The organism is Phenylobacterium sp. (assembly GCF_035569475.1).
Lineage (GTDB): Bacteria > Pseudomonadota > Alphaproteobacteria > Caulobacterales > Caulobacteraceae > Phenylobacterium.
The window spans coordinates 1-55558 of sequence record NZ_DATMNA010000022.1; the positions used below are offsets into that span (position 1 = coordinate 1).

The 55558-nt window shown below is 70.1% G+C and carries 52 protein-coding genes (1 of these 52 cut by a window edge); 23 read left to right on the plus strand and 29 right to left on the minus strand.

The window, feature by feature from the left end; genetic code table 11:
* Positions 1 to 953: Clp protease N-terminal domain-containing protein (locus VNW53_RS03405; protein WP_325553646.1), on the minus strand; the 953-nt coding region annotated here is incomplete at its 3' end.
* Positions 954 to 1149: 196 nt separating this feature from the next.
* Between VNW53_RS03405 and VNW53_RS03410 the strand changes: the two genes are divergently transcribed.
* The gene (locus VNW53_RS03410; RefSeq protein ID WP_325553648.1) at positions 1150 to 2436 is read left to right on the plus strand and encodes an OmpP1/FadL family transporter; all 1287 of its coding nucleotides are present in this window, start codon (positions 1150 to 1152) and stop codon (positions 2434 to 2436) included.
* A gap of 63 nt (positions 2437 to 2499) precedes the next feature.
* On the opposite strand, the gene VNW53_RS03415 is transcribed toward VNW53_RS03410, so the two are convergent.
* The 4 genes from VNW53_RS03415 to VNW53_RS03430 form a co-directional block, all read right to left on the minus strand.
* Positions 2500 to 2931 carry a DUF1178 family protein gene (locus VNW53_RS03415; protein ID WP_325553649.1) on the minus strand — a complete coding sequence of 144 codons (432 nt, stop codon included), beginning with the start codon at positions 2929 to 2931 and terminating at the stop codon, positions 2500 to 2502.
* Positions 2928 to 3755: a carbon-nitrogen hydrolase family protein gene (locus VNW53_RS03420; RefSeq protein WP_325553651.1), complete on the minus strand. Its 828-nt coding sequence runs from the start codon at positions 3753 to 3755 to the stop codon at positions 2928 to 2930. The genes VNW53_RS03415 and VNW53_RS03420 overlap by 4 nt, the downstream gene beginning before the upstream one ends.
* A gap of 171 nt (positions 3756 to 3926) precedes the next feature.
* Positions 3927 to 4187 (minus strand): glutaredoxin 3, encoded by a 261-nt coding sequence (gene grxC, locus VNW53_RS03425; RefSeq protein WP_325553652.1) that lies wholly within the window; start codon positions 4185 to 4187, stop codon positions 3927 to 3929.
* 50 nt (positions 4188 to 4237) lie between these two features.
* Positions 4238 to 5014 carry a ComF family protein gene (locus VNW53_RS03430; protein ID WP_325553653.1) on the minus strand — a complete coding sequence of 259 codons (777 nt, stop codon included), beginning with the start codon at positions 5012 to 5014 and terminating at the stop codon, positions 4238 to 4240.
* Between VNW53_RS03430 and VNW53_RS03435 the strand changes: the two genes are divergently transcribed.
* The 3 genes from VNW53_RS03435 (at position 5013) to VNW53_RS03445 (ending at position 7236) form a co-directional block, all read left to right on the plus strand.
* Positions 5013 to 5918, plus strand: coding sequence for a methyltransferase domain-containing protein (locus tag VNW53_RS03435; protein ID WP_325553654.1), 906 nt, complete (start codon positions 5013 to 5015; stop codon positions 5916 to 5918). The two genes, VNW53_RS03430 and VNW53_RS03435, sit on opposite strands and share 2 nt — an antisense overlap.
* A gap of 128 nt (positions 5919 to 6046) precedes the next feature.
* Positions 6047 to 7003 carry a hypothetical protein gene (locus tag VNW53_RS03440; RefSeq protein WP_325553655.1) on the plus strand — a complete coding sequence of 319 codons (957 nt, stop codon included), beginning with the start codon at positions 6047 to 6049 and terminating at the stop codon, positions 7001 to 7003.
* 62 nt (positions 7004 to 7065) lie between these two features.
* A complete protein-coding gene (locus VNW53_RS03445; protein WP_325553657.1) occupies positions 7066 to 7236 on the plus strand; it encodes a hypothetical protein in 171 nt (56 codons plus the stop codon).
* Positions 7237 to 7295: 59 nt separating this feature from the next.
* Here VNW53_RS03445 and mutT read toward each other — a convergent pair whose 3' ends face one another.
* Entirely contained in the window at positions 7296 to 7703 is a 408-nt protein-coding gene (mutT, locus tag VNW53_RS03450) for an 8-oxo-dGTP diphosphatase MutT (protein ID WP_325553658.1), read from the minus strand.
* Positions 7704 to 7987: 284 nt separating this feature from the next.
* Here mutT and VNW53_RS03455 point away from each other — a divergent pair, with 284 nt between their 5' ends.
* Complete coding sequence (locus VNW53_RS03455; protein ID WP_325553660.1) at positions 7988 to 9403, plus strand: DEAD/DEAH box helicase; 1416 nt, start codon at positions 7988 to 7990, stop codon at positions 9401 to 9403.
* Between the two features lie 113 nt (positions 9404 to 9516).
* Here the strand turns inward: VNW53_RS03455 and VNW53_RS03460 are convergent, their stop codons facing one another.
* From VNW53_RS03460 to VNW53_RS03475, 4 genes are all read right to left on the minus strand, one after another.
* Positions 9517 to 11442 carry an alpha/beta hydrolase family protein gene (locus VNW53_RS03460; RefSeq protein WP_325553661.1) on the minus strand — a complete coding sequence of 642 codons (1926 nt, stop codon included), beginning with the start codon at positions 11440 to 11442 and terminating at the stop codon, positions 9517 to 9519.
* 90 nt (positions 11443 to 11532) lie between these two features.
* Positions 11533 to 13389, minus strand: coding sequence for a PQQ-binding-like beta-propeller repeat protein (locus tag VNW53_RS03465; protein ID WP_325553662.1), 1857 nt, complete (start codon positions 13387 to 13389; stop codon positions 11533 to 11535).
* A 170-nt stretch (positions 13390 to 13559) separates the two neighbouring features.
* Positions 13560 to 14969, minus strand: coding sequence for a bifunctional glutamate N-acetyltransferase/amino-acid acetyltransferase ArgJ (argJ, locus tag VNW53_RS03470; RefSeq protein WP_325553664.1), 1410 nt, complete (start codon positions 14967 to 14969; stop codon positions 13560 to 13562).
* Positions 14966 to 15928, minus strand: coding sequence for a peptidylprolyl isomerase (locus VNW53_RS03475; RefSeq protein WP_325553665.1), 963 nt, complete (start codon positions 15926 to 15928; stop codon positions 14966 to 14968). The genes argJ and VNW53_RS03475 overlap by 4 nt, the downstream gene beginning before the upstream one ends.
* A gap of 155 nt (positions 15929 to 16083) precedes the next feature.
* Here VNW53_RS03475 and VNW53_RS03480 point away from each other — a divergent pair, with 155 nt between their 5' ends.
* Both VNW53_RS03480 and secA read left to right on the plus strand, forming a co-directional pair.
* Positions 16084 to 17253 (plus strand): acetyl-CoA C-acyltransferase, encoded by a 1170-nt coding sequence (locus tag VNW53_RS03480; RefSeq protein ID WP_325553666.1) that lies wholly within the window; start codon positions 16084 to 16086, stop codon positions 17251 to 17253.
* Positions 17254 to 17620: 367 nt separating this feature from the next.
* Positions 17621 to 20323: a preprotein translocase subunit SecA gene (gene secA, locus VNW53_RS03485; RefSeq protein ID WP_414693237.1), complete on the plus strand. Its 2703-nt coding sequence runs from the start codon at positions 17621 to 17623 to the stop codon at positions 20321 to 20323.
* Between the two features lie 12 nt (positions 20324 to 20335).
* On the opposite strand, the gene VNW53_RS03490 is transcribed toward secA, so the two are convergent.
* Entirely contained in the window at positions 20336 to 20686 is a 351-nt protein-coding gene (locus VNW53_RS03490) for a TfoX/Sxy family protein (protein WP_325553668.1), read from the minus strand.
* A 104-nt stretch (positions 20687 to 20790) separates the two neighbouring features.
* On the opposite strand from VNW53_RS03490, the gene VNW53_RS03495 reads away from it, so the two are divergent.
* Positions 20791 to 20979 (plus strand): hypothetical protein, encoded by a 189-nt coding sequence (locus VNW53_RS03495; protein WP_325553670.1) that lies wholly within the window; start codon positions 20791 to 20793, stop codon positions 20977 to 20979.
* Here VNW53_RS03495 and VNW53_RS03500 read toward each other — a convergent pair.
* The 3 genes from VNW53_RS03500 to VNW53_RS03510 all read right to left on the minus strand — a co-directional run bounded on the left by VNW53_RS03500 (position 20976) and on the right by VNW53_RS03510 (position 24010).
* Positions 20976 to 21539, minus strand: coding sequence for a hypothetical protein (locus VNW53_RS03500; protein ID WP_325553672.1), 564 nt, complete (start codon positions 21537 to 21539; stop codon positions 20976 to 20978). The two genes, VNW53_RS03495 and VNW53_RS03500, sit on opposite strands and share 4 nt — an antisense overlap.
* A 7-nt stretch (positions 21540 to 21546) precedes the next feature.
* A complete protein-coding gene (locus tag VNW53_RS03505; protein WP_325553673.1) occupies positions 21547 to 22392 on the minus strand; it encodes a PEPxxWA-CTERM sorting domain-containing protein in 846 nt (281 codons plus the stop codon).
* Between the two features lie 223 nt (positions 22393 to 22615).
* The gene (locus VNW53_RS03510) at positions 22616 to 24010 is read right to left on the minus strand and encodes a carotenoid oxygenase family protein (RefSeq protein ID WP_325553674.1); all 1395 of its coding nucleotides are present in this window, start codon (positions 24008 to 24010) and stop codon (positions 22616 to 22618) included.
* An 88-nt stretch (positions 24011 to 24098) separates the two neighbouring features.
* Here VNW53_RS03510 and VNW53_RS03515 point away from each other — a divergent pair, with 88 nt between their 5' ends.
* The 4 genes from VNW53_RS03515 to VNW53_RS03530 all read left to right on the plus strand — a co-directional run bounded on the left by VNW53_RS03515 (position 24099) and on the right by VNW53_RS03530 (position 30348).
* Complete coding sequence (locus tag VNW53_RS03515) at positions 24099 to 24698, plus strand: TetR/AcrR family transcriptional regulator (RefSeq protein WP_325553675.1); 600 nt, start codon at positions 24099 to 24101, stop codon at positions 24696 to 24698.
* A gap of 64 nt (positions 24699 to 24762) precedes the next feature.
* A complete protein-coding gene (locus VNW53_RS03520) occupies positions 24763 to 25911 on the plus strand; it encodes an epoxide hydrolase (protein ID WP_325553677.1) in 1149 nt (382 codons plus the stop codon).
* Entirely contained in the window at positions 25911 to 26921 is a 1011-nt protein-coding gene (locus VNW53_RS03525) for a beta-eliminating lyase-related protein (protein WP_325553678.1), read from the plus strand. Before VNW53_RS03520 ends, VNW53_RS03525 begins: the two co-directional genes overlap by 1 nt.
* 346 nt (positions 26922 to 27267) lie before the next feature.
* Positions 27268 to 30348, plus strand: a complete 3081-nt coding sequence (locus VNW53_RS03530; protein ID WP_325553679.1) for a TonB-dependent receptor domain-containing protein — start codon at positions 27268 to 27270, stop codon at positions 30346 to 30348.
* A gap of 82 nt (positions 30349 to 30430) precedes the next feature.
* On the opposite strand, the gene VNW53_RS03535 is transcribed toward VNW53_RS03530, so the two are convergent.
* Positions 30431 to 31426, minus strand: a complete 996-nt coding sequence (locus VNW53_RS03535) for a nitronate monooxygenase family protein (protein WP_325553680.1) — start codon at positions 31424 to 31426, stop codon at positions 30431 to 30433.
* A gap of 89 nt (positions 31427 to 31515) precedes the next feature.
* Positions 31516 to 32478 carry an acetyl-CoA carboxylase carboxyltransferase subunit alpha gene (locus VNW53_RS03540; protein ID WP_325553682.1) on the minus strand — a complete coding sequence of 321 codons (963 nt, stop codon included), beginning with the start codon at positions 32476 to 32478 and terminating at the stop codon, positions 31516 to 31518.
* 197 nt (positions 32479 to 32675) lie between these two features.
* Here VNW53_RS03540 and VNW53_RS03545 point away from each other — a divergent pair, with 197 nt between their 5' ends.
* Entirely contained in the window at positions 32676 to 33545 is an 870-nt protein-coding gene (locus VNW53_RS03545) for a glycine zipper domain-containing protein (RefSeq protein ID WP_325553683.1), read from the plus strand.
* 66 nt (positions 33546 to 33611) lie between these two features.
* Here the strand turns inward: VNW53_RS03545 and VNW53_RS03550 are convergent, their stop codons facing one another.
* Both VNW53_RS03550 and VNW53_RS03555 read right to left on the minus strand, forming a co-directional pair.
* Positions 33612 to 34529, minus strand: a complete 918-nt coding sequence (locus VNW53_RS03550) for a tyrosine recombinase (RefSeq protein WP_325553685.1) — start codon at positions 34527 to 34529, stop codon at positions 33612 to 33614.
* Positions 34526 to 35800 (minus strand): hypothetical protein, encoded by a 1275-nt coding sequence (locus VNW53_RS03555; RefSeq protein ID WP_325553687.1) that lies wholly within the window; start codon positions 35798 to 35800, stop codon positions 34526 to 34528. Before VNW53_RS03555 ends, VNW53_RS03550 begins: the two co-directional genes overlap by 4 nt.
* Before the next feature lie 67 nt (positions 35801 to 35867).
* Between VNW53_RS03555 and VNW53_RS03560 the strand changes: the two genes are divergently transcribed.
* From VNW53_RS03560 to VNW53_RS03575, 4 genes are all read left to right on the plus strand, one after another.
* On the plus strand, positions 35868 to 36431 hold the full coding sequence (locus tag VNW53_RS03560; protein WP_325553688.1) for a shikimate kinase: 564 nt from the start codon (positions 35868 to 35870) through the stop codon (positions 36429 to 36431).
* Positions 36428 to 37537 (plus strand): 3-dehydroquinate synthase, encoded by a 1110-nt coding sequence (gene aroB, locus VNW53_RS03565; RefSeq protein ID WP_325553689.1) that lies wholly within the window; start codon positions 36428 to 36430, stop codon positions 37535 to 37537. The genes VNW53_RS03560 and aroB overlap by 4 nt, the downstream gene beginning before the upstream one ends.
* Positions 37537 to 38817 carry an HlyC/CorC family transporter gene (locus tag VNW53_RS03570; RefSeq protein ID WP_414693236.1) on the plus strand — a complete coding sequence of 427 codons (1281 nt, stop codon included), beginning with the start codon at positions 37537 to 37539 and terminating at the stop codon, positions 38815 to 38817. The genes aroB and VNW53_RS03570 overlap by 1 nt, the downstream gene beginning before the upstream one ends.
* Positions 38818 to 38922: 105 nt before the next feature.
* The gene (locus VNW53_RS03575) at positions 38923 to 39300 is read left to right on the plus strand and encodes a response regulator (RefSeq protein ID WP_325553690.1); all 378 of its coding nucleotides are present in this window, start codon (positions 38923 to 38925) and stop codon (positions 39298 to 39300) included.
* A 233-nt stretch (positions 39301 to 39533) separates the two neighbouring features.
* On the opposite strand, the gene VNW53_RS03580 is transcribed toward VNW53_RS03575, so the two are convergent.
* The 4 genes from VNW53_RS03580 to VNW53_RS03595 all read right to left on the minus strand — a co-directional run bounded on the left by VNW53_RS03580 (position 39534) and on the right by VNW53_RS03595 (position 43706).
* Complete coding sequence (locus VNW53_RS03580) at positions 39534 to 41798, minus strand: xanthine dehydrogenase family protein molybdopterin-binding subunit (RefSeq protein ID WP_325553691.1); 2265 nt, start codon at positions 41796 to 41798, stop codon at positions 39534 to 39536.
* Positions 41795 to 42751, minus strand: a complete 957-nt coding sequence (locus VNW53_RS03585) for a xanthine dehydrogenase family protein subunit M (protein WP_325553692.1) — start codon at positions 42749 to 42751, stop codon at positions 41795 to 41797. Before VNW53_RS03585 ends, VNW53_RS03580 begins: the two co-directional genes overlap by 4 nt.
* Positions 42748 to 43254, minus strand: a complete 507-nt coding sequence (locus VNW53_RS03590) for a 2Fe-2S iron-sulfur cluster-binding protein (protein WP_325553693.1) — start codon at positions 43252 to 43254, stop codon at positions 42748 to 42750. The genes VNW53_RS03585 and VNW53_RS03590 overlap by 4 nt, the downstream gene beginning before the upstream one ends.
* 179 nt (positions 43255 to 43433) lie before the next feature.
* Positions 43434 to 43706: a BolA family protein gene (locus VNW53_RS03595; protein ID WP_325553694.1), complete on the minus strand. Its 273-nt coding sequence runs from the start codon at positions 43704 to 43706 to the stop codon at positions 43434 to 43436.
* A 52-nt stretch (positions 43707 to 43758) separates the two neighbouring features.
* Between VNW53_RS03595 and VNW53_RS03600 the strand changes: the two genes are divergently transcribed.
* On the plus strand, positions 43759 to 44409 hold the full coding sequence (locus VNW53_RS03600; RefSeq protein WP_325553696.1) for a J domain-containing protein: 651 nt from the start codon (positions 43759 to 43761) through the stop codon (positions 44407 to 44409).
* A 5-nt stretch (positions 44410 to 44414) separates the two neighbouring features.
* Complete coding sequence (locus tag VNW53_RS03605; protein ID WP_325553697.1) at positions 44415 to 45320, plus strand: hypothetical protein; 906 nt, start codon at positions 44415 to 44417, stop codon at positions 45318 to 45320.
* A 7-nt stretch (positions 45321 to 45327) separates the two neighbouring features.
* Here VNW53_RS03605 and VNW53_RS03610 read toward each other — a convergent pair whose 3' ends face one another.
* The 3 genes from VNW53_RS03610 to VNW53_RS03620 form a co-directional block, all read right to left on the minus strand.
* On the minus strand, positions 45328 to 46038 hold the full coding sequence (locus tag VNW53_RS03610) for a glycine zipper 2TM domain-containing protein (protein WP_325553698.1): 711 nt from the start codon (positions 46036 to 46038) through the stop codon (positions 45328 to 45330).
* Between the two features lie 113 nt (positions 46039 to 46151).
* Positions 46152 to 46787, minus strand: a complete 636-nt coding sequence (locus VNW53_RS03615) for a glutathione S-transferase family protein (RefSeq protein WP_325553699.1) — start codon at positions 46785 to 46787, stop codon at positions 46152 to 46154.
* 8 nt (positions 46788 to 46795) lie between these two features.
* Positions 46796 to 47797, minus strand: a complete 1002-nt coding sequence (locus VNW53_RS03620; protein WP_325553700.1) for an aldo/keto reductase — start codon at positions 47795 to 47797, stop codon at positions 46796 to 46798.
* Between the two features lie 386 nt (positions 47798 to 48183).
* On the opposite strand from VNW53_RS03620, the gene VNW53_RS03625 reads away from it, so the two are divergent.
* Positions 48184 to 50091, plus strand: coding sequence for a pyrroloquinoline quinone-dependent dehydrogenase (locus VNW53_RS03625; protein WP_325553701.1), 1908 nt, complete (start codon positions 48184 to 48186; stop codon positions 50089 to 50091).
* On the opposite strand, the gene VNW53_RS03630 is transcribed toward VNW53_RS03625, so the two are convergent.
* Positions 50088 to 50450, minus strand: coding sequence for a DUF4180 domain-containing protein (locus VNW53_RS03630; RefSeq protein WP_325553702.1), 363 nt, complete (start codon positions 50448 to 50450; stop codon positions 50088 to 50090). The genes VNW53_RS03625 and VNW53_RS03630 overlap by 4 nt on opposite strands.
* Before the next feature lie 3 nt (positions 50451 to 50453).
* Positions 50454 to 50864 carry a helix-turn-helix domain-containing protein gene (locus VNW53_RS03635; RefSeq protein ID WP_325553703.1) on the minus strand — a complete coding sequence of 137 codons (411 nt, stop codon included), beginning with the start codon at positions 50862 to 50864 and terminating at the stop codon, positions 50454 to 50456.
* Positions 50865 to 50957: 93 nt separating this feature from the next.
* On the opposite strand from VNW53_RS03635, the gene VNW53_RS03640 reads away from it, so the two are divergent.
* Positions 50958 to 52241: an amidohydrolase family protein gene (locus VNW53_RS03640; RefSeq protein WP_325553705.1), complete on the plus strand. Its 1284-nt coding sequence runs from the start codon at positions 50958 to 50960 to the stop codon at positions 52239 to 52241.
* Positions 52238 to 52696, plus strand: coding sequence for a hypothetical protein (locus tag VNW53_RS03645; protein ID WP_325553706.1), 459 nt, complete (start codon positions 52238 to 52240; stop codon positions 52694 to 52696). The genes VNW53_RS03640 and VNW53_RS03645 overlap by 4 nt, the downstream gene beginning before the upstream one ends.
* A 153-nt stretch (positions 52697 to 52849) precedes the next feature.
* Here VNW53_RS03645 and VNW53_RS03650 read toward each other — a convergent pair whose 3' ends face one another.
* Positions 52850 to 53722 carry a TauD/TfdA family dioxygenase gene (locus VNW53_RS03650; protein ID WP_325553707.1) on the minus strand — a complete coding sequence of 291 codons (873 nt, stop codon included), beginning with the start codon at positions 53720 to 53722 and terminating at the stop codon, positions 52850 to 52852.
* Positions 53723 to 53814: 92 nt separating this feature from the next.
* Here VNW53_RS03650 and cobS point away from each other — a divergent pair, with 92 nt between their 5' ends.
* A complete protein-coding gene (cobS, locus tag VNW53_RS03655; protein ID WP_325553708.1) occupies positions 53815 to 54816 on the plus strand; it encodes a cobaltochelatase subunit CobS in 1002 nt (333 codons plus the stop codon).
* Here cobS and VNW53_RS03660 read toward each other — a convergent pair.
* Positions 54813 to 55558, minus strand: the 3' end of a protein-coding gene (locus VNW53_RS03660; RefSeq protein ID WP_325553709.1) for a class I adenylate-forming enzyme family protein. Its footprint extends 853 nt past the window's final position; 746 of the gene's 1599 nt are visible here — the last part of the coding sequence; the start codon falls outside the window, past its right edge — the gene reads right to left on this strand; its stop codon occupies positions 54813 to 54815. The two genes, cobS and VNW53_RS03660, sit on opposite strands and share 4 nt — an antisense overlap.

Genomic DNA, 55558 nt, shown 5'->3' on the forward strand with positions numbered 1-55558 from the left:
TCGTCGAGCGTGGTGGCGCCGACGCAGTGCAGCTCGCCGCGGGCGAGCGCGGGCTTCAGCAGGTTGGAGGCGTCCATGGCGCCGTCCGACTTCCCGGCGCCGACCAGGGTGTGCATCTCGTCGATGAACAGGATGATCGAGCCCTCGGCCTGGGTGACCTCGTTGAGCACGGCCTTCAGGCGCTCCTCGAACTCGCCGCGGTACTTCGCACCGGCGATCAGGCTGCCCATGTCGAGCGCCATGAGCTTCTTGTCCTTCAGGCCCTCGGGCACGTCGCCGTTGACGATGCGCAGCGCCAGGCCCTCGACGATGGCAGTCTTGCCGACGCCGGGCTCGCCGATCAGGACGGGGTTGTTCTTGGTGCGGCGCGACAGGACCTGGATGGTGCGGCGGATCTCGTCGTCGCGGCCGATCACCGGGTCGAGCTTGCCGTCGCGGGCCGCCTGGGTCAGGTCGCGGGCGTAGCGTTTGAGCGCGTCATAGCCTTCTTCGGCGGAGGCTGAGTCGGCGGTCTTGCCCTTGCGCAAGGCGACGGCGGCCTGCTCCAGGGCCTTGGCCGAGACGCCGGCGTCCTTCAGCGCCTTGCCGGCGTCGCCGCCTTCCTTGGCGATGGCGATCAGCAGGCGCTCGGTGGTGACAAAGGCGTCGCCCGCGGCCTTGGCCCCGGCCTCGGCGTCGGCGAAGACCCGGGCGGCCTCCGGCTTCATGTAGAGCTGGCCCGAGCCGCCTTCGACCTTGGGCAGCTTGCCCAGCGCCAGGTCGATGGCCGTATCGGCCTCGTCGGGCCGCCCGCCGGCGCTCTGGATCAGCGCGCGCGACAGCCCGTCCTTTTCCTCGAGCAGAACCTTCAGCAGGTGCTCCGGCGCGAACTGCTGGTGGCCGCGGGCCAGGGCCAGGCTCTGCGCCGACTGGATCGCCTGTTTGGCGCGGTCGGAATAGACGTCGATGTTCATCAGGTCCCCTTGGATAGGCGAATTGACCCAGCGGCCGCCTCATCAAGCACGGTCCGGGCCACTGTCGATGTAGTGTGGCGGAAAGGCCACACAACCCCGAACAGCCACAGATTGCCGGCCGCGCCCCTGCAAGCCGCGGCTGCGGCCCCTATTTGCGGCGAGGGGGCGCCTGATTTGTGTCGACAGGAGCCGCAAAATGAAACTCATCCGTATCCTTGCTTCATCCGGCGTGGCGGCCCTGGCGACGGCCTCGGCGGCCCACGCCGCCGGCTTCTATCTGCAGGAACAGTCCGTACGCGGCACGGGCCGCGCCTATTCCGGCGAGGTCGCCGACCAGGGCGTCGAGTCCCTGTGGTGGAACCCCGCGGCCATCGCCCGCTCGCCCCGCGAAGGCTATGTGGGCGCGAACGGCATCTTCGTCTCGGGCAAGGTGGCCGACCGCGGCTCGACCGTCACCTATCCCGGCGGCGCCACCGCCCCGGTGAGCGGCCAGCCCTCCGCCTACAATCCGATCCAGGCGGGCGTGGCGCCCAACTTCGCCATCGCCACGCCGGTGGGCGACCGCTTCGCCATCGGCGTCTCCGTGGCGGCGCCCTTCAACTTCACCACAAAGTACCCGCGGACCGCCTGGACGAGATATGACGCCCTCTTGTCGCGGCTGAACACGGCCGACCTGCAGCTCACCGGCGCCATGCGGGTCACCGACTGGCTGGACATCGGCGTCGGCGCCGACGCCCAGCACACCGAAGCCAAGCTCTCGCAGGCGTCTCCCAACCTGTCGCCCCTCCTGCCGGATGGCGTCTCGCAGCTCTCCGGCCGCGGCTGGAACTACGGCTGGACCGCCGGCGCCCAGGCGCATCTGGACAGGCTCACCTTCGGCGGGAGCTACCGCTCCGCCATGGACCACGACCTCAACGGGCGGATCTTCGTGGGCGGCCTGTTGGGCCCGCTCGCCGCCGGCAATGTGGACGCCTCCGGCTCGGCCAGCTTCACGACGCCGTGGATCGCCACCCTGGGCGCGCGGTGGCAGGTCACCGACCGGCTGACGCTGGACGCCCAGGCCCAGCGCTTCGGCTGGAGCGAGTTCGACGCCATCCGCGTCAGCACCGCGGCCGGCACCCAGGCCATCGCCCAGAACTATCGCGACACGACCTCCGGCGGCGTCGGCGCCGACTTCGCGGTCAATCCGAAGCTCACCCTTCGCGCCGGCGTGCAGTACGACCCGACGCCCACGCCCAGCAGCCTGCGCACCGCCCGGGTGCCGGACGGCAACCGCTGGCTGTTCGGCCTCGGCGCCACCGGCCAAGCGACCCGGAACCTGAAGATCGACGTGGCGGCGGCCTACATCGACTTCCAGGACAGCACCGTGAACCACGACACGACCTTCTACGCCGGCACGCCGGCGGCCACGACGACCCAGCTCCGCGGATCGGTGAAGGGCGAGGGCTATGTGCTCTCGGTGGGCTTGAGGTCGGGGTTCTAGGACAACTCAGGTCGGCGGATCATCAAGCCCTTTCCTGAAGCAAAGACTTCGGGGGAGGAGCGATCAGTTGAGCTCGGTCTTCTTGCGCGGTTCGGGCGGCATGGGGGCGATGGGCACGCCGTCCTCGACCAGGTCGCGGACCTCCTGGGAGGTCGCCTGGCCATAGATGCCGCGGTCCTCCGAGCGACCCTCGTGGATGGCGCGGGCCTCGGTGGCGAAAGCGTCGCCGACGTCGTCGAAATTCTCTTCCACGTGGCGGCGGATGCGGCTCATGGCCTCCATCATCACGGCCTGGTTCTGGGCCGGCGGCAGGTCCTGCGAGCGGGTCTTCGTGCCGGCCACCGCGGGGGCCATGATCGCCTTGCGCACCGCCTTGGAGCCGCAGGCTGGGCATTCCAGCAGGCCGCGCGCCTGCTGGTCGTCGAAGTCGGCCGAGGCGCCGAACCAGCCCTCGAACTCATGCTCATGCTCGCAGATGAGGGCGTAGCGGATCATGCGAGGGCCCGCGGCTCGGCGAAGGGCCGGGCGTTGACCAGGTTGGGGATCGCCGCGCGGGCCTTGGCGGCGGCGGCGAGGTCCAGGTCGGCGATCAGCACGCCGGGCTCGTCGTGGTCGAGTTGCGCAATCACCTCGCCCCAGGGGGCCACCACCAGGGAATGGCCCCAGGTGCCGCGGCCGTCCTCGTGCCGGCCGCCCTGGGCCGGCGCCAGGACGAAGGCGCCGGTCTCGATGGCTCGAGCCCGCATCAGCACCTCCCAGTGCGCCGCGCCGGTAGGCCGGGTGAAGGCGGCGGGGATGGTCATCACCTCCGCGCCCGCCAGCGCCAGAGCGCGGTAGAGGGCCGGGAAGCGCAGGTCGTAGCAGACCGTCATGCCGAGCTTCAGCTCACCCGCCCGGGCGGTGACGGCCCGGTCGCCGGGCTCGTAGGTGGCGGACTCCCGCGCGGTCTCGCCGGTGGGCAGGTCGACGTCGAACATGTGCAGCTTGTCGTAGGTGGCCACGATCGCGCCCTCGGGCGAGATCAGGGCCGAGCGGTTGGCGGCCTTGCCGTCCTCACGTTTCACCAGGGCCGAGCCCAACAGGATCCAGACGCCAAGCTCCTGGGCCGCGGCGCGCAGGCCTGAGACGACGACGTCTTCCTCCAGGCCCACCAGCATGGGCAGCAGGGCCTCGCGGTCCTTCTGCAGGACGTTGGTCCCTTCCGGCGTGGCGATGAACCTCGCGCCGGCCGCGGCGGCCTCACGCACCATCGGCAGCACATGCGCCAGGGCGGCGGCCTGCGTGGCCGGCGTGCGGGTCTGGATCAGGGCGATCTTCATGGGGTGAGGATATAGCAAAATCTTCCTTTCCCACTCGTGGGAAAGGGGGACCACGGCCGGAAGAGGGCGTGGTGGAAAGGGAAAGCCGCAAGCTCGGCGCTCCGTCCCTCACCCTCACCACCATTCCCTCTACGGGAAACGATCCCCTCTCCCGCTGCGCGGGAAAGGAGGTCAGGCCGCCCGCAACAGGGGGTCGAGTTTGCCGTCGCGGTCGAGGGCCATCATCTCGTCGCAGCCGCCGATGTGCCGGTCGCCGACGAAGATCTGCGGGAAGGTCGCCCGGCCGCCGGCGCGCTGCACCATCTCCTGGCGCTTGGCCGGATCGAAGGCGGCCTCGATCTCGGTGAACGCGACGCCCTTCTTTTCAAGCAGCATCACCGCGCGGACGCAGTAGGGGCAGTACGGCTTGGTGTAGATGGTGACCTGAGACATGACGCTCTTGCGGGACATGGGACTCTAACGACGTAACCGTCGCCGAAGCTTCATATAGCGAGTCCGGACATTTCTTTAACCCGGGCCACCACTGCGACATCCACCCGCACGGCGCCGGCGGCCTTCAGCGCCCGCGCGCAGCCCTCGGCGGTCGAGCCGGTGGTCATGACGTCGTCGATCAGCAGGATCCGCCGGCCCCGCACCTGATGGGCGCGGCGGTCGGGGACCTCGAAGGCGCCGGCGACGTTGCGTTTGCGCCCGGTCCCGGACTTGCCGCCCTGCGTCTCCGTCGCTCGGCGGCGGATGAGGGCGTCGGGCAGGTAGGCGAGGCCGGTCATCCGCGCCAGCGGCCGGGCGATCTCGGCGGCCTGGTTGTAGCGGCGGCTGAGCAGGCGCGAGGGGTGCAGCGGGACCGGGGCTATGGCGTCGGCCTCGTCGATCAGCGGCCGGGCGGCGCGCGAGAGCCAGCGGGCGAACAGCGGCGCCAGGTCCGTGCGGTCGGCGTGCTTCAGCTTCAGGATCGGCTCGCGGGAGGTCTCGTCGTAGAGGCAGGCGGCGCGGGCGGCGTCGAAGGCCCGCGGCTTGGCGAGGCACGCGGCGCACCGCGAGCCGATGTCGAACTCGAAGGGCGCGCCGCAACCGTCGCACACCGGGCCGTCGACGAACTGGATCCGGCTCCAGGCCGCCGCCGAGAGGCCACCGGCCAGGGCGGCCCCGCCGTCGATGGCCTGCGGCGGGAAGATCAGGTCGAGCGCCCCACGCAGGGCGCCGCGCACGCGCGGCCCCGGTTTCAATCGCAACAGGAAGAGGCCATCTTCCGCGCTCATGTCCGCCCCCCTGCTCTTCGACCGCACCCTGCACAGGAAGCGCCTGGACCGCGCCGCGAGCGGCTTTGCGGCGGCCGATTTCCTGCAACGCCGGGCCGCCCTCGACCTGGTCGAGCGCCTGGAGGCGATCATGCGGGACTTCCCCGTGGCCGTCGACCTCTCGGCGCGCCGGGGCGCGCTGCGCGAAGCCCTGGCCGACAGCCCGGCGGCGCAGCGCGTCGGGGTGCTGATCGAGGCGGACCTGTCGGCGGCCATGCTGGCCGGCCGCGACGGCCCCCGCCTGGTGGCCGACGAGGAGCGCCTGCCCTTCGCCGCGGGCAGCCTGGACCTGGTGGTCTCGACGCTCGGCCTGCACTGGACCAACGACGTGGTGGGCGCCCTGATCCAGATCCGCCGCGCGTTGAAGCCCGACGGCCTGTTCCTCGGCGCCTTTCTGGGCGGATCGACGCTCACCGAACTGCGCCAGGCCCTGACCGACGCCGAGGGCGAGATCCTGGGCGGGGCCGGCAGCCGCGTCTCGCCTTTCGCCGACAGCCGCGACGCGGCGGGCCTCCTGCAACGGGCGGGATTCGCCCTGCCCGTCGCCGACGTGGACCGGGTGAACGTCAGCTACGAGCACCCCCTGAGGCTGCTCGCCGACCTGCGGGCCATGGGCGAGACCAATGTGCTGGCGGATCGCCATCCGCACGCGCTCACCCGCACCCTGCTGGCCCGCGCCGGCGAGATCTACGCCGAGCGGTTCGCGGGGCCGGACGGGCGGGTCGCGGCGACCTTCGAGATCGTCACCCTGACCGGCTGGGCGCCGCACGAGAGCCAGCCGCAGCCGCTCCAGCCGGGCTCGGCCAAGATGCGCCTGGCCGATGCGCTCGGGACCGTCGAGCACCCCCTGCCGCGGGGCGAATAGGCCGCCGCGAACGCCTTGCGCGGTAACCGCTCGGTAAGCCTCTGTCGCGACAACTGGCCACGGCGGCGCTTGCTGGGTCCTCACCTAGGGTAGCGCTTCGGGGGGCTCCTGGGTGTCGGGGGTCGACAGTGACGAAGTTCTTCAATTACGCCAGCGTGGCCGCGGCCGCCTGCGCCATGATCCTGGCCGGCTGCGCGACTCAGCCGGAGCCGCCGCGGATGGCCGGCCGTTCGCCGGCGCCGCCGCCCGCCACGCGCCACGATGCGCCCGAGCCCGCCGGCCTCGCCGTCCAGGCCAGCGCCTTCGAGGCCTTCGTGCGCCACGCCCGGCGGATCGACCCCGCCTTCTCCGGCCCGGCGGACGTCTCCCAGGCCCTGAAGACCGGGGCGGCGCACGAGCCGCACGAGCTGGAGGCCGGCATGATCGCCTATGCCGCCCTGGCCGCCCTGCAGGAGCCGCGCTTCGTGGCCGCCGTGCGCGCCGACCGCGGCGACCTCGCCCGCCGCATCGCCGCCGATCCCCAGGCCGCGCTCGTCCTGCCGGGGGCCGCCGAGGCCGAGGCCCGCGCCCGCGGGGCGCTCTACGCCGAGGGCGAGGCGCTCAGCGGCGAAGGCGAGAAGGTCAAGCACGCCGCCTACTCCGTCCAGCGCCAGGCCTGGGCCAAGGCCAAGGTCCCCGACGCGGCCGGCCGGCTGAGCCGGGTCAAGCGCCTGTCAACGGAAAGCTACCAGCCGTCGCGCGAGGACGCCGCCGAACTGCAGATGTCGCTGGCCGGCGCCGCACGACGCGGCGGCGGGGCGAGCCCCGTCGTGGCGCGCAGCGTGGCGCTGGCGGCGCTGACGGTGCTGGGCGACACCCGCGAGGCGCGGGGCCTGATGAGCGAGCCGCACACGGCGTCCTGCCTGCACATGGCCAAGCTCAACCTCTACCAGTGCCTGGCCAGCGCCGGTCCCCACTACGAGGACATCTACTGCCTGGGCCAGCACGCGATGATCGACCCGGGCCAGTGCGTGGTCGAGGCGACCGAGGCCCGCGGCGCGGCACCCCGGCAGGTGGCCATGAGCCGGGCGGCCTACAGGCGGTGACCGGCCGGCCGGAACAGCCCCGCCCGCGACCCGTTTGGAAGCCTCGCACAAGGAGACTTCCCATGACCCAGCAGCCGCCCTCTCGCCCCGCGCCGGACAAGCACCCCGGCATGATGGGTGACGGCACGGAGGAGCAGAACCTCAACCAGAAGGGCGACCCCGGCGCGCGGATCACCGAAGCCGAGGTGAAGGAGGCGTTCGGCGAGAAGGCGCCCGCGCCGCCCAAGCCGTAGGCTGGCTCAATTTGAGGTCAATATATTCAATAACTTATTGATATGGACCGCTCATCCCCTCAGATCAGGTCCCGCAGCCAGGCGACCAGCGGGGCGTCCGCGGGCGGCATGGGATAGTCGCCGAGCTTCGAGGGCTTCACCCAGGCGATCTGCGGGTGCTCGCGGGCCACGATCCGGCCTTCCCAGCGGCGCACCAGATAGAGCGGCATCAGCAGGTGGAAGCTCTCATAGGCGTGGCTGGCGAAGACGAAGGGCGCGAGACAGGCGTGGGTGACCTTGATCGCCAGCTCCTCCTCCAGCTCGCGGATCAGGCAGGCCTCCGGCGTCTCGCCCGCCTCGACCTTGCCGCCGGGGAATTCCCACAGGCCGGCGAGTTGCTTGCCCTGCGGCCGCTGGCAGATCAGCACCCGGCCGTCGGCGTCGATCAGGGCCGCGGCGGCCACCAGGAGGAGGGACTTTTCGCTCATCCCTGCTTCCTTCCCCGGCTGAGTCATAAAGGCAACAGCCCGCGGCCAATGCTCCGCCGTGGGTTGACTTCGCACCTGCGAAGGACGATGTGCGGCCTGCGTCACGAACTATGACGCTATCCGCGCTCCAGCCGCGTGGGGTCTCTCTTCGAGGCCCAGCCTGTCGAGCGCAGAGAATTCTCATAGATCGCCCATCACGCGGGGCGCTTCCCCAAAGACCCGCGACCTCCGCGCCCTGGATGCGATCCATCGGGCGCGCTTGGCGCATACGTGAAAGTCAGTTCTTGACCCAGTTTACCGATTTCGGCCTCGCCGCTCCGCTTCTCAAGGCGCTGGCCGGCGAAGGCTACACCACCCCGACCCCGATCCAGGCCCAGGCGATCCCCGGCGTCATGGCCGGCCGCGACCTGCAGGGCATCGCCCAGACGGGCACCGGCAAGACCGCCGCCTTCGCCCTGCCGATCCTCCACCGCCTTGCCGCCGACAAGCGCCAGCCCGAGCGCAAGGGCGCCCGCGTCCTGGTGCTGTCTCCCACCCGCGAACTCGCCAGCCAGATCGGCGAGAGCTTCCGCACCTACGGCAAGCACATGGGCGTCACCGTCGCGGTGATCTTCGGCGGCGTGAAGTACGGCGCCCAGCACAAGGCCATGGCCAACGGCGTCGACGTGCTGGTGGCCACGCCTGGCCGCCTGCTCGACCACCTGCAGGAAAAGACCATCACCCTTCGCGGCGTGGAGATCTTCGTCCTCGACGAGGCCGACCAGATGCTCGACCTGGGCTTCGTGCTGCCAATCCGCAAGATCGTGGCGCACATGCCCAAGCAGCGTCAGAACCTGTTCTTCTCGGCCACCATGCCCACCGAGATCGGCAAGCTCGCCAGCGAGCTGCTGAACGATCCCCTGCGCGTGTCGGTGACCCCGCAAGCGACCACCGTCGAGAAGGTGAACCAGCGCGTGCTGTTCGTGGAACAGGGGCGCAAGCGCGCCCTGCTTTCCGAGCTGTTCGATGATCAGGGCTTCAAGCGCGTCATCGTCTTCACCCGCACCAAGCGCGGCGCCGACCGCGTGGCCCGGGGCCTGGAGCAGGTGGGCGTCGAGGCCGCCTCGATCCACGGCGACAAGAGCCAGGGCCAGCGCGAACGCGCGCTCGCCGACTTCAAGGCCGGCAAGGTCCGCGCCCTGGTCGCCACCGACATCGCCGCACGCGGCATCGACATCGACGCGGTGACCCATGTGGTGCAGTACGAACTGCCCAACGTGCCGGAAAGCTACGTCCACCGGATCGGCCGCACGGCCCGCGCCGGCGCCGACGGCTCGGCCGTGGCCTTCTGCTCGGACGACGAGCGCACCCTGCTGCGCGACATCCAGAAGGTGACGCGCCAGACCATCCCGTCCTTCGACCGCCGCAACGACAAGCAGCTCGGCGCGGCCACCGCGGCCATGCCGGAACCGGCCGGCAAGCCTGACCGGGCCGATACCCGCGGTGCGGGCGGCGGCCGAGGCAACCACCAGCCGAAGCGCAACCGCAATCACGGCGGCGGCGGCAATAGCGGCCATCGTCACGAGGGCGCTCCGGCGCGCAGCGGGGGTCATGGCGGCGGCGGCGACAAGCCCGCCCAGCAACGCCCGGCCTTCAAGGGCCCGCAACGCGGCGGGGACAAGTCGTCCTCCGGCCGCACCGGCGTCTGGTCGAACCGCTAGGCCCTGTCCCGGCTGACGTGAACCACGTGAGCCGGGACCAAGCAGGGCCGTCGGCGACATCCGGCGCCCGTCTCGTCCGCTCAGGTCGATCCAACCTGACCGGGAAGGCCCAGCTAGTTCGCCGGGTCGTGCTGCTCGACGAAGGCCACCACGGCCTTCAGCATGGCCAGCCGCGTCGGCGCGTTGGAGAGCCAGTGATCCTCGCCGTCCATCAGGACGAAGTCCGCGGGCTTGCCCGCCGAGGCAAGCGCCTTCTGCATCGCGCGGCTCTGCTCGATCGGCACGACGCTGTCGTTCTCGCCGTGGATGAGCAGGATCGGCGCGTCCGCCCTGGCCGCCGCCTTCAGGGGTGAAACGGCGTCCATATCCGACGTCTGGGCTCCCGTGAGGCCGCGCCAGAAATCCTGGGCGCGCGTATCGCGGGCGTCGCCCCGCTCGCGCGTCCAGATCAGCATCCGACCCATGTCGCTCACGCCGGCGACGGAGACGGCGCAACGGTAGAGGCCGTGTTGCAGTGTGACGCCGGCCAGCGCCGCGTAGCCCCCGTAGCTGGCGCCCACGATACAGGCCCGCTTGGGATCGACGATCCCAGCCTGAGCCAGGGCCGCCAGGCCGTCGGAGATGTCGGTCTGCATCTTGCGGCCGTACTGGCCCTCGGCGGCGTGGCGAAAGGCTTCGCCGTAGCCGAGCGTGCCACGGTAGTTCGGCTGGAAGACCGCGTACCCTCGGGACGCCAGCGCCTGGGCCCACCAATCGAACCCGACGCGGTCGCCGACGACGATGGGCCCGCCGTGCGGCATCACCACGACCGGCAGGTTCTTGGCTTCTCGCCCCGGCGGCAGGGTCAGCACGCCCTCCATGCCCAGACCGTCGGCGGCCTTGTAGGCGAACATTCGCGTCGGGCCGACCTCGGCGGGAGGCAGGTCGGGGCGCACCTCGCCCAGCGGGATGGCGCTGCGCCCCACAGCGTCGACCAGCCAGTAGCGCCCCGCGTCATGCGGCCCTTCCGTCAGGAAGATCATCTGGGCGAAGTCGTGGGAAAAGGACACCAGCTCTGCCTTCTCCCCCGCGAAGGCGGCGCGCGAGTCGTCGATGCGTTTCTGCAGCATCGGATCGAGCAGCTTCGGGCCGGACAGGTTGCTCATCCCCACCAGCCTGTGGCTCTCACGGTCCACCAGCGCGCCCGCCGCGTTGTCGCCCGAGATGAGCACGACGCCCTCGCCGCCTCCGCCAAGGGGAATTTCGCGGCCCTCGATCGAATTCTCGGTGCGCTCGACCACGACCACCGTCCCGGGGGTCCGGCCGGGGCTGAGTAGGCTGAGCGCGTCGTCGCCGGTGCGCTGGAGCACGGGATGCTCCATGCCGGCGCCCGGATAGACCGTGTATTGGCGGCGGCCCGGATCATAGACGGAGTTCGCCAGCACCGCGCCATCGGCCCCGATCATCCAGTCGCGGCTGCGCTGCGCCGAGGTGGCGACCCTCTCGGCGCGGCCGGTGTCGAGATCGATGCGGTAGAGATCGGGATAGATCACCCCGCCGTCAGAGTGGGGCGCAACCGCCTCCCAGGTGACGCCGCCCACATAGGCGTACCATTTGCCGCCCACCTGTCGCACGCCATGGAAGCCCAGGACGGCGTCCACGTACTGGTTGCTCTTGGCGAAGATCATGTAGCTGGCGCGGGTCTTCACATTGAAGTCGATGATCCCTTCCATCTCGGTGGTGCGCAGGCCGATCACCGGGCGGGACACCGTCGCGGTTTCCGTGATCAGCACATGGTCTTCGCCGGCGAAGGTGACCGCGCGGATCTTCGCCGTTCCGAAGGCCACGCCACCCAGCATCTCGCCGTCGGATTTGCGCACCACGACCTTGCGGCCGTCCTTGTCAGCCACGACGACGGCGAAGCGTCCGCCCGAGGGCGAGAGGCTCGCGTCCTCGATGGCCGGCAGGCGTCCGTAGGCCTCCAGCGGCGGGAGCGCGGCGGCGGCGAGCGAAGGTAGGGCCCCGGCCAGGGCTGCGGCGACAGCAAGCCAGATACGCAAGACGTAACCCCCCGGATACAACTTCGCTGGGGGAACCTAGCCCGAGGACGCCCAGATCCTCAACTCTTGAGTGTGACCCCGCACGGCCAACTACTTCCCGTCCACCGAGAACGCCATCAGGAGGTTGCGCCCGCCGGGGCCCATCATCACGCCCGGATAGCCGGAATGCTGGAACAGCATTCCGTTCACGATCACCGGGCCGGTGGCGTCGAGCGCCCCACCCCTGGCGGCCTTGACGCCGTTGACGGTGTCGTAGCTGGCGTCGGCGGTGTCGAAGTCCCAGACGATCTTGCCGGTCCGGGCGTCGTAGGCCCGCAGGTGGCCGTCGAGGGCGCCGGAGAAGGCGATCCCCGGGATGGCGCTCACCGGCGCGGACTGGGACAGGACGCAGCGCTTGCCGGCGGGACAGGGCAGCTCCGGCGTCGGCGTCTTCCAGAGCACCGCGCCGGTCGCCAGGTTCACGGCGTTGAGCCCCGGCGTCCCGCGGCTGCCGTCGGCGATGGCCACGTACGCCGTCGCGCGGTCGGCGGCCATGCCCCATTCCACGCCGCCCGCCGCGCCGCCGCGGCCCAGCTTGACCTGCCACAGGGTCTTGCCGCCGTGGTCGGGGTCGAGGCCATAGACCACGCCCGACTTCTGGCCGGCGATCAGGATGTCGTGGCCGTTCGGCAAGGTGCGCAGCATGACCGAGGAGCCGAAGTCCACGTCCGGCCCCAACGGGCTCGGGCAGTTGATGGGCGCCTTCGGGCCGGGCGGGCAACCGACCATGAAGTTGTCCTTGGCGGTCACCTGGTTGCGCCACTTCACCTGGCCGGTCTTCAGGTCGATGGCCATGACCGCGTCGGCGCCGTCGGTGTCGACGTCGGTGTAGCTGTCGCCGGTGGCCGCGTAGAGCAGGCCCCGCTTCGGATCGATCGTCGGCGAGGACCAGATCGCCCCGCCCGCCGGCCCGGTCAGCGACCGGCCCTGGGCGACGCGGTAGGCCTTCGGCTCCTGGTCCACCGAGTAGGTCTTCCAGATCACCTTGCCGCTGTCGGCCGCCAGGGCCGCGACGGCGCCGCGGAAGCTGCAGCAGACATAGTCCGGATCGTTGGTGGCGATCTCCTCGCTGGACGACACGGGCACGTAGAGGACGCCGTCATGCAGCTTCGACGCCCCCGTCAGCATCGAGCGCGGGTGCTGCTCCAGCTTGGTCGACCAGATGAGCTTGCCGGTCATGGCGTCCAGCGCGAACTCGGTGGCCCGGTCGTCGCCCATGAACACGGCGAAGCCGCTGGGCGAGGCCGCCAGCCGCGCCACGACCGGCGCGGTTCGCACCCCGCCCTTGGCGTCGTAGCGCCAATAGGCGCAACCGGTGCGGGCGTTCAGCGAATAGACCTTGCCGGCATTGCTGCCGAGGAACAGGCGGTCGCCCACGACGCTGACCTGGGCGTTCTTCGATCCCACATAGGCGAAGGTCCACTTGACCTTCAGCCGCGGCACGTCGGCGGCGGCGAGGCCGGGCCTGGGCTGAAAGCGGGTGTTGGCCGCGTCCGGGCTCCAGCCGTTCCAGCCCTCGCCGCCGAGCTTGATGGGGTCGGCGTGGGCGCAAGGGTCGGGCTCGGGCCCCTCGGCCACCTTCGGCAGCGGGGCCTTGCCGGTGAGATAGACGGCCACGGCCTCGATGTCGGCGTCGCTCATTCCCGAAGCCATGGGTCGCATGACCCCGCGCGTCAGGGCGTCGATCACGGGATCTGGGCCCATGGCGCTGAGCGCGTCCTTGCGCGGCGCGCGATCGGAGCCGCCGTCGTGGCAAGAGGCGCAGCGGGCGGCGTAAAGGTCGTGCCCCTGGGTGCGGTCGCCCAGCACCAGCTTCGGGGGCGGCACGTCCTCGGCCAGGGCGAACCCGGCGCCAAGCGCCATCATCCCCGCCGCCGCCATGGCGACGACGCCAATCCAAGACCTCACGAGCGCCTCCCGACTTTTCTTGTTGCAGCAGCTATCCGGGCCGGACTCGTTGCGGTCAAGGCTGACGCCAGGACAGCGGTCTAAGACTTCTACTCAATGACGCTCATCCCTGCGAAAGCGGGGGATCAGCGGATTGCGGGATACGGCCTTCGGACACGGCGACCTTGGCGCTAGCTCCGATAGTCGCCGTTGATCTCGACGTAGCGTTTGGTGAGGTCGCAGGTCCACATGCTGGCGGCGCCGCGGCCCACGCCCACATCGACGCTGACCTCCAGCTCCTTCTTCTTCATGTAGGCGCTCATCTTGGCCTCGTCGTAGGTGGGTGAGACCAGGCCGTCCTGGGCGGCCACCAGGGGGCCGAACTTCACGCTCATGGAATCGCGGTCCACCGGCTCGTCGGCGCGGCCCACGGCCATGACGATGCGGCCCCAGTTGGCGTCTTCGCCGGCGAAGGCGGTCTTGACCAGCGGGCTTTCGCAGATGGTGCGGGCGATCTTCCTGGCCGAGGCGTGGCTTTCGGCGCCCGTTACCGTCACCTTGATGAACTTGGTGGCGCCCTCGCCGTCGCGGACCAACTGGTGGGCCAGGTCCAACAACACCTGCTCCAGCTTGTCGCGGAAGTCGGCCAGCCGCCGGTCGCCGGCGCGGCTGATCTTCGGGGCCCCGGACTTGCCGGTGGCGAACAGCAGGAGCGTGTCGTTGGTCGAGCGGTCGCCGTCCACCGTCACCGCGTTGAAGGTGTTGCGGGTGTAGAGACTGCAGAGGTTCTGCAGCGCGGCGGGCGAGATCGCCGCGTCGGTGACGACGAAGGCCAGCATGGTGGCCATGTCCGGCGCGATCATGCCGGAGCCCTTGCAGATGCCGCTGATCTTGACCTTCACCCCGTCGATCTCGGCCACCGCGTGGGCGCCCTTCGGGAAGGTGTCGGTGGTCATGATCGCGCGGGCGGCGCCCGTCCAGCCGTTCTCGGCCAGGCGGTGCTCGATGTCGGGCAGTCGGTGGGCGATCTTGGTGTCGTCGAGCAACACGCCGATCACGCCGGTGGAGGCCACCATGACGTCGCGCTGGCGGCAGTCGAAGCGCTTGCCCGCCGCCGAGCAGACCCGGCGTACGGCGTCCGCGCCCGGGCGGCCGGTGAAGGAGTTGGCGCAGCCGGCGTTGACCACCAGGGCGCGCACGCCCTCGCCCTTGGTCATCTCGAGGTGCCGCTTGCACCAGTCGACCGGCGCCGAGCCCACCCCGTGGCGGGTGAAGACCCCGGCGCAGCTCGCGCCGTCGGGGAAGCTCATCACCAGCAGGTCGTCGCGCTCGTGCTTGTAGAAGCCGGCCCGGGCGGTCGCCATCTGCACGCCGGCGATGGGCGGCATCTTCGGGAACTTCACCGCCAGCGGGGAGACCGGCAGGGCGGCTTTGGCGGCCTTGGCGGCCGGCGCCTTGGGGGCCGGCGTGGAGAACTGCTGCGCCTGTTTGGCGGCCTGTTTGAAGGCGCGCTCGAGGCTGTGGCCGACGGCCTCCACGGGCCGCGAGGCGGCCTCCAGGGCCTTGGCGGCCTTCGAAACGGGGGTGGGTTTCTTGGTCATTTCTTGGCCCCCTTGGCCAGCGGCGGCGCGACGGGCGGGACGACGGCGGGCGACACGGCGGACTTCGGCGCATCGGCCGGCGGGACGACCTGGTTGGGCGTGTCGGTCTTGACCATCACCTGGACCTTCGCGCGGCCGCGCAGCTTCTCCAAGAGGTCGCGGATCTGATCGTAGGTCAGGAAGCGCACGATCTGCGGCCGCGCGGCCTCGAGCGTGATCGGCTGCTCCACGCGGCGGTCCTCGACCTTCACCAGGGCGAAGCCGCCCTCGACGGCGAAGGGCCCGACGATCTGTCCGGGCTTGGCCGCCTTCAGAGCCGCGTCATAGGCCTCGGGCATGACGTCGATGGTGAAATAGCCCAGGTCCCCGCCGTTGAACCGCGTCGCCGCGTCGGTCGACTTCTCCATGGCCAGCGCCTCGAACGAGGCGCCGGCGGCCAACAGCTTTCGCACCGCCTCGGCCTCGGCGGCGTTGGGCAGCACGATCTGGCGGGCGTGGATCTCCTCCGAGCGCTTGGCGAGCTTGAGCTGCTCCTGGTAGAGGCCGCGTACGGCGTTGTCGTTGACGGCGTCGGAGACCACGCTTTCCACCAGCATGTCGCCCAGCACCCGGTCGCGGGCCGCGGCCATGCGGCGCTGGGCCACCGGGTCCTTGTCGAGCTTGCGGCGCACCGCCTCGCCGGCCAGCAGCCGCTGGTCGACCACCTCGTCCAGCACCCGGCGGAACAGGTCGGAGGAGACCTCCAGCGGCTCGCCCTCGCCGAGCAGGCCCTGGGCCACCGCCTCGCGCTTGACGTCGGAGGACCAGACCGTCTGGCCGTCGACCTTGGCCACGGCCTGGTCGCCGCGCTCGGGCGCATGCTCGGCGCCGCCGCCCTTGCCGCAGGCCGACAGGCTCAGCGCCAGGACCAGCGCCAGCCCAATCCCGGCGGCGGTGCGGTAGGCGCGGTCGGCGGCCATGCGGATCCCCCTCGAAAATGGACGGCTGGCGCGCCTTGAAGACGCCGCCCGTCCCTAGCCATTTACATCCCGGGATGCAAAGGTTGCCCCGACCCCGCGCGCCCCCGGACCCCAGGCGGCGCCAAGCGGCCAATATTTTGGGAGGATCATTTAAAATGCGCGAAGCCGTCATTGTGTCCTACGCCCGCACCGGCCTGGCCAAGTCCGCCCGCGGCGGATTCAACATCACCCCCACCGTTTCGATCGCCGCCCACTCGGTGAAGCACGCGGTCGCCAAGGCGGGCATCGAAGGCGCCGCCGTCGAGGACGTGTTCATGGGCAATGTGGCCCACGGCGGCGGCAACATGGCGCGCCAGGCGAGCCTGCTGGCCGGGCTGCCGATCACCACCTCCGGCGTGACGGTCAACCGCTTCTGCTCGTCGGGCCTGCAGACCATCGGCATGGCCGCCAACTTCGTGCGCAACGACGGCGCCGACGTGGTCGTGGCCGGGGGTGTGGAGACCATCTCCATGCCCAACATGGGCACGGGCAAGGACAACAACGATCCGCGCCTGACCGAGATGTATCCGGCGATCTTCATGCCGATGATCGACACCGCCGACATCGTGGCCGAGCGCTACAAGGTCAGCCGCGAGGCGCAGGACGAATATTCGCTGGAGAGCCAGCGCCGCATGGCCGCCGCCCAGCAGGCCAACAAGTTCGCCGACGAGATCGTCCCGATGAAGACCAAGATGAAGCTGGTCAACAAGGAGACGAAGGAAGAGACGATCGTCGACTACGAGGTCAACAAGGACGAGTGCAACCGGCCGGACACCTCCGCCGAGGGCCTGGCCAAGCTCGAGCCGGTCCGCGGGCCCGGCAAGTACATCACCGCCGGCAACGCCTCCCAGCTCTCCGACGGCTCGGCCGCCGTGGTGATCATGGAAGCCAAGGAGGCCCAGCGCCGCGGGCTGAACCCCATGGGCGTGTTCAAGGGCTGGGCCGTGGCCGGCTGCGAGCCCGACGAGATGGGCATCGGCCCCGTGTTCGCGATCCCGCGCCTGCTGGAGCGCCACGGCCTGAAGATCGACGACATCGACCTCTGGGAGCTGAACGAGGCCTTCGCCAGCCAGTGCCTCTACAGCCGCGACAAGCTGGGCATCGACCCGGAGAAGTACAACGTCAACGGCGGCTCCATCGCCATCGGCCACCCCTTCGGCATGACCGGCGCGCGCCTGGCCGGCCACGTCCTGCAGGAAGGCAAGCGCCGCGGGGCCAAGAACGTGGTGGTCTCGATGTGCATCGGCGGCGGCATGGGCGCCGCAGGACTTTTTGAGGTCTGCTGAGGCCCTCATCCCTCCTCTTTAGGGGAGGGACAGGCCGCGTGAGCGGCCAGGGTGGGGAAGTCGCGTTCAAGCTCGGACTTCGGAGCCCTGGCCCATAGACTCCCATCCGTCCGGGGTGGAGTTTATCCTCGCGCCCGCGTTCGCGGGCCCCGGGGGCCTCGTCCACCCTCCCCTAAAGAGGAGGGATCGGGTTCCTGCGTCGCGTTGACTTGGGCGGGGTCGCTGCTTAAGTCTCGCGCGCCCTTGAAAGAGCAAGTTTTCCCGGCAGGCGACGGGCTATGGCCGCGCCCACCGCATCAACCGGACCTTCCCCTTGAGCATCTTCCAGCAGTTCTTCGGCTCCTCCAACGACCGCAAGGTCAAGGCGATGACGGCGCGGGTCGCCAAGATCAACGCCCTGGAACCCGCGATGCAGGCGCTGTCGGACGCCGAGCTGCGGGCCAAGACCGCCGAGTTCCGCGACCGCCTGGCCAAGGGCGCGACCCTGGACACCCTGATGGAAGAGGCCTTCGCCGTGGTGCGCGAGGCCTCGCGCCGCACCCTGGGCCAGCGCCACTACGACGTGCAGCTCGTGGGCGGCATGGTGCTGCACCAGGGCGGCATCGCCGAGATGCGGACCGGTGAAGGCAAGACGCTGGTCGCCACCGCGCCGGTCTATCTGAACGCGCTCGCCTCCAAGGGCGTGCACCTGATCACCGTCAACGACTACCTGGCGCAACGCGACGCCGAATGGATGGGCCAAGTCTACCGCTTCCTGGGCATGGAGGTGGGCGTCATCGTCCACGGGCTCAGCCAGGGCCAGCGCCAGGCGGCCTACAACGCCGACATCACCTACGGCACCAACAACGAGTTCGGCTTCGACTACCTGCGCGACAACCTGGTCTACGAGGCGGGCGAGATGGTCCAGCGGGGCCACAACTTCGCGATCGTCGACGAGGTGGACTCCATCCTGATCGACGAGGCGCGCACGCCGCTGATCATCTCCGGCCCCACCGAGGACCGCAGCGAATTCTACAAGACCATCGACCTGCTCGTGAAAGAGTTGATCAAGGACCCGACCACCTACGACTTCGACGAGAAGCAGCGGCAGGTGATCCTGACGGAAGACGGGTCCGAGAAGATCGAAGAGATGCTGATGGAAGGCGGCCACCTGGCCGAGGATTCCGCCGGCCTCTATGACGCGGCCAACGTCTCGGCGGTGCACCACGTCAACCAGGCGCTCCGCGCCAACGTCCTCTACCAGCTCGACAAGGACTACATCGTCCGCGCCGGCGAGGTGATCCTGATCGACGAGTTCACCGGCCGCATGATGCATGGCCGCCGCCTGTCGGAGGGCCTGCACCAGGCGATCGAGGCCAAGGAAGGCGCGGTGATCCAGCCGGAGAACCAGACGCTGGCGTCGGTCACCATCCAGAACTACTTCCGGCTCTATTCGAAGCTGTCGGGCATGACCGGGACGGCCTCCACCGAGGCGCAGGAATTCCTCGACATCTACAAGATGGACGTGGCCGAGATCCCGACCAACCGGCCGGTGGTCCGCATCGACGACGACGACGAGGTCTACCGCACCTCCGCCGAGAAGCACGTGGCGATCATCGGCCTGATCGAGGACTGCTACCGCCGCGGCCAGCCGATCCTGGTGGGCACGGTCTCCATCGAGAAGTCGGAGCAGCTGTCCGACATGCTCAAGGCCCACAAGTTCGAGATCGACGGCAAGAAGCAGACCGGCGTCCCGCACAGCGTGCTGAACGCCCGCTACCACGAGCAGGAAGCCCTGATCGTCGCCGACGCCGGCGTGCCCGGCGCGGTGACCATCGCCACCAACATGGCCGGCCGCGGCACCGACATCCAGCTCGGCGGCAACGTCGACATGAAGGTCATGGCCTGGCGCGACGAGCAACGCGCCCAGGGCGTCGAGGTGACCCCGGAGATGGCGCTGGAGCACAAGGCCCGGATCGAGGGCGAGATCGCCGCGCTGAAGGCCCAGGCCCTGGCCGCCGGCGGCCTCTTCGTGCTGGGCACCGAGCGCCACGAGAGCCGGCGCATCGACAACCAGTTGCGCGGCCGCACCGGCCGCCAGGGCGACCCGGGCCACTCCAAGTTCTTCCTGTCCTGCGAGGACGACCTCCTGCGGATCTTCGCCGGCGAGCGCCTGGATTCGATCATGCGCACCTTCGGCGTCCAGGAAGGCGAGGCGATCACCCACAAGTGGCTGAACTCCGCCATCGCCACCGCCCAGAAGCGCGTCGAGCAACGCAACTACGAGATCCGCAAGAACCTCTTGAAATACGACGACGTGGTGAACGACCAGCGCAAGGCGGTGTTCGAGCAGCGCGCCGAGTTCATGGCGGCCGCCGACATCTCCGACGTGGTCGCCGAGATGCGCAACGACACCATCGAGGACTTCGTCACCCGCTTCCTGCCGCCCAAGGCCTATGCCGAGCAGTGGGACATCGACGGGCTCGACGAGCACGTGCGCGGGTTCCTGGGCCTGGAGCTGCCGCTGAAGGAATGGGCGGCCGAGGACGGCATCGCCAACGAAGAGATCGAGCAGCGGATCGTCAAGGCGGCCGACGCCCGCGCCGCCGAGCGGAACGTCCAGGTGGGCGACCACATGCGCACGGTGGAGAAGAGCTTCGTCCTGCAGATGATCGACCTGCAGTGGCGCGAGCACCTGATGCACCTCGACCACCTGAGGAACGTCATCGGCCTGCGCGGCTACGGCCAGCGCGACCCGCTGAACGAGTACAAGACCGAGGCCTTCAGCCTGTTCGAGACCCTGCTGACCGACCTGCGCCAGAACGTCACCCGCTGGCTGATGACGGTGGAATTCCAGTTCGAGGCCCCGCCGCAGCCGCCGCCGGGCCGCTTCCAGGAAGTCCACCTCGATCCCCTGACCGGCGAGAACGCCGCCCAGATGGGCGCCCTGCCCGACGGGCTGAACGCCGAACAGCGCCAGGCCCTGCCGGTCACCGCCCTGCCGGAAGGCTGGGAGAACACCGGCCGCAACGCCGCCTGCCCCTGCGGCTCAGGCAAGAAGTTCAAGCACTGCCACGGGGCGCTGGTCTGACCGGCCAGCGGCCTAACGCGGGCGCTTAAGCCGTTTCTGCGCGGCCTTGGCTGACGCCACCGCGAGCGCCTTGCGGGCCCAGGCCGTCGCGTCGTCCGGATCGTCCAGCGCGGCCTCGGGCAGGCGCCAGTAGGAGGTGTTCTCCATCGGCTCCGGGCGGCCGCGGTAGACCCAGCTCACCGAGCCTTCGGCCGCAAGCTCCGCCTTCAGCGCCTCGTCGGCCTTGAGGTAGATGGTCTCGTCGTCGATCAGGCCGAACATCACCTCGCCGGCATAGACGCCCGCGCCGCCGAACATGCGCCTGATGCGCACCGGGCCCAGGCCCGCGAACAGTTCTTCGACGAAGGCGTGGAAGTCGCTCATGCCGGGCAAGGTTCTACGCCGGATGAAATCCTGCGGCCAACCGGCGCCATGCAACCGTTAGCGGCGACGCTCGTTTTCCAGGCTCAACCTTGGGGGTTCCGCCCATGACCACCTACCGAGCCTATCGCCTGGACGACCGCCGCCGGATCCTCAACGGCCAGTGGATCGAAGCGCCCGACGACGCGGGGGCCGTCGACCAGGCCGAGGAGCTCTGCGACGAGGCCGCCCCGACCATCGAACTCTGGCAGGCGACCCGCCTGGTGGATGAGATCGAGTGCGGCGACGACGACTAGAAGCCCAGCGGCAGCGGCGCGGCGCGGGTGACCCCTAGGCCCGGCCACAGGTCCGGCAGCGGCGCTAGCGCATGGTAGCGCAGGCGCAGGCGATAGGGCGCCAGGGCCGCCGAGACCGCCCAATCGCCGGTCAGTCCGTCGTCGCCGCGCCACTGGAGGCGGCCCTCGCGAAGCGTCAGGCGCGCGGCGACCGGGATCTCCAGCGCCTCGCCCGGCGTCAGCGTCCGGACGTCGGCGGCATGCGCAACCCGCCCCAGGTTCGCGCCCCCGGACATCGCCTCAGCGCGCCCGGAGGCGTCCACCAGTTCCGGAAGCATCGAGGCCACAGTGACGAACGCCAGGGGGCGAGCGGTGCGGTTGACGATCCGCAGCGACGCCTGGAGCCGCGAGCCCTGGGCGGTCACCGGCGAGGGCTGCACGGGCGGCGAGGCGAACCGCGCCTCGAAAGCGACACGGTCCGCATCCGCCTCCGCCACGCCGGTCAGGCCCCAGCCCGCGAGGGCGGCGGCCGCGCCTCGTCGCGTCCAGCCACGGCGCCCGGTGGGTTTTCCGCCGCCCAAGGCCGGATCATCCCTGCGCCATGACGGTCTCGCGCCGGCGGCGGACCAGGGCCCCGACGACGCCGAAGCCGAGGATCATCATGGCCCAGGCGGCCGGCTCGGGCAGGGCTTCCCGGGTCGCGCCGAAACGCGTCTGCCATCCCCATTCGACGCCGTCATAGACCGTCAGGTTGCCCTCGCCGTCGTCCGAGACGAGATAGAGGTCGGCGGTCCAGTTGATGACCGGATTGGCCGCGTTCGGCTCTGGCCGCTGCGAGAAGTCCTCGAAGTGCGGCGGGTCGGTGTTGAAGTTGTTGGGCGGCGGCTGGGCCTTGGACGCGTCGTCGTAGTAGGGCGAGGCCACCCCGGGCGCGTCGACGACGTTCTCCGGCTGGCCCCGCCCGGTCGGGGCGCTGAGGTTGTTTCCGTTGACGCCGGTGATGTTCCAATTGTCCGTGACGATCTGAATCCAGTGCAAGTTTTCCGGCGGCGTAAAGCCGCGCTGGCCGGTGTAGTCGACCTCCAATTGTCCGCCGCCGGACGTACCGTCGTTCACCGCCAGATAGTCGGTGATGACGAAATTGATGTCGAGCTTGGCGCCGTAGTTGGTGATGCCGTAGCCCGGCTTCTGGGCGGTGAGGTCATCGCTGAGCACGGTGGTGTTGGCGGCTGTCATCGCCCCCAGATCGACGACCTGCGCCGGCATCAGCCGCGTCTGGCAGAAGCCGCCGGCGCAAGCGACGACGCCGCTGTCCGGTCTGTAGGCCGCGCCGGTCGCCTGAACGATGGTGAACGCGGCTTGCGCCGACCCGGCCGACAGCGCGACCGCCACGGGCAGTCCGATCGTCGCCAGGATTTTCAGGTGGGTCTTCATTGCGCTTCAGCCCCTTTCCATGCGGCCTTGGGGCCGGCATCGGACGGGCGGGTGCACCCAAAGCGACAGTGGAGGAAACGCGGAAGCGCGCGGGCCCCGCCCTTCGAATACCCGTGCTATCTGACCTTAGCCCTGCCCGGGCGCCGCGCAATCGAATGCGCCTGAGAGGTGAAAAACACCCGCAGGGCTCCCCTGGCGGACCGCTCCGGTTGTGGCCAGGGCTTTAGAAGCTGACCCAGTTGCCGTGGAAACCGAACGGCACGCGGCGCGGCATCTGCGCCGTGGCGATCGGGCCCTTGGCGACGTCGAGCGCGTCGAACACCAAAAGGTCGCTGCGGTCCTCGCCTGCGCGGTAGACGACCGCGGTCAGCCAGCCGTCGCCCTCGTCGGCCGTGGCGGCGCGCGGTGTGAACACCGGCTCCGAGGTGCGGTCGCCGCCGTCGAGCTCGTAGACCTGCCGCCGGCCGGTCATCAGGTCGAGGTGGGCGATGGCGTTCAGGCTCACGGTCTTCGAGCCGGTCGGATCGGCGGCGTACCAGCCGTGGCGATGCTTGCGGGTCTCGACGCGCGGGTCGACGCGGGGGAACTCGCCGTCGAGGTCGTCGAGCGCCTCTTCCCTGATGGCGTCGGACGTCCCGGCCAGGTCGAAGGTCCAGCGCACCAGGCGCGCGGCGGCCTTGTCGCCCGGCGAGCCGTCGGCCTTGGGGAACAGCGGAGCTACGTCATAGCGCATGACGTCGCAGAAGATCTTGTCGCCCTCTTCCCAACTGTTCAGCGGGTGGAAGACGTAGCAGGCCTCGGTGTTGAACCAGCGGATCGAACCCACGTCCCCATCGCGGCGCATCACGCCCACGTGGGAACCCTTGTCCGGCTCCCAGGCGAAGGGCGGCAGGCCGCTCATCACCCGCTGCAGGCTGCCGGTCAGGGGCAGGACCGGGAATAGGACGTGGTTCTCCGTGGTCATGAAGTCATGGACCATCGACGAGAACGGCGCCTGGAAGTCATCGCGGCGGACCACGGTCCCGTCGGCGGCGGTGACGCCATAGCTCATGCCCGCCGACAGCGGCATGTCGCCGACGCCGTAGGCGAACCAGACCATCTCGCCGGTCACCGGGTCGACCTTCGGGTGGGCGGTGACCCGGCCCTTGTAGGCGCGGACATAGCCTTCCGAGGCCAGGGTCTGCGCGTTCATCTCGAAGGGCTGATGAGCCTCCTCCAGCGCCATCAGCCGGCCGGCGTGCCAGACGATATTGGTGTTGGCGACGCCGCCCTCGTTGCCGGCGGTCAGCGGATCGCTGGTCAGCGGGTTGCCCATCGAGCCGAACAGCGCGCGGCCGTGCTGGTGCTCCAGCTCCCACTTGGGCGTGCGGACGTAGCGGTTGCGGTAGCGGACCTTGCCGTCCTCGACATAGAAGCCGTGGACCATGCCGTCGCCGCCGAACCAGTGGTGCTGCTCGGGGTCGCGGGGCTCGAACTGCGGATTGGGGCCGATGCGGAACAGCGCCCCGCGCAGGCCCGCCGGGATCTCGCCGCGCACCGTCAGGTCGAAATCGTCCTCGCTGCGGATCGGCGCGAAGTTGCCCGTCAGATAGGGGTTGAGACGCACATTTCCGTCCATCGCAGGGCTCCCTTATCGCTTACTTCGTAAATTTATTACGTAAAACGTAGCGCGTCGCAAGTCTTTTCGTGCAAGTTCGGAATCGCCCATGCCCCGCGTCCTGTCCGATACCGATGTCGCCGATTTCCGAGAGCGGCTTTGCGCGGCGGCCGAGCGGCTGTTCGCGGAGCGCGGCCCCGACGCGGTGACCATGCGCCAGCTCGCGGCCGAGCTCGGGGTGTCGCCGATGACGCCCTACCGCTACTTCGAGGACAAGGAAGACATCCTGGCCGCCGTCCGGGCCAACGGGCTCAGCCGCTTCGCCGAGGCGCTGGAGACGGCCCGAGCGACGGCGCAGGGCGCACGCGCCATCGGCTCGGCGGTGGGCGAGGCCTATGTGGACTTCGCCCTGTCCAACCCCCACGCCTACAAGCTGATGTTCGACGTCAACCAGCCCCACGTAGAGAAGTACCCCGAGCTGGTGGCGGCGGGGCAACGCGCCCAGAAGACCATGACCGGCTTTGTCGAGGACGCCCTGAAGGAAGGGCTGATGGCCGGCGATCCGCAGCAGATCGGCCTGATGTTCTGGGCGGCCATCCACGGCGCGGTGATCCTGGAGCTTGCCGGCATGCTGCCTCCGGGCGGGGCGCGGCAACTGCATCGGAGCCTCGAACCCGCCCTGATGCGCGGCGTGCGCCCGCAGGACTGAGCGGCCGCGGCTTGACCGCTCCGTCGCCCTGCCCGAAGTGTCCTCCCCGTCCGGGAGGCCCGCGATGCCGACGATTGTGCCATTCGAGGTGAGCTGGAGCGAGACCGCGGTCGCCGCCGTGCTGGACCGGGTGCGCGCCTATCCCTGGCCACCCACGCCGCAGGTCCCCGACGGCTGGGCCTATGGCTGCGACGGCGCCTGGCTTCGCGGGCTCTGCGAGCACTGGACCGGCGCCTATGACTGGCGCGCCGCCGTGGCCGACCTCAACCGCTTCCCCCAGTTCATGGCCCAGGTCGAGGACTTCGACCTGCACTTCCTGCACGTGGTGGGCGAGGCGGGCGGCAAGCGGCCGCTGATCGTCAGCCACGGCTGGCCGGGCTCGCACTACGAGTTCTGGGGCGCGATCGAGAAGCTGGCCTTCCCCAGCCGGTTCGGCGGCCAGGCGGAGGACGCCTTCGACCTGGTGGTTCCCTCCCTCCCCGGCTTCGGCTTCTCCTCGAAGCCCGCGCGCCCCATCGGCCAGCGGACCACCGCGCGCCTGTTCAACACCCTGATGACCGAGGTTCTGGGCTACGAGACCTATCTCGCCCAGGGCGGCGACTGGGGTGCGATGGTAACCTCCTGGCTCGGCCGCGACCACGGCGCCCACGCAAGGGCCATCCACCTCAACATGCTGGGCTTCCGCCCGCACGGCGGGCCCCAGGGCGAGGCGGAGGTCGCCTGGGCCCAGCGGCAGGCGGGGATGATGGACGTGATGGGCGCCTACTTCCGCCTGCAGGTTTCCAAGCCGCAGTCGATCGCCTGGATGGGCGCGGGCAATCCGGTGGGTCAGGCCGCCTGGATCTGCGAGCGGTTCCACGACTGGTCGGACTTGTCGCGCAAGAGCCTGGACCAGGCCTACGGCAAGGACGCGCTCCTCACCAACATCATGCTCTATGTGATGACCGACAGCTTCGCGACCGGAGCCTGGTACTACCGCGGCCTGGTGGAGGAAGGCGGCCTCGCCTTCGCGCCCGGCGAGCGCTGCGAGACCCCCACGGCCTTCGCCAACTTCCCCGGCGAGCCGCTGTACCAGGCGCCGCCGCGGTCCTTCGCCGAGCGCGCCTACAACATCGTGCGCTGGACCGACATGCCGCGCGGCGGCCACTTCGCGGCGATGGAAGAGCCGGATCTGTTTGTGGAAGAGGTCCGTAGCTGGGCCAGGGAGTTTTGATGAGCGTTCGATACGACTTCGCCTCCGACAACACCGCCGGGGCGACGCCGGAGGCCATGCAGGCGCTCGCCGCCGCCAACACGGGCTTCACGGCCGGCTATGGCGCCGACACGGTGAGCGCGCGGGCCGCAGACCTGGTCCGCGCCCTGCTGGACGCCGACGCCGAGGTGCGGTTCGTGGCCTCAGGCACGGCGGCCAACGCCATCTCCCTGGCGGCCCTGGCGCGGCCGTTCGAGGCGGTGCTGGCCCACGCCCACGCCCACATCACCACCGACGAGACGGGCGCGCCGGGCTTCTTCGGGCACGGCTCCCAGATCATCCCGCTGTCCGGCCCCTCCGCCCGTATCGACGAGGCCGCCCTGGCGGCCGCGCTCGACTTCGCCGACAGCGCCCACCACCAGTCGCCGGCGGCGCTGTCGCTGACCAACGCCACCGAATACGGCGCGGTCTACGCCACCCAGCACGCCGCCGCCCTGGCCAAGGCGGCGAAGGGCAAGGGCCTAGGCGTCCACCTCGATGGCGCCCGGCTGGCCAACGCCGCGGTCGACGGCTTCGACCTGAAGGCGATCGCCCGGATGGGCGTCGACATCCTGGTGCTGGGCGGGACCAAGGCGGGGATGCCGCCCACCGAGGCCCTGGTGGTCTTCGACCGCAAGCTCGCGCCGCGCTTGGACGCGCGCCTGAAGCAGAGCGGCCAGCTCCCCTCCAAGGGCCGGTTCTACGCCGCGCCCTTCATCGGCATGCTGGAGGACGGCGCCCTCCTGCGCCACGCCGGCCACGCCAACCTGATGGCCCAGCGCCTGGCCGAGCGGACGCCGTTTCCGGTGAACCACCCGGTGGAGGCCAACGGCGTCTTCATGGCCATGGATGAAGCCGCCCACGCCCGCCTGACGGCCACCGGCTGGCAGGTCTACCGGGTGCTCGACGGCTCCGTGCGCTTCATGTGCTCCTGGGCCACAACGCCTGAGACGGTGGATGAGCTGGCGGAGGCGCTGAAGGCGATCCGCTGAGTCGGCCCGCCCGATTCCCGCCACATTTTCGCCGCATCGCCCGCAACCTGGGCGCGGCAAGTCGCATCCTCCGGTGGAAATGTGGCAGCAAAACCGCACTTGCCGGTGAATTTGCTTCCATAGGTTGCGCGAAATGTGTCCGCGAGACGCTTTTCGTTGCGGATGCGACGGCCGCGTGACAGCCCTGTGTCATGCCGTAATTTTGCGCGGGCCGGGCATTCGACGCAGCTTTTTGCGGGAACGCCCCCTTCGCACCAGGACGGCGCCGTGCGCACGGCGAAACGGCTCGTGCGCGTCCACAAAAGCCAGGCCGGGGGGCCTCCGAATGAAAGCTGTAAACACGGGTTTGTTTCGATCGTTGCTGTTCGCGTCGGTGGCCACGGCCTCCTGTTTGACGGCGCCCAGCCTGGCCCTCGCCCAGCAGGCGTCGGCCAAGACCGCAGCCAAGGACGCCGACGTTTCAGAAGTGGTGGTGACCGGTTCTCGCATTCCGCGGGCCGACCTGACGTCCGTCCAGCCGATCCAGGTCATCAGCAGCGAGAACATGGACCGCCGCGGATTCGTCAACGTGGCCGACGCGCTCAATGACCTGCCCAGCGCCGGCGTGCCCGTCAGCCCGCTGGGCGATCAGGGCGGCTTCGGAACGGGCCGCAACTTCATCAATATTTTCAACCTGGGGTCCCAGCGGACCCTCGTGCTGGTGAACGGCCGGCGGTTCGTCGGCGGCAACCCTGCCTCGGTGTTCACCGGCGCTGCGGCCGGCGGGCAGGTCGACCTGAACTCCATCCCCACCGGCCTGGTCGACCGCATCGAGACCATCCAGGCGGGCGGCGGCGCGGTCTACGGCTCGGACGCGATCGCCGGCGTGATCAACATCATCACCAGGACCGATTTCGAAGGCGTCGAACTCGACGGCCAATACGGCCTCTCCAGCCGCAGCGACGCCCAGAACTGGCGCGCCCGGATCATTGCCGGCCACAAGTACCTGGACGACCGGCTGAGCCTGATGGGGAGCTACGAGTACAATCAGACCGACGCGCTCGCCTACACCGACCGGCCTGTCACGGCGCGCCAGATCGCCTTCGCCAACAACCCGGCCAACACCGGCCCTTCGGACAACATTCCGGGACAGATTCTGATCGTGAATCGGCGCATCGCCGAGCTGACCGCCGGCGGACTACCCTACCGCAACGGCGGCTCGACCCTCTCGAACCAGTTGACGATCGCCGACCCGAACAACCCGGCCGCCAGGGTGTTCGCCCAGTTCGCGCCCAACGGCACGCTCGTCCCCTACAACCAAGGGGTCTTCTACCAGCCGACCATCGAGTCCGGCGGTGACGGCCTGAACCTCGCGCAGCTGACCTCGCTGCAGTCGCCCGTGAAGCGGCACGTGGCCAACGGGTTCGCCAAGTACGATCTGACCCCGAACATCAAGTTGTCGGCGGAGCTCCTCTACGCCCACGCCGACTCCGTCGAACCGTTCAACCAACCGATCTTCAACGCCTCGCTGTTCGGCGGCACGTCGGGCGCCCTGCGCTTTTCCACCGCCAACCCGTTCCTGTCGGCGGCGACCCGCGCGCAGATCCTCAGCCAGCCGACGCCCCTGCCGGCGGACACGGCCTCGCCCGGCGACCAGATCTTCTTCCTGGACCGCGCCTCGGTGGACATCGGCAGCAACGAGACCTTCTCCACGGACGATACCTATCGCGGTGTGTTCGCCGTTGACGGCGACGGGGTCTACGCCGGCCACAAGTACTTCTGGAACGCCTCGGCCAACTTCGGCGAGAACAAGGGCCACTTCCAGTCGCCCAACATCGACCAGTCGAAATTCCTGCTGGCCATCGACGCCGTGAAGGACGCCAGCGGCGCCGTCGTCTGCCGTGATCCCGCCGCACGGGCCGCTGGCTGCGCCCCGCTCGACCTGTTCGGCCTCGGCGCCCCGAGCCAGGCGGCGCTGAACTACGTCGGCGTGACCCTGGCGACGAATTTCTCGAACAAGCAGACCGACTACCAGGCGAACTTCGGGGGCGATCTCTTCACCCTTCCGGCGGGGGCCTGGAGCGCCGCGGTGGGGCTTGAATACCGCAAGGAAGAAGCCGCCTTCACCCCGAACGACGCGGAACGCATCGGCATCGGCCGGACGGCGCCGATCACCGCCATCTCAGGCAGCTATCACACCAACGAGTGGTACGCCGAAACGACCTTGCCGGTGTTCGGCAAGGACTTCGGCTTCCCGCTGATGCGGCGCCTGGAGTTCGACGGGGCCTATCGCTCGGTCGACAACTCCTCAGCCGGCCACGACACGGCCTGGCAGTACGGGGTGCAGTGGTATCCGTTCAACGACCTGCTGATCCGCGGGCAGAAGAGCCACTCGTTCCGTGCTCCGGCGATCACCGAGACCTCGCTGCCTACGGCGACCATCTTCACCACCGCCACGGATCCCTGTGACAAGAACAACATCAACATCGGCCCGAACCCGACCGCACGGGCCGCCAACTGCGCCGCCGACTTCGCGGCCCTCGGGCTGCCAGCCAACTTCCAGCTAACGTCACGGGTGCAGGCGGCCACCGTTCAGGGCACCACCGCGGGCAATCCGGATCTGAAGAACGAAGAGGGCGCGCAGTGGACGGTCGGCTTCGTCTATCAGCCGCATCAGGTCCCAAGCCTGGAGCTCCACGCCGACTGGATCCACATCGACCTGACGAACGCCATCGCCAACTTCTCCCTGAGTTCGATCCTGCAGGTCTGCTACGACTCGCCCGGACGCTCGGCGGACGCCTGCAGCCGTTTCCAGCGGGGCGCCGCGGGCGGCGCCTTGGCCGGCCAGATCCTGGGCAACGGCGACCCGGGCGCCGGCGGCGTGTCGGCGGGGCCGCGCACCGGCTTCATCAACGCGGGCTACATCCACTTCGAGGGGCTCACGGCTGGCGCCAGCTACCGGCTCCAGTTCGCCGACTTCGGGGCCGAATGGTTCGACCATGACCCCGGGGCTCTCGACATGAAGCTCGACCTGTACCACGAGGCGCGGCGCAACACCTCCGTCACCGGCCTCGGCTTCGACCTCGTGCGGTCCGCCGGCACGATCGGCGATGCGAAGTACGCCTACAACGCCCAGTTCGAATACATCCGCCAGCCGTTCACGGCGACCTGGATCGTCAACTACATCTCGCGGTCCAGCTTCAACAACGACTTCACCTTGGAGACCCGCTACCCGCTGACGGTCGCGCCCTACTACCTGCACGACCTGGCCTTCACCTACGATCTGTCCTCATGGGCGGAGAAGGCACACATCGGCCTGACCGGGGCCAAGGCGCGTTTCATCGTGAAGAACGTGTTCGACACTGAGCCGCCGTACGGCACGACGGGGATCGGCGTCTATGACGTCATCGGCCGCTTCTACGAGGTCGGCCTCACCGGACGCTTCTAGAAGGCGACGACCGCCAGCGGCCGGTCTGCATGAGATGGCGAAGCCGCTGCCCCTCCGGGGCGGCGGCTTCTTCTTGCAGCCCTCAGGCCTCCGCCATCCGGCGGGCGCCGGCCATGCGGTCGAGGCGGGCGTGGATGATGTCCTCGGCTTCGCGGACGATGCGGTGGATCAGCTCGGAGCAGGTGGGGATGTCGTGGATCAGGCCCTGGACCTGGCCCGCCGACCAGATGCCGGCGTCGTTGTCGCCGACCTCGTAGACGCTGCGTCCGCGGGTCCCGGCCACCAGTTCGCGCACATCCTCGAACTTGGCCCCCTCGCGCTCCATGGCCACCACCTGGGTCGAGATGACGTTCTTCGCCACGCGCGAGGTGTTGTGCATGGTGCGGAAGATCAGCTCGGTGGCCCGCTCGTCGTTGGCGACGATCTGCTGCTTGATGTTCTCGTGGATGGGGCTCTCCACCGTCGCCATGAAGCGGGTGCCCATGTTGATGCCCTCGGCGCCCAGAGCGAGCGCCGCAACGAGACCCCGCGCGTCCCCGAAGCCGCCGGAGGCGATCATCGGGATCTTGATCTTGTCGGCGGCCGCCGGGATCAGGATCAGGCCCGGCACGTCGTCCTCGCCGGGATGGCCGGCGCATTCGAAGCCGTCGATGGAGATGGCGTCGACGCCCATCCGCTCGGCCGACAGGCCGTGGCGGACCGAGGTGCACTTATGGATCACCTTGATCCCGTGCTTCTTGAACTCCTCGACGTGCTCGATGGGCTTGTTGCCTGCCGTCTCGACGATCTTGATCCCGGCCTCGATGATCGCCTGGCGGTATTCGGCGTAGGGCGGCGGCTTGATCGCCGGCAGGATGGTCAGGTTCACCCCGAACGGCTTGTCGGTGAGGGTGCGGCAGCGCGCGATCTCCTCGGTCAGCTTCTCGGGCGTCGGCTGGGTCAGCGCGGTGATGAAGCCCAGGCCCCCGCCGTTGGCGACCGCGGCCACCAGCTCGGCGCGGCCGACCCACTGCATGCCGCCCTGGACGATGGGATGCTCGATCCCGAACAGCTCGGTGAACCGGGTCTTCAGCGCCATGGCCGCGTCCTTCCAAACATCTGTTTGGATGACAGTGAACAGGCAGACGCAGGGTCAGGCAAGCTCTCCCGCCGCTGCGGGGGACGTCGCTACTGCAGGCCCGCGCGGCCGATGGCGTAGAAGCGCTCGGCGCGCCGTTTGCGCAACTCGTCGGGCGTGAGCCCCTCCAACGCCTTCAGCTCTTCCTCGACGGCGTCGCCCACCGCCTTCAGCGCGGCTTCCGGGTCGGAGTGCGCGCCGCCCGGCGGCTCGGGGATGATCCGGTCGACGATCTTCATCCCGAGCAGGTCCTGGGCGGTGATCTTCAGCGCCTTGGCGGCCTCCTCCGGCGTGCGCGCGCCACGCCACAGGATCGAGTTGGCCCCTTCCGGCGGGATCACCGAATAGACCGCGTGCTCCAGGATCAGCACCCGCGAGCCGCAGGCGATGCCCAGCGCGCCGCCCGAGCCGCCCTCGCCGGTGACGATGGAGACCATGGGCACGCCGAGTAGCAGGCTTTTTTCGGTGGACCGCGCGATGGCCTCGGCGACGCCGCGCTCCTCCGACGCCACGCCCGGATAGGCCGCCGTGGTGTCCACGAAGCTGATCACCGGCAGGTTGAACCGTTCGGCCAACTCCATCAGCCGGATCGCCTTGCGGTAGCCCTCGGGCCGGGCGTAGCCGAAGTTGTGCTTCACCCGGGTGACGGTGTCGCGGCCCTTCTCGTTGCCCATGACCACCACGGGGCGCCCGCGGAACCGGCCGAGGCCGCCCATGATCGCCTGGTCGTCGGCGAACTTGCGGTCGCCCTTCATCTCCACGAACTCATCGATCAGGCCGGCGGCGTAGTCGACGAAGTGGGGCCGGTCCGGGTGGCGGGCGACCTGGGTCTTCTGCCAAGCGTCGAGCTTGGAATAGGTCTCGCGGCGCATCTCCTGGGTGCGCGCGCGCAGGGCCTCGATCTCGGCGTCGAAGGCGCCCGGGTTGGCGGTTTCCGAGAGCTTCGAAAGCTCCTCGATCTTGGCTTCGAGGTCGGCGATCGGGCGCTCGAACTCGAGGTAGTGGGCAGCCATCCGGGGACCTGATCCTTCATATCGAAGCGGGGCCGGAACCTATTCGCGATGCGGCCGCGTCACAAGAGCGCCAGGGTGTTGGCCCGGGTTCCTGGAACGCCGTTCGATGCAACCTCGCGCGGCCCCGGGGGTTGTTGCGGCCGAAGACGCGTCTCGGCCTGACACGCCCCGCGCCTTGGAGAGAAACGGAGAGACCCATGAAGAAATCGATCAATCTGGGAATGGCCTCGATCCTCGCGCTGGCCGCCGCCGCGCCTGCATTCGCCCAGTCCCCGCAATATCCGGCTCAGCAATATGAGCAGCAGCCGCAGTACCAGCAGCCCGGGCCATCCTATCAGCCGGCGCCGCAGTACCAGGAGCAACAGCAGCAATACCAGCAGGACCGCCGGGACTACGAGGTCCGCAAGGACGCCTATGACGCCCGCCGCCAATCCTATGACGAGCGGCGCGACAACTACGAGGCCAGCCGCGCGGGCTATGAACAGGCCAAGGCGGACTATGACCGCCGCCACGCCGCCTGGGAACGCGCGCGCGCCGACTATGACGCCCGCTACGGCTACGGCGCCTATGTGCGGGTCTACGGCCCCGCGCCGATCTGGGATCAGCAGCGTTGGGCGGTCTATGGCCCCGCGCCTGACGCGGGCTACTACGCCCGTCCGGCGGCCGCCTACGCGCCGACGACCACTTGCCGCAACGACCACAGCGCCGCCACCGCCGGCGCCGTCCTGGGCGCGCTGGCCGGCGCGGCCCTGGGCTCCAACATCGCCGCCAGCGGCCACCGCACCGACGGCTCGATCCTCGGCGGCGTCGTAGGGGCCGGCATCGGCGCCTCGGTCGGCAACGCGCACGACCGCTACCGCTGCGACACCCGCGGGCCCTACTACAGCTACGGCGACACCATCGCCTACCGCGAGGACCGCGACTACCGCAGCGGGCGCTATGACTACAGCTACTACAGCCGTATGCGCTGCCGCCTGGCCCCCGCGCCGGTCGACAGCTACGGCGAGGACGTCCGCTACGTCCGCGTCTGCCCCGACCGCAGCGGCCGCTACCGCATCACCGGCTAAGCCGCCGGGCGATCCGACCCGATGACTTCCAAGGCCGCTCCCTCGGGGGCGGCCTTTTTCCTGGGCTCAGCGCTTCTTCGCCAAGGGGTGCCTGGTCGCCACCACCTGCGCCAGGCGGTCGCCCGCCACGTGGGTGTAGATCTGGGTGGTGCCGATGTCGGCATGGCCCAGCAGGGTCTGGACGACCCGCAGGTCGGCGCCGCCCTCCAGCAGGTGGGTCGCGAAGGCGTGTCGCAGGACGTGCGGGCTCACCCGCGCCGGGTCGATTCCGGCGTGGGCGGCCGCCTCGTCCAGCAACTGGGCGAAACGGCGGGGCGTGAGGCGGCCTTCCTTGCCGCGCGAGGCGAAGAACCAGGGATTGGCCTTATCGCCCTTCGGCAGGAACCCGGGGCGAACCTCGAGATAGGCCTTCACGGCCGTCCGTGCGGCGGCGTTGAGCGGCGCGAGCCGCTCCTTGCCGCCCTTGCCCTTGACGATCAGATAGGCCGGGTCGCGGGCCAGGGCCGCCAACGTCAGGCCGGTGAGCTCGGAGATCCGCAGGCCGGAGGCGTAGGCCAGCTCGACCATGCAGGCGAGCCGCAGGCCCTGGGCGCCGTCCTTTGCGGCGGCGGCGGCGATCAGCCGGTCGACCTCGGCACGGCTCAAGACCTTGGGCAGGGCGCGCCTCTTTTTCGGCGCCTCGACGCGGCGCGAGGGGTCGTCGGCCCGCCAGGCCTCACCCAGCACGAAACGGTAGAACTGGCGCACCGCCGCACGCCGCCGCGAGGCCGTCGCCGGCGACAGGCCACGTTCGCTCAAGGCCACGAAATAGGCCTCCACGTCCTCGGCCGTCGCATCGGCCAGGTCGCGGCCCCGACCCGCCAGGAAGCCGGCGGCGTCGCCCAGGTCGCGGGAGTAGGCGGTGAGCGTGTTCCTGGCCGCCGCGCGCTCGACGGACATCATCTCCAGGAAGGCTTCGGCCCAGGAGGCGCCCTGCCCGGTCATTTCAGCGCCAGCAGGCCTTCCAGGGCGAAGGCGCGGGCGTCGGCCTCCAGGCCCACGAGGTGCAGGGCGCGGACGATCCGCACCCGGTCGCCGATCGCGGGCCCGGTCGCCCCGGCCTCGGCGCAGGTCCAGAGCGACAGCATCGCCGCCTCGCCCATCAGCCCGGCCTCGCCCGCGCTCTCAAGCCCCAGGTCGCGGCCCACCGGCGCCTTGCCCTCCGACAGGGTCAGGGCCGCCATCTGGCTGCGGCTCTCCGCCGTCAGGGGGCCTCCAAGCGCCAGACCCAGCAGCAGCGCCGCCTGCCCGCGGGCGCGGGTCTTGGGTTCGCTGGAACCGGCTGGCTCGGCCAGCGCATGGAGGACGGCGTCGCTGACGGCCTGGCCCCGCATCAAAGCGTCCACGAGCGGCGCCACGTCGGGGGCGGCCGCGGCCGTGTCGAAGCTGGGCTCCCCTGGATCGCCGCCGAACAGCGCCGCGGCCACTGCGGGCGAGGCCTTGGCGGCGCCGAGGTCGAGGCCCAGGCTGTGCGACAAGGCGTAGTCGAGGCCGTTCCTCAGCGACGCCGCGCCCGGATTGCCGGACCCGGCCAGCTTGGCGGTCATCAGCCGGGCGAAGACCGGGTCCTTGGCCTGGGCCTGGGCGAGGTCGAAGGTGAGTTGGGCCTGGTCGGCGTGGCCGCCGATCGCCTGGCAGTACGCCCGCAGGCGCAGCCAGTAGACGTCGTCGCGGCCCTCCGTCAGGCCCTCGGCCACGGCGCAGGCGCGCGCATCGTCGCCGGCCAGCAGCGCGCTCTCCGCCGCCGCGTGGGCCAGGGCCGGCGAACGGTCGGCGCCCGGCGCGCGAGCCAGGATGGCGGCGGCGGCCTTGGCGTCGCCCTGCCCCAGGAGCGCGGTGGCGCGCGCGCCGGTGAGCGCCGGATCGCTCGCCCCCGCCGGCCCCGGCGCACCGGTCGCCAGGACGCGGCGGGCGAGCGCGGCCGCCGCCGGGCTGAGCGGCTTGGCGGCGATCAGCGGCAGGACCGCCTGCGCCGTCTTCAGCGAGGCGCCGCGCCAGAGCGTGGCGGGCAGGCCGGTGTTGCGGCCAGGGGTGGTGAAGGCGTCCGGCGCGGCCAGGGTCTCGACCTGGACGCCACGGTCGGGCGGCGCAGGGGCGACAGCCGCCGGCGCGACGGCCGCCGCAGGCCCGCCGGGCGGCGGCGGCTCCTGCGCGGCGGCTCCCGTGGCCGAGGCTGCGAGAAGCGACAGGACGAGAAGACCGGGGGAACGCGACATAGTCGCGAGCATAGCCGCGGCACGAAGTTGGCGCGAGAGCGGCGGCTCGTGTAGACCTGGGCCTTCCATGGACCGCTATGCACCGTTGCGCCGCCGCACCATCGCCCTCGTGGGCCTGATGGGCGTGGGCAAGTCGAGCGTCGGGCGGCGGCTCGCCAACGCGCTCGAGCTGCCGTTCCGCGACACCGATTCGGAAGTCGAGGCGGCCGCCGGCTGCTCGATCTCCGACATTTTCGCCGACCTGGGCGAAGAGGCCTTCCGCGAGGGCGAGCGCCGGGTGATCGCGCGCCTCCTGGAGCAGGAGCCGCATGTGCTGGCCACCGGCGGCGGCGCCTTCATGAACGAGCAGACCCGCGCGCTGATCAAGTCCCAGGCGGTGTCGGTCTGGCTGAAGGCCGACCTGGACGTCCTGGCGCGTCGCGTCTCGCGCAAGGACACCCGGCCCCTGCTGGCCGGCAGGGACCCCCTGGAGGTGCTGCAGGCCCAGGCGGCCGTGCGCTACCCGGTCTATGGCGAGGCCGACGTGACGGTCGAGACCGGCGATGCGGCGCACCACGTCACCGTCGACCAGGTGATCCGCGCGCTCGGCGTCCACCTCGAGGCCTCCGAGCCCAAGGCCTCGCTGTCATGAGCCGTAGGATCGCGGTCGGGCTGGGCGCACGCAGCTATGAGGTCCTGGTGGGCCCGGGCCTGATCGACCGGGCCGGGGAGACCCTCGCCCCCTTCCTGAAGCGGCGCCGGACCGCCGTGGTCAGCGATGAGACCGTCTGGGGTCTGCACGGCGAGCGCCTCACCGCCGCGCTCGAGGCCGCCGGGATCGCCGTCTCGCCGGTGATCGTCCCGCCAGGCGAGCAGACCAAGAGTTTCGAGGGCCTGGCCGAGGTCAGCGACCGGCTGCTGGCGCTGGAGCTCGACCGCGGCGACGTCGTGACCGCCTTCGGCGGCGGCGTGGTGGGCGACCTCGCCGGCTTCGCCGCGGCGATCTACAAGCGCGGCATCGACTTCGTGCAGATCCCGACGACCCTGCTGGCCCAGGTGGACTCCTCGGTGGGCGGCAAGACCGCTATCGACACGCCGCGCGGCAAGAACCTGGTGGGCGCCTTCCACCAGCCCCGGCTGGTGCTGGCCGACCTCGACGTGCTGGCCACCCTGCCGGCGCGGGAGATGCGCTGCGGCTACGCCGAGGTGATCAAGTACGGCCTGCTGGGCGACTTCGCCTTCTTCGAATGGCTGGAGGCCAATTCGGCCGCCGTCCTGGCGCGCGAGCCGCAGGCCCTGGCCGAGGCCGTCGCGCGTTCCGTGGAGATGAAGGCTGAGATCGTGGCCGAGGACGAGACCGAGCAGGGCCGCCGCGCGCTGCTCAACCTCGGCCACACCTTCGGCCACGCCCTGGAAGCCGAGACCGGCTACGGCGAGGCCCTGCTGCATGGCGAGGCCGTGGCCGCGGGCATGGCGCTGGCCTTCCGCTTCTCGGCCGCCCAGGGCCTGTGCGAGGCGCAGGAGGCCAGACGCGCCTCCGCCGCCATCGCCGCCTCCGGCCTGCCGACCACCCTGGTCGAGGTCTCGGACCGGGCCTTCGACGCCACGCGGCTGGCCCGCCACATGGCGCAGGACAAGAAGGCGCAGGGCGGCCGGTTGACCTTCATCCTGGCCCGCAGGATCGGCGAGGCCTTCGTCGCCAAGGACGTGGACGCGGGCGCCGTCACCGCATTTCTCAGACAAGAAGGGGCGACCTGATGGCCGCCGTCATGGCTCTTGCGCCGATCCTGTTCCTGCTCCTGGGACTGTCGGCGCTGTTCTCCGCGGCCGAGACCGCGCTCACCGGCGCCAGCCGAGCGCGCATGCACCAATTGGAGCGCGACGGCGACGGCGGGGCCCGGCGGGTCAACCAGCTCCTCACCGACCGCGAGACGATGATCGGGGCGGTGCTGCTCGGCAACAGCCTGATCAATATCCTGGCGTCGGCCCTCACCACCCAGGTGATCACCCGCGCCATCCCCGGCGCCTGGGGCGTGGCCGCCGCCACCGGCATCATGACCGTCCTGATCCTGGTGTTCGCCGAGGTGTTGCCGAAAACGCTGGCCATCCTGCGCTCGGACGACGTGGCCCGGTTCCTGTCCGCGCCCACCCTGCTGGTGGTCAAGGTGTTCGGCCCGATCATCTACGCGATCCAGTACGTCGTCCGGAAAACCCTCGGCCTGCTGGGGGTTCACCTGGGTATGGAGATGGACGTGCTGGCCGCCCACGAGGAGATCCGCGGCGCGGTGGAGTACCACCACTCCGAGGGCCTGGTGGAGAGCCACGACCGCTGGATGCTGGGGGGGGTGCTGGACCTGGCGGAGATGGACGTCAGCGAAGTGATGGTCCACCGCAAGGAGATCGCCACCCTCGACGTCAGCCTGAGCCCGCGGGAGATCGTCGAGGACGTGCTGGAGAGCGGCCACAGCCGCGTGCCGCTCTACCGCAACGACCCGGAAAACATCGTCGGCATCCTGCACGCCAAGGACGTGCTGCAGGCGATCACCGACGCCGACGGCAAGATCGACACGATCGACGTCGCGGCCATCGTCCGCGAGCCGTGGTTCATCCCGGAGACCACCAGCCTGAAGGACCAGCTCGCCGCCTTCCTGAAGCGGCGCACCCACTTCGCCCTGGTGGTCGACGAATATGGCGCCCTGCAGGGCCTGGTCACGCTGGAGGACATCCTCGAGGAGATCGTCGGCGAGATCGAGGACGAGCACGACGAGGCGGTCAGCGGCGTGAAGCCGGCTGAGGACGGCTCGATCATGGTCGACGGCTCGGTGACCATCCGCGACCTCAACCGCGCGATGAACTGGGACCTGCCCGACGACGAGGCGGTTACCATCGCGGGCCTGCTGATCCACGAGGTGCGGCGCATCCCCGATCCGGGCCAGACGTTCACCTTCCACGGCCACCGGTTCGTGGTGCTGGAGCGTAAGGTCAACCGCATCACCCGGCTGCAGATCTGGCCGGCCGCGGAGCGCCAAGACGGGTGACCAAGAGTCGGCCCCCCGACACAACTGAAGATCGCACTTGATTAGACGCGGCAACGTCTGTTGCTCTCCGCCCACAACGCGCCTGCAGGCCCTGGAGCCCATGGAATGACCGACACCTCCCAACTCGCCGGCCTGAGGGTCCTGGTGGTGGAAGATGAGATGATGGTCTCGATGCTGATCGAGGACATGCTGACCGACCTGGGCTGCCAGGTCGTGGGTCCGGCCTCGCGCCTGGACGAGGCGATGGAGCTGGCGGCGAGCAGCGAGCTCGACTGCGCCGTGCTGGACGTGAACCTCGGAGGCCAGCCGATCTTCCCCCTGGCCGATGTGCTGCGCGAGCGCGGCCGCCCGTTCGCGTTCGCGACCGGCTATGGGGATGCGGGACTGAGAGAGGTGGACCGGGGCACGCCGGTCCTGCAGAAGCCGTTCCGCGAAGGCGACCTGGCCCGGGTGCTCGGCGAGCTGTGCGCCAAGGTCGGCTAGAGGTAGCTGAGCGCGCCCGCGCCCCAGCCGTTGAACAGCAGGGTCAAGGCGCCGGCGAGCGTCGCCAACGGCAAGATGAGTTTCACGTCCCGTCTCCTCGAAGTCTTGAAAGCTCTGCCTTCAAGACGCCTGAGATAGGTACGATGCGACATGGTAAAAGACGCCAATTCCGAACCGGTGTTTTGCGGATTCGGAAAAGGTCGCCTCGCCGGCGGGCCGGGATCGAGGTCGGGTCAGGCCCCCTTCGCCGCCAGGGCGGCCAGCAGCTTGTCGGGGGTGATCGGGTAGTCGCGCACCCGCACGCCGCAGGCGTTGTAGATGGCGTTGGCCACCGCCGCCCCGGCGCCTGAGATGCCCAGTTCGCCGACCCCCTTGATGCCCATCGGGTTGGCCTTGTCGTCGACCTCGTCGAGCATGATGGCGTCGAGCTCGCCGATGTCGGCCTGCACCGGCACCAGGTAGCTTGCCAGGTCCTGGTTGATCAGAGAGCCGTAGCGTGGGTCCACCGAATTGCCCTCGGTGAGGGCCGACCCGACGCCCCAGATCATGCCGCCGGTAAGCTGGCTGCGCGCGGTCTTCCAGTTGAGGATGCGGCCGGCGGCGAAAACGCCCAGCATGCGCCGGGTGCGCACCTCGCCGGTGACGGTGTCGACGCCGACCTCGACATAGTGCGCGCCGTAGGTGTGCGAACTCCACTTGGCAGCGTCGGCGGCTGGGCGGATCTCGCCCTCGACTGTCATGCCGTCGGGGCGGTTGCGCCGGATCAGGTCCGACAGCCGTTCCGAACGGTTGGCGATGGCGATGACGCCGTCCTGGAAGACGATGTCCTGCGACGGTCCGCCGAACAGCGGCGAGGCGGGGTCGGCGACGGCGATCTCGGCGATCGCCGCGCGCAGGTTCATGCCGGCGTCCAGCGCCGCCGAACCCGCCGTGGCCGCGCCGAACTGGCCGCCCGAGCCGGGGGCCGGCGGCAGCTCGGAGTCGCCGATCTCCACGCGGACGTCGCCCAGCGGCACGCCCAGGGTCTCAGCCGCGATCTGGGCCAGCACCGTGTAGGTGCCGGTGCCGATGTCGGTCATCCCCTGCCTGACGGTGATCACGCCCATGGCGTCGACCGTGAAGCTGGCCTTGGCGGGCAGCAGGAAGTTGCCGCGGATGGCGGCGGCCATGCCCACCCCGACCCGCCAGCGCCCGTCGCGAACCTGGCCGGGGATCGGGTTGCGGTTGTCCCAGCCGAAGATCTGAGCGCCTTCGCGCATGCAGCGCACGAGCTGGCGGATGGAGAACGGCTTGCCGGTCTCCGGGTCGGACTCCGGCTCGTTGAGGATGCGCAACTCGACCGGGTCGATACCGAGCTTTTCGGCCAGCTCGTCCATGGCGACTTCCAGGCTGAGCGTCCCCGACGCCTCGCCCGGCGCGCGCATGGCGCTGGCCACCGGCAGGTCCAGGCGCACCAGGCGGTGGCCGGTCAGCCGGTTCGGCGCGGCATAGAGGCTGCGGGCGAAGTTCGAGGCGTGCTCGGTGAAATTGCCGCGCCGGTCGCAGTGGGTGGTGGTCATCAGCGACATGGCCGTCAGCCGGCCGTCCGGCGTGGCGCCCAGCCGAACGCGCACGTCCGTCGCCGGGCGGTGCACCGTGCCGTGCATCATCTGCTGGCGGGAGAGCGCGATCTTCACCGGCCGGCCGAGCTCGCGCGCCGCCAGGGCGGCCAGCACCAGGTCCTCGTAGAACGACCCCTTGCCGCCGAAGCCGCCGCCCACATAGCGGGTGAGCAGGCGCACGTTCCGGTGCGGCACCATCAGGGTCTCGGCCAGCGAGTTCTGCGCGAACCGGACCATTTGCACCGAGGTGTGGACCGTCAGGTTGTCGCCCTCCCACCAGGCAGTGGTGGCGCAGGGCTCCATCTGGCAGTGGTTCTGCAAGGGGGTGCGCCAGACGTCGTCGACGGTCACCGGGGCCGCGGCGAAGGCCGCCTCGAAGTCGCCGATCTCGACGTCGGATTCACCGGGCGGCTGGACCGCCTCGTCGAAGTGGTCGTGGAAGATCACCGCCTGGGCGTCGTCCTCGAAGCCGAGCTTCACCAGGGCCGCGCCGGCCTGCGCGTTCTCCAGCGTGTCGGCGACCACCACGGCCACCTGCTGGCCGAAATAGTAGACCTGGTCCGACTCCAGCGCCGGCCGCGGCGAGGGCGTGAAGAAGTCGTAGCGCGCCGGGCGCGGGCCCTGGGCCGGCGCGTTCCTGTAGGTCCAGACCAGTCGGACTCCTGGGGAGGCCTCCGCGGCGGAGGTGTCGACCGCGGTGATCCGGCCCTTGGCGATGGGGGCGGAGATCAGCACGCCATAGGCCGGCGGAGACGGAGGCTCGACCTCATAGGCGTAGGGCGCGGTCCCGGTGACCTTCAGCGGGCCTTCGTAGCGGTCCACCGCCTTGCCGATGTTGCCGGCGCGGTTCTCCTTGACCGGATTGCTGGCGGCTTCCCAGTCGCTGACGGAGCTCATGCGCCCCTCCCTTGCTCGCGGGCTTCGGCGATGGCCGCCGGGACCAGGCGGCTGATGAGGTCGATCTTGAAGCCGTTGCGGCCGTTCTCGCTGGCGGCCTCCAGCTCGCGGCCGATGGCCTCGGCGGGCGAGGCGCCGGCCTTCAGCGCGGCCTCCGCGTCGGTGGCGCGCCACGGCTTGTGGGCCACGGCGCCCAGCGCCAGGTTCCCGCCCGCCACCGCGACGCTGACCAGGCCGCCGGCGTAGGAAGCCCGGTCGCGCACCTTGCGGTAGACCTGCCCGCCGGTGGGCGGCGGCGGCACGACAACGGCGGTGATCAGCTCGCCCGGGATCAGGTGGGTCTCGACGTCCGGCGTCTCGCCGGGCAGGCGGTGCAGCTCCAGGATCGGGAAGGCCCGCGCCCGGCCCGAGGGCGAGAGGGTCTCGACCGTGGCGCCGAGCGCGGTCAGGGCCACAGCCATGTCCGACGGGTGCGTGGCGATGCAGGCGTGGCTGGCGCCGAAGATCGCGGAGTTGCGGTTCAAGCCCTCCAGCGCGCCGCAGCCCGAGCCGGGCGCCCGCTTATTGCAGGGCTTGGTGGTGTCGTAGAAGTACGCGCAGCGGGTGCGTTGCAGCAGGTTGCCGCCGGTGGTGGCCTTGTTGCGGAGCTGGCCGGAGCCGCCCGACACGATGGCCTGGGTCAGCACCGGATAGCGGGCGCGCACCCGGGCGTCGGCGGCCACGTGGCTGTTGGTGGCCATGGCGCCGATGCGCAGGCCCCCCTCGGGCGTCTCCTCGATGTCCGCCAGCGGCAGGCGGCCCACGTCGATCAGGTGCGCCGGATGCTCGATCTCCAGCTTCATCAGGTCCAGCAGGTTAGTCCCGCCGGCGATGAACTTGGCGTTGGGGGTCCCGGCCGCCGACTTGACGGCGGACGCGGCGTCGGCCGCCCGCTCGTAGGTGAAGGGCCTCATGCGACCTCTCCCGCCACCGACCTGATGGCCGCCACGATCTGCGGATAGGCCGAGCAGCGGCAGATGTTTCCGCTCATCCGTTCGCGCAGTTCGTCGTCGGTCAGCTTGATCCGGCCGGTGAGGTCGGCGGTCTCCTGGCTGGGCCAGTTGTCGGCCACTTCGGCCAGCATGCCGAGCGCCGAGCAGATCTGGCCGGGCGTGCAGTAGCCGCACTGGAACGCGTCCTCGGCGAGGAAGGCAGTCTGGATGGGCGCGAGTTTGTCGACCGTGCCGACGCCCTCGATGGTGGTCACCTTGTCGCCGTCGTGCATCACCGCCAGCGACAGGCAGCTATTGATCCGCACGCCGTTCACCAGGACCGTGCAGGCGCCGCACTGGCCGTGGTCGCAGCCCTTCTTGCTGCCGGTGAGCCGCAGGTGCTCGCGCAGGGCGTCGAGCAGGGTGGTGCGGGGGTCGAGGTCGAGCGCCCTCGCCTGCCCGTTGACGGTGATGGTGGTCTTCAAGCCAGAGACTCCCCGTGCCGATATCGGCCGCACAGCCCACCGCAGAATGGGCGACAGCTCTTCAAACGCTTGTTTAGCCTAGCGTCCCAAACACCGCTCGGCCACAGGCTGAAAGGCGGTCTGGAACTATTCTTCGGCCGTTTCCCCGCGCCGCGCCAGATCCCCTCGGCCGGGAGCGGTCACCCCTCGCCCGGCGCCAGCGCCTTCACCGAAAGCGCATGCAGCCGGCCCGCCAGTTCGTCGGCGAGCGCGTGATAGACCATGCGCTGGCGGGCGACCTTGGCCGCGCCCTCGAAGGCGGCGGACTCGATCAGCACGTTGAAATGGCTCTCCCCGTCCGGGTGGGCGCCCGCATGGCCGGCGTGCCGGTCGGAGTCGTCGTGGATCTCCAGACGGGTCGGCGCGAACGCCGAGGTCAGCTTGGATTGGATGGCATCAAATATGGCGCCCATCGGCTGCATCTTCAATTCTTGAAAGGGATTATCTCGGCCCCATACTTGGCCCATGCCCGCTGCGTTTCAATACAAGCCGCGTTTCGTCGACATCCGGGTGCGCCCGCCCTCGCCGGAGGAGGATGCGCGCGCCGAGGACGTCACCGCGCTGAAGCCCGGCGAGCGGGCCTGCGACCACCCCGGCTGCATGAAAGCGGCCACCGCGCGGGCGCCCAAGTCGCGCGACATGCTGAACGAGCACTACTGGTTCTGTCAGCCGCACGCGGCCGAGTACAATCGCAACTGGAACTTCTTCGCCGGCCTCAGCGAGGCCGAGATCCGCCGTCGCCAGCAGGACGAGCTGTTCACCGGCGGGCGGCCCACCTGGGAAATGAAGGCCGGGCGGATGAGCCGCGAGGCCGCGGCCTTCTCCAATAGGTTCAAGAAGGGCGAGGGCTACCGCGACCCGTTCAACCTGTTCGGCAAGAACGGCGGCAAGCCGATGCCCGAGGCCGAGCCGCGCCACCTCGGCAAGATCGAACGCAACGCGCTGGCCGACCTCGACCTGGATGCGAACGCCGACGGGCCGAAGATCCGCACCCGCTACACCGAGCTGGTGCGCCGCCTGCACCCCGACGCCAACGGCGGCGATCGGGCCGGCGAGCATCGCCTGCAGCGGGTGATCAAGGCCTACCAGACCCTGCGCAAGGCGGGGATGGTCTGAGCGCCATGCGTGGCGGGGCGTTCCTTACGGGACTGGCCCTCGCCTTGGCGGCGCGCTGCGCCCTCGCCCAGCCGACGCCGACGCCCGCTCCGCCTTCCACGACCGTGGAAGGGATGACCGTGGTGGCGCCCAAGGCGGAGCAGGAAAAGCTGCCCGACCTGGTCGACAGGTTCGTCCAAGGGCATGGCGCCGCCAGCCGCATCGACCAGCTCTCGCGCTGGTCCGTTCCGCTCTGCCCGCAGACCGGCGGCCTGTCGGCGCCGTTCAACGCCTATGTCACGGCGCGGGTGAAGCTGGTGGCCGCGGCCGTGGGGGCGCCCCTCGAGCGTCATCCCAACCGCAACTTCCCCTGCAAGACCAACCTGCTGATCATCTTCACCACCACGCCGCAGGCGCTGATGGACGACGTCCGCAAGCATCACGCCGACGCGCTCGGCTTCCACTACGCGGCGCAGGCCGAGCGGCTGGCCCGGTTCGATCGGCCGTTCAAGGCCTGGTATGTGACCGGCACACAGCCGGAAGGCGGCCTGGTCCAGGAGGACAAGGAGTTCAGCCCAGTGCCGGGCGGCACGGCCGGGAGCCGCCTGACCCGGCGCCTGGCGAGCCGGTTCATCGGCATCCTGGTGGTCGTCGACGCCAACCAGATCGTCGGCCACCAGATCCGCGCCATCGCCGACGACGTGGCCATGCTGGGCCTGGCCCGCGCCGCCGACCTGAAGGGCTGCAGCGCCCTGCCGACGATCCTCGACTTCCTGAGCCCGGACTGCCCCGCGAGCGGCGACCCGGAGGGCCTGACGGCCTATGACGTGGCCTATCTGAGGGGCCTCTACTCCACTGACCCCGAACAGCTCCTCGCCGCCCAGCGCAGCGAGATCGGCAGCCGGATCCTGCGCGAGGTCCCGGCGCGCTGAGACCTGCTCAGCGCCGCTCGTGATACTCGTGATACTCGCCGCGGCCGGGGCGCCAGTCGGGGCGCCAGTAGGTGTTGTGGGTCCAGTACCAGTAGCGGTAGGGCCGGTAGACCCAGACGCCGCCTTCGAACAGCCACGGATTGTACCACTCCGGCGCATAGGCGACCGGCGGCGGTCCGTAGGGCGGTGGCGGGTAGTAGAAGCTGGGCGCGCCGGACCGCACATAGTAGCCCGGCGGGCAGTCGGCGGAGTTCGCCGAGTTGGAGCCGATGGCCCCGCCGGCCACGGCGCCAAGCGCCCCGCCGATGATCGAGCCGCCGGTCTTCGAGCCGCGGCCGGAGACGTTGGAGCCGACCACCGCGCCCAGGATGCCGCCGATGATGGCGCCGGCGGCGGTGTTGTTGTTGCGCCGGTCGACGCAGTACTGCTGGGCCCAGCGGGAATAGCGGTCCGCGTAGTCGCGGTCATAGCGCTGGGCGCGGTCGTCGTAGACGGCGCCGGGGCGCTCGTACCCCGGCGGCGGCGGCGCGTACTGGCCCGAAGGCGGGGCGATCGGCGGGGCGCCGGGCGGCCCGTAGGCGGGGGGCTCGCCGGCGCGCTGGTCGTAGGGCGGCGGCGGAGGCGGCTGGGCGGAGGCGGAGGCGGCCTCGAGCGTCAGGCCACAGACCAGGGTCAGGGCCAGGAGCTTGGCGGCCACGCGGGTGGGCTTGGTCTGCATCGCGATCTCCTCAAGCGCGGCGGATCAATCGGGTCCGCCCACGGCTAAGCCTGATTTGGGGCCGAGATATGGAATTCCTAGGACCCTTCTGTTTCAAAAGGCCCTGCCCAGGGTCAAGGCCAGGGCGTAAGCGCCTCGCGCCGGCAGAGCTCCGCATAGGAGCCGAGCGCGCCCATACGAGCCAGGTAGGCGGCGAGTTCGGGGTGCTCGCTGGCGGGCCGGGCCATGTTCCGTGACCAGCGCATCAGCATGGCCGCCAGGTAATCGGCCGCGCCGGGCGCGTCCCCGAACAGGAAGGGTCGGCCGTCCGACAGCGCGGCGGCCAGCCGGGGCCAGGCGCCCTCGATGCGGCTCCTCGCCAGCTCGCGCACGGCGTCCGCGCCGGCCGGGGCGCCGTCCTTGTCGGCGTAGAACCAGTCGCGCATGGCCGGCGACACGGTATTGGCGAGGAAGACCATGGTCTCCAGCCAGCGGGCGCGCTGCGGGTCGCCCGGCGGCGGCGCCAGGCCGGCGTCCGGATGGCGCTCGGCCAGCAGCATCACGAGCGCGGCGGATTCGCTGTAGGGCCGCCCGTCGATCACCAGGGTCGGCACCCGGCCGGACGGGTTGAGCCGCAGATAGGCCGGGTTGCGCTGCTCGGCGGCGTCGAAGTCGAGGCCGATCGCCTCGAACGGCACGCCGAGTTCGATCAGGGCCCAGTGGACCGCCATGCTGGCCGTCCCGGGCGAATAGTAGAGCGTGTAGGTCATGGCGCGGCTCAGGCGTCGGCTTCGGCGGGGGTGCGCTCGGTGTCGACGGTGGCCTGCATGAAGGCCGGGTAGCGCGAGCCGGTGACCGTGCGCGCGTTCACCGCGGCGTCGACGCGGGCGACCATGTCGGCGGACAGCGCGACGGCGGCCGCGGCGGCGTTCTCGCGCATGTGGTCGGGATTGGCCGTGCCGGGGATCGAGACCAGGGTCGGGTCCTTGGCCATCAGCCAGGCCAGGCAGAGCTGGGCCGGCGTGCAGGGGACCTCCGCCGCCAGGGCCTCGAAGCGGGCGAGCAGCTTCAGGTTGGCGGCCAGCGCCTCGCCCTGGAAGCGCGGCATGGCGGCGCGCATGTCGCCCTCGCCGAACTTCGACGGGTCGCTGACGCCGCCGGCCAGGAAGCCGCGGCCCACCGGCGAGAAGGCCACCAGGGTCACGCCCAGCTCATGGCAAGCGTCCAGGAGCGCGATCTCCGGATTGCGGGTCCAGGGCGAATATTCGTTCTGCACCGCGGCGATGGGGTGCACGGCGTGGGCGCGGCGCAGCGTCGGGCCGCTGATCTCGGAGAGGCCGATGGTGCGGATCTTGCCCTCGGCGACCAGATCGGCGAGCGCGCCGACGCTGTCCTCGATGGGCACGCGCCGGTCCCAGCGGTGCAGGTAGTAGAGGTCGATGACCTCGGTCTTCAGCCGCCGCAGGCTGCGCTCGCAGGTGTCCTTGATATTGGCCGGGCTGCCGTCGAGGCCGCGCTCGTCGCCCACCGTGAGGCCGCACTTGGACGCCAGCACGAACCGGTCGCGATGCGGCCCCAGCACCTCGCCCACCAGGGTCTCGTTGTGGCCCAGGCCATAAACCGCGGCGGTGTCGAAGAAGGTGTAGCCCGCGTCCAGCGCCCCCTTGAGCACCTGCTCCGCCCGCTCCCGCGGCGCGGCGGGGCCATAACCGTGTGAAAGCCCCATGCACCCCAGGCCGATGGCCGAAACCTCGAAGGGACCGATACTGCGCTGTTCCATGGGGACCTTTCGGCTGGAGTTTCGCCGCGCAGAAGCCGACTGGGCGGATCGGCGTCAAGGCCTTAGCTCCTCCCCGCACCGCAGAGTGCGGGGGAGGTGGATCGGCGCGGCGCGCGACGAGACGGAGGGGGGGCGTGGCAGGCTCCTTTTGAGGGCCTCAGAGATTGGTGGCCCGCGCGCGCGCCCTCCGTCGGCTTCGCCGACACCTCCCCCGAAGTCTTCGCTTCGGGGGAGGTGCGATGTTCCGCTCGTCCCTTCCCGCCCGCCGCTGGTCACGGGCGCGGCGCCGGATGGCCCGGTGGCGGCGCCGCTGGTCACTGGGCGGTGGCGGCGCGAGAGGGCAGGATGATCTTGCCGCCAGATCGTCCTTTGAGGGAGCAAGGCAGATGCGGAAGATCATGATGCTGGGCGCGGCCGCGGCGGCGCTGGCGGGCGGGGCGGCCCGGGCCGACGAGTGGGGCGCCTATGGGCGCGATCCGGGCGGCACGCGGTTCTCGCCCCTCACCCAGATCTCGGCGGCCAATGTGGCGGGGCTGAAGCCGGCGTGGACCTTCCACACGGGCGACATCTCCGACGGCAAGACCAAGGGCGGCGGCCCGCGCAGCGGGTTCGAGACCACGCCTCTGATGCTGGACGGCCGGCTCTATCTGACGACGCCGTTCAACCGGGTGATCGCCCTCGACCCGGCGACGGGCAAGCAGCTCTGGGCCTACGATCCCAAGCTCGACCGGGGCAAACCCTATGGCGACGGCCTGATCAACCGCGGCCTGGCCGCCTGGCGCGATCCGAAGGCGGGCAAGACAGGCGCCTGCGCCCTGCGGCTCTACGAGGCGACGCTGGACGCGCGGCTGGTGTCGGTGGACGCCGCCACCGGCCAGGTCTGCGAGGGCTTTGGCCAGGCCGGCGAGGTCTCCCTTCGCGAGGTCGCCCGCTATACCCCCGGCCAGTACCACATGACCTCGCCGCCGGTCGTGGTGGACGGGGTGGTCGTCGTGGGCTCGGCGATCGACGACAACGCCCGCGCCGACATGCCCGATGGCGTGGTCCGGGGCTTCGACGCGCGAACCGGCAAGCTGATCTGGTCCTGGGAGCCGATCCCCAAGCCGGCGAACGTGGCCGACAAGGACTGGAAGACCGGCGCCGGCAACGCCTGGTCGGTGCTGAGCGCCGACCCCAGGCGCCACCTGGTCTATGTGCCCACCGGCAGCGCCAGCCCCGACTACTGGGGGGGCCTGCGCCCCGGCGACAACCGCTGGGCCAATTCGGTGGTGGCGCTGGACGTGCGCACGGGCAAGCTCTCCTGGGGCTTCCAGCTCGTGCACCACGACCTGTGGGACTACGACACCGCCGCCGCGCCGCTCGCCACGACTCTGAAGCTGAAGGGCAAGGCCACGCCGGTGGTCATCGCCGGCAACAAGACCGGCATGGTCTTCGTGCTCGACCCGGCCACCGGCAAGCCGGTGCTGCCGGTGGAGGAACGGCCGGTCCCGCAGAGCACCCTCTACGGCGAGAAGAGCTCGCCCACCCAGCCGTTCCCCATCGCCACTCCGGCGCTGGTCCCGCAGAGCCAAGGCCCCGAGGCGGTGTGGGCGATCTCGGACGGCGACCGCAAGTTCTGCGCCGACGCCATCGCCGGCATGTCCGGCCACGCCATGTTCTCGCCGCCCAGCGAGCAGGGGACGCTGGCGATCCCCGGCAATGTCGGCGGGATCAACTGGAGCGGGTTCGCCTGGGACGCCGGCCACGGGCGGCTGATCGTCTCGGTGACCAACCTGCCGGCCAAGGTCCGCATGATCCCGGCCGCGAAGTTCGTGAAGGGCGACCACGGCGACCTGCGCGCCGAGACCACCATGCAGGTGGGCACGCCCTACGCCATGAGCCGCGATTTCCTGCGCGCCCCGTCCGGCCTGCCCTGCATCAAGCCGCCGTTCGGCGAGCTGATGGCGGTGGACCTGGACGCCGGCAAGATCGTCTGGCGGGTGCCCCTGGGCGCCCTGGAGGAGATCGCGCCGGGCGTCGGCCACATCGCCAAGGGCTCCATCGTGCTGGGCGGGCCGATCGTCACCGCCGGCGGGCTGATCTTCCAGGGCGGCACCATGGACCGCACCCTGCGCGCCTTCTCCGCCGCCGATGGGAGCCAGCTCTGGAGCGCCGAACTGCCGGCCAGCGCCCACGCCACGCCCATGACCTACGAGGTCGGCGGCAAGCAGTATGTGGTGGTGGCCGCCGGCGGCTCCGCCAAGGTCGACGAGGAGCGCCAGGGCGACGCGGTGGTGGCGTTCGCCCTGCCTTAGCCGCTCGCCAACTTCGCCTCCAACGCAGCGAGATCGTCCAGGAACCACACCGTGGTCCCGCGGTTGGATTCGCGGATGAAGTCGCGCAGGGGCTGGCTCCCGGCCGCGGCGGCGGAGACGTCGCCCAGCACGGCGATCCGGAAGCGGTAGTTGACCAACTTCTGCAACACGTGGCCGGCGACGCCGGTGGAGAGCCGCAGGAAGTCCGGGCCCAGGCGCGCAAGCGGCGCGGCGACGAGCTTGGCGCGCGCCCCGTACAGCTCGCCGATCAGGCCGGACAGCGCCCTATCCTCGACCAGGGACGGGCCCGCCTCGGGGCAGACGAAGACCCGGACGCCGGCGATCTCGCGCACGGCCATGGCTCAGCGCTCCGAGAGCACCTGCACCATGCGCAGCATGGAGGCGGTGTCGGCGGGGGACCCCACGATGACGATCTTCACGTGCCGGCGGGCGGTGTCGTAGGCGACGTCCAGGCTCATCGGCTCAGCCGGCGCCTCCTGGCCCATGCGCACGGCCGGCAGCGCGCGGGCCAGGTGCTGGGCCAGGGCCGGGTCGACGTCGGGGATGTCGACGATGCTGGTGACGCGGGCGGCGGCATCGCCCGAGCCCCTGACGATCCCGGTCATGGCCTCCAGGTCGGTGCGCAGGATACGGTAGGACTTGCCCACCTTGACCGCGCGCAGGCGGCCCTCGCGGATGAAGCGCAGCACGGTCTTCTTGTGCAGCTTCAGCCGTTCGGCGAACTGCTCGACGGTGTAGACTTCTTCCGACATGGGGAGTCGGGGCTCCAGCGCAAAAGACCTTATCGTTCCCTATCACTCCCTATTCAGGAGTCAATTACGGTGAAAAAGGCTTTATTGGGAACAATGGCAGGGCTGGCCGCCACGGGCGCGGCGCAGGGAGCGGAGCCTGGCCGTTACCTGCTGGAGCCGGCGGCGGTGTGGAGCGCGGGCGATCCGGCCCCGCACGCCGGCTGGGTCGTGGCCGTCGAGGGCGACAGGATCGTGGCCGTCGGCCCCAAGGGCTCGGTGAAGGCGGGCGACGGCGCTCAGGTCGTCGCCCTGCCCGGCCAGACCCTGGTCCCCGGCCTGATCGAACTCCATTCGCATCTGCTGCTGCACGCCTACAACGAGGTCGTCTGGGACGACCAGGTGCTGAAGGAGCCGCCCGCCTACCGCGTGCTGCGCGCCGGCCGGGACGCCGCGCGCACCCTGATGAGCGGCTTCACCACCGAGCGCGACCTGGGCACCGAGGGCGCGGCCGACGCCGATGTGCAGCTCAAGCGGGCCATCGACGAGGGCATCGTCGCCGGACCGCGCCTGTTCGTGGCGACGCGGGCGATCGTGGCCACCGGCTCCTACGGGCCCAGGAAGGGCTTCCGCGCCGACCTGGAGCTGCCGCAGGGCGCCCAGGAGGTCTCCGGCGAGGCGGAGATGGTCAGGGCGGTGCGCGAACAGGCGGCCATGGGCGCCGACTGGATCAAGCTCTACGCCGACTATCGCACCGGCCCCGACGGCGCTACGCGCCCGACCCTCACCGAGAAGGAAATGGCCGCCGCGGTGGAGGTGGCCCACGCCTCGGGCCGCCCGGTGGCGGTCCACGCGGCCAGCGACCAGGGCATCCGCAACGCCGTCGAGGCCGGCGTCGACACCATCGAGCACGGCTATGGCGCAACCACCGCCACCTTCCAGATGATGAAGGCCAAGGGCGTGGCCTATGTGCCGACGCTCACCGCGCCGGAGGCCACCTCGATCTACTTCCAGCACTACATCCCCGGCCAGACGCCGCCGACCCGCGGCATGACCGAGGCCGCCGAGGCGTTCAAGCGGGCGCTGGCGGTGGGCGTGACCATCGGCGCGGGCTCCGACGTGGGCGTCTTCCCGCACGGCGAAAGCTGGCGCGAACTGGCCTGGATGGTGAAGGACGGCATGACGCCTGTGCAGGCCCTGACCGCGGCCACCCAGACCAACGCCCGGATCCTCGGCCGCGCGGACCGCCTGGGCGAGGTCAAGGCCGGCTATCTGGCCGACCTCGCCGCCTTCCAGGGCGACCCGACCAAGGATATCGCGGCCCTGAAGAACGTCGGCTTCGTCATGAAGGCCGGCAAGGTCTATCGCGCGCCGACGGGCGCTTCCGGAGAGCTGAAATGAGTGTCGAGCACACGCCTCACGAGCGGATCGCCGAGCGATCCAAGGTCGGTCCCCACACCACCAAGGCCGAGCACATCGGCTTCAATGGCCGGGTCGCCATCCTGATCACCAATTCGGTGGGCACCATGTGGTGCGCCTACGCCTTCGCGCTCCTGGCGCTGATCAGCCTGCCGGACGCGATCAAGGCGGGAACCGCGGCGCTGATCGCCTGGATCGCCCAGACCTTCCTGCAACTCGTCCTGCTGTCGGTGATCATGGTGGGCCAGAAGGTCTCGGCGGCGGCCTCCGACAAGCAGGCCCTGCAGACCTACAAGGACGCCGAGGCCCTGCTGCGGATCCAGGACGACGTGCACCGCCTGATCAAGGTCAACAACGACCTGACCGCCCAGATCCACGCCGCAACCTGCGCCGTGCCCGCGCCGGCAGCCAAGCCGAAGGCTCCACGCAAGGGGTAGTTTATTCCGCTCATCCCGGCGAAGGCCGGGATCCAGATGGGATGACTCAGATGTGAGTTCTCGGTCCCCGGAGCCATTCCAATCCGCTACCCAGCTTTGAGATCTGGATCCCGGCCTTCGCCGGGATGAGCGGATGGAAATTCAGCAAAAGCCTCAAACCGGGACATCCCCCGCCACGGTCGTCCTGTGCATCAGCCGCAGGTGGCCGTCGTAGCCGCCCTCGGCGAAATGCATGGTGCAGCGGTTGTCCCACATCAGCAGCATCTGCTCGCGCCAGCGGTGGCGGTAGATGAACCGGTCCTGGGTCAGGTGGGCGAACAGGAAGCCCAGGATCGCCTTGGCCTCCTCCGGGGTCATGCCCTCGATCCCGACCGTGTAGACCGGCGAGACGAACAGCACCTTGCGGCCGGTGACCGGATGGGTGCGGACCAGCGGGTGGGTGAGCGAGCCGTCGGCCTCTTCGGAGACGATGATCTGCATCGTCCGCTTCTCGGTGTCCTTGGCGAAGACGCCCTTGGTCCCGTAGGACTGCCGCGCCGAGTGGACCGCCCGCAGCGGCGCCAGCATGGCCTGCATGACCGGCGACAGGGCCTCGTAGGCCCGGGCGGCGTCGACGAACAGGGTGTCGCCGCCCACCGGCGGCACGACCTTGGAGTGCAGGAGGGTGGCGGCCGGGGGCGTCGCCTGGAAACTCCAGTCCGAGTGCCAGCCGGCACCGAAGTTGGTGGCCTTCTCGTCGGGCTCGCGGCGCAGCTCCAGCACATTGGGATGGCCGGGCATGGGCTTGATGTAGGGGTCGTGGCCGAAGCCGCCCATGGCCTCGGTGAAGGCCTCCTGCGCCTCGAGGCTCAGGGGCTGGTCGGGGAAGGCCACCACGCCATGGGCGGCCCAGGCGGCCTTGACCTCCTCCAGCACCGGCGGCGGCAGCGGACGGCCAAGGTCGAGCCCGGTGATCTCGGCGCCGAAGCCGCTCGGCTGCGGGGTGACTTCGATGCAGCGGTACGCGCCCTTGCGTTCCTTCAGCATGGCCTTACCTCCCTGGCGCCGCCTGCCGGCGCCTCCGGGGCGACAAACACCCGTTTGCGTCCATCCCGGCAAGCCTGTAATCGGACCCGGCCATGACCGCCTTCGACACCCAAGACGACAAGCTCCTGACCCTGGTCCCGGACCACGAGGTCAATGCGCGTAAAACCTTCGACGTGGATTTCGACTTCAAGGCCCCGGCCTTCAAGGAACGCGATCCGCACGTTCCGGACCTGGACGAGAACTACAAGTTCGATCCGGAAACCACCCGCGCCATCCTGGCCGGCTTCGCCCACGACCGCCGGGTGATGGTGCAAGGCTATCACGGCACCGGCAAGTCGACCCACATCGAGCAGGTGGCCGCGCGCCTGAACTGGCCGCTTGTCCGGGTGAACCTGGACAGCCACGTCTCCCGCATCGACCTGGTCGGCAAGGACGCGATCGTCCTGAAGGACGGCAAGCAGGTCACCGAGTTCCGCGAAGGCATGCTGCCCTGGGCGATCCAGCGGCCCATCGCCCTGGTGTTCGACGAATACGACGCCGGCCGGCCGGTCGTGATGTTCGTGATCCAGCGGGTGCTGGAGGCGCAAGGCAAGCTGACCCTGCTCGACCAGAACCGGGTGATCCGCCCGAACCCCTGGTTCCGGCTGTTCTCGACCACCAACACCATCGGCCTTGGCGACACCACCGGCCTCTATCACGGCACCCAGCAGATCAACCAAGGCCAGATGGACCGCTGGTCGATCGTCACCACGCTGAACTACCTGGCCCACGACGTGGAGGCCGAGATCGTCCTGGCCAAGGCGCCGACCTACAACACCGCCGACGGCAAGCGCACGATCAACGCCATGGTTCGCGTCGCCGACATGACCCGCAACGCCTTCATGAACGGCGACATCTCCACCGTGATGAGCCCCAGGACCGTGATCACCTGGGCCCAGAACGCCGAGATCTTCGGCGGCGACATCGCCCTGGGCTTCCGGATGACCTTCCTGAACAAGTGCGACGAGCTGGAGCGCGGCACGGTGGCCGAGTTCTTCCAGCGCGCGTTCGGCCAGGACCTGCCGGAAAGCACGGCGCGGGTGCGGGTGGCTTAGGGCGCCTCGAACTCCCCCGCAACGAACCGGTCGCGGAGTACGAACTTCTGTATCTTGCCGGAGCCAGTGAGCGGCCAGTCCTGCACGGCGATCCAATGAGCGGGCGTCTTCTGCGGCGAGATGCGATCTCGGCAATGGGCGACCAGGGCGGCGCGGTCGAGGCTGGAGCCCGTGGCTAGGCGAACGAAGCCGACCACGATCTCGCCCCAACGCTCGTCCGGAACCCCCACGACGGCCGCCTCCGCGACGTCGCCGTGTTCCAGCAGCACGTTCTCGATCTCCGCCGGGAACAGGTTTTCGCCCCCGCGGATGATCATCTCCTTCACCCGGCCGGTGACCTTCAGATAGCCGCGCGCGTCGAGGGCGCCGAGGTCGCCGGTGTGCAGCCAGCCTTCGGCGTCGATGGCGGCTGCAGTCGCCTCCGGATCGTCGTTGTAGCCGAGCATGACGCCGTAGCCCCGCGCGCAGATCTCGCCGATGTCGCCGGGCGGCTGCACGGCGTTTGTCTGGGGATGGCGGATGGAAATCTCGGTCTGCGCCAGGGGCTGGCCGACGGTTGCGCAATCGGCAGCGTCGGTGATCGTGAGCAGACACGAGCTCTCGGTCTGGCCGTAGACGATGTAGAAGTCGCAGCCGAACTCGGCCCGGACGCGCCTCGCCAGCTCCGGGGGGACCATGGCGCCGCCCGATCCCATCGTTCGGACACATTGCAAATCGCGCGGTCGCGCGGCTTGGGCTTCGA

Coding starts and splice junctions, on each gene's coding strand:
- aroB (WP_325553689.1), top strand. CDS start 36,428: ATGAGCCGTAGGATCGCGGTCGGGCTGGGCGCACGCAGCTATGAGGTC.
- VNW53_RS03480 (WP_325553666.1), top strand. CDS start 16,084: ATGCGCGAAGCCGTCATTGTGTCCTACGCCCGCACCGGCCTGGCCAAG.
- VNW53_RS03550 (WP_325553685.1), bottom strand. CDS start 34,529: ATGACCGGGCAGGGCGCCTCCTGGGCCGAAGCCTTCCTGGAGATGATG.
- VNW53_RS03620 (WP_325553700.1), bottom strand. CDS start 47,797: ATGGAACAGCGCAGTATCGGTCCCTTCGAGGTTTCGGCCATCGGCCTG.
- VNW53_RS03560 (WP_325553688.1), top strand. CDS start 35,868: ATGGACCGCTATGCACCGTTGCGCCGCCGCACCATCGCCCTCGTGGGC.
- VNW53_RS03520 (WP_325553677.1), top strand. CDS start 24,763: ATGCCGACGATTGTGCCATTCGAGGTGAGCTGGAGCGAGACCGCGGTC.
- VNW53_RS03575 (WP_325553690.1), top strand. CDS start 38,923: ATGACCGACACCTCCCAACTCGCCGGCCTGAGGGTCCTGGTGGTGGAA.
- VNW53_RS03545 (WP_325553683.1), top strand. CDS start 32,676: ATGAAGAAATCGATCAATCTGGGAATGGCCTCGATCCTCGCGCTGGCC.
- VNW53_RS03435 (WP_325553654.1), top strand. CDS start 5,013: ATGTCCGCCCCCCTGCTCTTCGACCGCACCCTGCACAGGAAGCGCCTG.
- VNW53_RS03420 (WP_325553651.1), bottom strand. CDS start 3,755: ATGAAGATCGCCCTGATCCAGACCCGCACGCCGGCCACGCAGGCCGCC.
- VNW53_RS03585 (WP_325553692.1), bottom strand. CDS start 42,751: ATGAGGCCCTTCACCTACGAGCGGGCGGCCGACGCCGCGTCCGCCGTC.
- VNW53_RS03580 (WP_325553691.1), bottom strand. CDS start 41,798: ATGAGCTCCGTCAGCGACTGGGAAGCCGCCAGCAATCCGGTCAAGGAG.
- VNW53_RS03570 (WP_414693236.1), top strand. CDS start 37,537: ATGGCCGCCGTCATGGCTCTTGCGCCGATCCTGTTCCTGCTCCTGGGA.
- VNW53_RS03595 (WP_325553694.1), bottom strand. CDS start 43,706: ATGGGCGCCATATTTGATGCCATCCAATCCAAGCTGACCTCGGCGTTC.
- VNW53_RS03445 (WP_325553657.1), top strand. CDS start 7,066: ATGACCCAGCAGCCGCCCTCTCGCCCCGCGCCGGACAAGCACCCCGGC.
- grxC (WP_325553652.1), bottom strand. CDS start 4,187: ATGTCTCAGGTCACCATCTACACCAAGCCGTACTGCCCCTACTGCGTC.
- VNW53_RS03640 (WP_325553705.1), top strand. CDS start 50,958: ATGGCAGGGCTGGCCGCCACGGGCGCGGCGCAGGGAGCGGAGCCTGGC.
- VNW53_RS03600 (WP_325553696.1), top strand. CDS start 43,759: ATGCCCGCTGCGTTTCAATACAAGCCGCGTTTCGTCGACATCCGGGTG.
- VNW53_RS03475 (WP_325553665.1), bottom strand. CDS start 15,928: ATGGCCGCCGACCGCGCCTACCGCACCGCCGCCGGGATTGGGCTGGCG.
- VNW53_RS03615 (WP_325553699.1), bottom strand. CDS start 46,787: ATGACCTACACGCTCTACTATTCGCCCGGGACGGCCAGCATGGCGGTC.
- VNW53_RS03495 (WP_325553670.1), top strand. CDS start 20,791: ATGACCACCTACCGAGCCTATCGCCTGGACGACCGCCGCCGGATCCTC.
- VNW53_RS03525 (WP_325553678.1), top strand. CDS start 25,911: ATGAGCGTTCGATACGACTTCGCCTCCGACAACACCGCCGGGGCGACG.
- mutT (WP_325553658.1), bottom strand. CDS start 7,703: ATGAGCGAAAAGTCCCTCCTCCTGGTGGCCGCCGCGGCCCTGATCGAC.
- VNW53_RS03610 (WP_325553698.1), bottom strand. CDS start 46,038: ATGCAGACCAAGCCCACCCGCGTGGCCGCCAAGCTCCTGGCCCTGACC.
- VNW53_RS03630 (WP_325553702.1), bottom strand. CDS start 50,450: ATGGCCGTGCGCGAGATCGCCGGCGTCCGGGTCTTCGTCTGCCCCGAG.
- cobS (WP_325553708.1), top strand. CDS start 53,815: ATGACCGCCTTCGACACCCAAGACGACAAGCTCCTGACCCTGGTCCCG.
- VNW53_RS03430 (WP_325553653.1), bottom strand. CDS start 5,014: ATGAGCGCGGAAGATGGCCTCTTCCTGTTGCGATTGAAACCGGGGCCG.
- VNW53_RS03625 (WP_325553701.1), top strand. CDS start 48,184: ATGCGGAAGATCATGATGCTGGGCGCGGCCGCGGCGGCGCTGGCGGGC.
- argJ (WP_325553664.1), bottom strand. CDS start 14,969: ATGACCAAGAAACCCACCCCCGTTTCGAAGGCCGCCAAGGCCCTGGAG.
- VNW53_RS03515 (WP_325553675.1), top strand. CDS start 24,099: ATGCCCCGCGTCCTGTCCGATACCGATGTCGCCGATTTCCGAGAGCGG.
- VNW53_RS03505 (WP_325553673.1), bottom strand. CDS start 22,392: ATGAAGACCCACCTGAAAATCCTGGCGACGATCGGACTGCCCGTGGCG.
- VNW53_RS03410 (WP_325553648.1), top strand. CDS start 1,150: ATGAAACTCATCCGTATCCTTGCTTCATCCGGCGTGGCGGCCCTGGCG.
- VNW53_RS03490 (WP_325553668.1), bottom strand. CDS start 20,686: ATGAGCGACTTCCACGCCTTCGTCGAAGAACTGTTCGCGGGCCTGGGC.
- secA (WP_414693237.1), top strand. CDS start 17,621: ATGACGGCGCGGGTCGCCAAGATCAACGCCCTGGAACCCGCGATGCAG.
- VNW53_RS03635 (WP_325553703.1), bottom strand. CDS start 50,864: ATGTCGGAAGAAGTCTACACCGTCGAGCAGTTCGCCGAACGGCTGAAG.
- VNW53_RS03540 (WP_325553682.1), bottom strand. CDS start 32,478: ATGGCTGCCCACTACCTCGAGTTCGAGCGCCCGATCGCCGACCTCGAA.
- VNW53_RS03645 (WP_325553706.1), top strand. CDS start 52,238: ATGAGTGTCGAGCACACGCCTCACGAGCGGATCGCCGAGCGATCCAAG.
- VNW53_RS03535 (WP_325553680.1), bottom strand. CDS start 31,426: ATGGCGCTGAAGACCCGGTTCACCGAGCTGTTCGGGATCGAGCATCCC.
- VNW53_RS03650 (WP_325553707.1), bottom strand. CDS start 53,722: ATGCTGAAGGAACGCAAGGGCGCGTACCGCTGCATCGAAGTCACCCCG.
- VNW53_RS03555 (WP_325553687.1), bottom strand. CDS start 35,800: ATGTCGCGTTCCCCCGGTCTTCTCGTCCTGTCGCTTCTCGCAGCCTCG.
- VNW53_RS03415 (WP_325553649.1), bottom strand. CDS start 2,931: ATGATCCGCTACGCCCTCATCTGCGAGCATGAGCATGAGTTCGAGGGC.
- VNW53_RS03510 (WP_325553674.1), bottom strand. CDS start 24,010: ATGGACGGAAATGTGCGTCTCAACCCCTATCTGACGGGCAACTTCGCG.
- VNW53_RS03605 (WP_325553697.1), top strand. CDS start 44,415: ATGCGTGGCGGGGCGTTCCTTACGGGACTGGCCCTCGCCTTGGCGGCG.